The following is a 57,671-nucleotide window of genomic DNA, read 5'->3' as shown; positions in this document are numbered from 1 at the left end:
AAGCAAAAGAGTACCGCCCTTATCGGCCCGAGGGGCTACCTGCCAAGCTTGTTTCCGTTGCCAACTTCAAAGGCGGTGTTGGCAAGACCTCGACCTGCGCGCATCTGGCAATGTCAGCGGCACTGGATGGCTACAAGGTTCTGGTAATAGATCTGGACAGCCAAGGGTCCATGACCTCAATCTTCGGTGGCAAGGTCACCGATGAATGGCAGACCGTGTTTCCCCTGCTGGCGCGTCACTATGCCGGATATCTGCGTCGTGAAAACCAGGGACGTCTGGACCGGGGTGAGACGCCCCACCCTATCGATGACACTCTGATGGAGGCGCTCGATACGCGGGCCAGCAGCCTGATCCAGAAAACACATTGGCCCAATATTGATCTGATCGGGGCGCAATTGAATCTCTACTGGGCCGAGTTCCAGATCCCCGTCTGGCGGATGCAGGCCCGCGGCTGGAAGCTGTGGGATGCTCTGACGGAAACGCTTGAGGCGGATGGTGTTCTGGCCGATTACGATCTGATCTTCCTCGATACCCCCCCTGCCCTTGGTTATCTGACGATCAACGGACTAGCGGCGGCCGATATCTTGCTGGTCCCGATGGGGGCTTCGTTCCTGGAGTTCGATTCCACGGGGCGATTCTTTGACATGCTCCATTCGACTTTTCAGTCGATCGAGGAGGGCGAAAACATGGCCGCCCGTGCTCTGGGGCGCGAAGAAATGGCCTTTGAATGGGATGCGGTGCGCACTGTTATCACGCGCTATGACGGCACCCAGCAGGCAGAGCTGGCCGGCTTGATGCAATCCTATCTGGGTAGCGCCTTATCGCCTCACCGACAGGAATTCACCGCGCTGATCGGTCAGGCGGGAGAGCAGGTGAATGGGATCTACGAGGCGGACTATCGCGACTTCAACCGCGAAACCTATGCACGGGGCCGTGAGACCTTCGATGAAACCTACGCCGCTTTCAAGCGGTTGGTTCTGGGCATCTGGCGGCGCGAGGAGCTGGCTCGGATCGCTGAAGAGCAGCCCGAAGTGGCGGTATGACCCCCCTGCCCTGCCTGATGAATGTTTCGCGCGCGAAACACTTGCCACGCGCACCGTACGGATCGGTGGTCGGACGACATGCAACTGAGTCTATGACCCGCAGATTAAGGAGGATTTGACATGGCAAAACGCAAACGACTGACCCCTGCCCGCGCCGATTTCCAGTCTGCCGGAACCCCGGGCACCGCACCGGAAACGAAATCCATGTTCCCGTCCGTTCAAGCTGCGCCCCCGATCGCGCAAGTGGCCGGCGATACGGCGCTGCAGGCTGCTGTTGATGATCTGAGCGCTGAGATCCGCACTGCCCGGGCCGAGGGCAGGCTGGTACAGCAGGTGCCACTGATGGCCATCGAGGAGGCCCATCTGGTACGCGACCGGATTGCAGTGGATGGGGAAGAGATGTCAGCCCTGGTCGAAAGCATCCGCGCCCGCGGCCAGCAAACCCCTATCGAAGTGGTTCAGTTGTCCGAGGACCGGTTCGGCCTGATTTCCGGCTGGCGCCGCCTGACAGCGCTGAAGGCGCTGTACGCGGAAACCGGAGAAGACCGCTTCGCCACCGTACAGGCGCTGCTAAGACGCCCAGAGAACGCCTCAGACGCGTATCTGGCGATGGTCGAGGAAAACGAAATCCGCGTAGGGTTGTCTTATTACGAACGCGCACGGATCGTCGCACGTGCAGTAGAGCAGGGGGTATATCCGGATGAAGGCAGCGCTCTGCGGGAGCTCTTCGCTACAGCCAGCCGTGCCAAGCGTTCGAAGATCGGTTCGTTCATTGCGATTTATCATGCGCTCGATGAAGAATTGGGATTTGCAGCTTCAATACCTGAGCGATTGGGGTTGGCTCTATCCAAAGCTCTCAAAGAAGAGCCTAAACTGAGACTGCGTATTTCCAAAACACTGCGGAATACTCCTCTGGGGACCCCCGCAGCAGAAGCTAAGGTGATCTCAAGTTTTCTTGCTAAGAAAGAACGAGGCCAGCAGGACCGAGAAGAACCTGACATAGACGCCAAGAAAATCTCTGAACGAATTGGAAGTGTTCAAGTCCAACATGATGTGGATAAACGAAAACTGGTGCTCAGTGGCTCCCGTCTGGACGCTGAGTTTGTCGAGCGCTTGAAAACATGGCTGCAAACTGAGATCGGATAATGTTCGGACCTGCGGTATTTTTTGTTCCTATTTGAAGGCTTAATTGTGCAGTCGTAGGGTCAGGAATCGTTCTTACTTCATAGCCAGAATATGACGGTTGCGGCGAGAGCGATGGTTGAGAGGAAGGCCTTTGGTTCTACTGATCATGCGACCGCGTCCCCCCCTTTACGGCTAAACTGGACGATGTGCAGTGGGCTTTCACATAGGTGGCACCGATCATGACCGTCTTCTCTTCACCATGTTCAGCGGCCAGGCCGACCATCATCTGGGCAAATATGCCTTTGTCACTCCACCGCTTCCAGCGGTTGTACATGGTCGTGTGAGGCCCGTACTCCCTGGGGGCGCATCCTGCCATCGTAACCCATTGCGGTTGATGAAGATAATCCCACTCAACACGCACCTATCATAAACGCTTGGTTTGCCATGGGGCTTGGGAAAGAAGGGCTTCAGACACGCCATCTGCGCGTCACTTAACCAAAAAAGATCGGACATGTTCACCGCTCGTTTTTTGAACCGTGAATCACACCGCTACCCGAAAATCAATGGGTCCTGACCCTAATCGCATAAGTGTAAGCCAAGGAGTAACCCCGTGGTGGTTTTATCTCTGCCTAATGCGGTATTGATTGTTCATGTTGACTGAGAAATTACCACCAGTCCTGAGACAATCAAGCATACACCTATGATGCGCCCAACTGAGAGTGGCTCACCCAAAAAGAACACTCCAGAAGCCAGTACCATTACAAAACTCATTGCAACAAACGGATAAGCAACAGAGAGTTCCAGCTGGCGCAACGCAAATAGCCAAAGAATGGTTCCGACACCGTACAGGGCAAGGCCTCCAATGACATATGGCGACAAGAGCATTGCGAGAGATTTACCAAGTATGGATGCGTCCGCACTCCAGCGGACCCGTTCTACCCCAATTTTGAATGATGTCTGCGCCAGCGCGGATAGAGACACGCTGGCAAAAACAATGACAAAGCTCGTGAGATTCATTGTAATACCCAATTCATGTCAATCAGACGTGCGCCCAAAATTATTCCGCCTGCGAGTAGCGCTGTCACCTGACTGGAACGGTCCCTCAAAGCAAAGACAACTGGGTCGTCGTCAATGCGTCCACGGCTGGCCCACATCCATGCACGATAAACCCAAAGCATCATCAATGGGACAATTAGCCAGAGTAATTCTGGGGTTTGATAACGTTCTACAATTCCTGGGTTGTTGATGTATTGTGCAAGCGTGAGCAGCGCTACGGCTCCATTGGAGATTCCGAAGATTTGCACCATAATCAAATCGGATGTGCTGTAACCCCGTTGGGCAAGTGGTTGCCCGTTCTTTGTTTGGCTCAGTTCTATAAAGCGTTTCATGTACGCGAGGCTGAGAAAGAAAAAGAGTGAGAAACTAAGAAGCCAGGGGCTGACCGGCACCATGATAGCTGCCGCTCCGGCGAGTATCCTAACTGTGTATAAAAGTGCCAAGGCGACAACATCGACTGTCGAATATTTTTTGAGCCAGATCGAATAGCATTTAGTCATGATGATATAGCCGATCAGTACTAGGCCGAAAATGGGGCCGACCGCAAAGAAGGCTATGATCAGCGCGAGGCCAAACAAGGCAACCCCAACCAGCAGACCTGTGGTGGAAGCCAGTGCACCGCTTGCGAAAGGGCGGCGACATTTGCTGGGATGCATGCGGTCTGCTTCGATATCCAGTAAATCGTTGAACAGATAAACGGCTGAGGCACAGGCCGAGAAAGATAGAAAGGCCAGAACCGACAACACTAGATTATGCAGTTCGGTATAGGTGTGCGAGAAGAGCAAGGGCAGAAAAAGGAGGGCATTCTTGCTCCATTGATGCGGGCGCATTGCACGTATCAATGGGCGGGGCGTGGGTTCCTTGTCGTTCAGCAGAATAGAAACCAATTTGGGGTCTTCTGCCATCAATTCTTTTGCCTTGAGCGGAGCATTCACAAACCCCCGCAGCGTAGCGACGCGCCAGATTGGCAGATCCGCTGTTGAATCGCCTATGTATTCAAAACTCTGGCCTTCTATGTAATTTTGAATGGCCTCTAGCTTAGCCTGTCCCTTCATGTTGTGACCGGGTCCAGAGGCAATGATGCCATCAAACAGTCCTAGGTGATCTGAGACCTGACGTGCGATTGAAATATCCGCAGCGGTCGCCAGTATAACAGTCCTACCGGCGTTTCGGGCAGCCTGTAGATACGTAACGACAGTTTGGTTGTACGGCAGCAGTTCAGCTTGTAGTTCCACTGTCTTGGCAAGCTGATGTTTAAGATCAGCACGATCCCCGCGCGCCAGGGTAGGGACGATCATCTTCACGCAATCTTTGTGACGCAAACCGCGTATCAGAAGTTCCAGCGCCACATCGGTGCGCACAAGTGTTTCGTCTAGATCTACAAAAAGGGGAACATCTCTGTTTTGCTGATGGAATTCGGAACTTGGTATCATGTTTCTGTTTTGCAAACTATTCCACCGTTACTTGGCGCATTATGCATTGTGAGGGATGAAGATATGGGCCAACCTTGTGCGAATTGCTTTCATTTCAAAGAACATAGTAGTTTCTTAAAAGGTAACCCGGGTACGACTTGTTTCATGTTAAATAATAAATTTGACCAAAAAACAGCTATAATTGTGCTGAGTCTATGTCTTTACCTGATCGCTTTGGTTCTGCGGGCAAGCGGAGCGGATTATGGTTATTTTCATGGGGATGAGCGCATAAACGATGCGGCGAAGGTTATGACAGGGCAATTGGTTCCCGGCCAACACTTTTATCCGCCGCTGATCAACTATCTCAATGCTGTGGCTTTTGCTGGACTGTTCACGTTTGGTCTGGGGACGGGAATGTGGAGTTCTCCCGGTGAGTTTCGGGCCGCGTATTTTGAGGACCCGACGCCGTTCTATCTGACCGCTCGGTATACGACAGCGATGATCAGTGCATTGATGGCCCCGCTGTTTTTTGCCTTTGCCCGTCAAGCGCAATTGAAGACCCCAATAGCGGTGTGGATTGGTCTGATGGGGGCCTTGTTTCCACTGGGCGTTTTCATGGCCCATATCGCCAAGGGAGACAGCGCTTTAGCTGTTGCGATTGTTTGGGTATTTTTCTGTTTGTGGAAGCGTGTAGAAACGAAGCACCCGAAGCGGTGGGATTTTATGACCGGATTGGGTGTTGTTCTGGCGGTCAGCTTCAAGCATTCGGCTGTTTTCATACTGGGGCCGCTCGCGATTGGCTGGATCATCATTCTGTTGCGGCGGGAAGGTCTGCAGTCATGTTTAGCCTCGGCATTGCAGGCAGGGGTAGGCGTTCTGATCCTCTGGCCCATCTTGAATATTGGAATTTTGCTCGACCTTGAGAATTTCCTTGAATACCAGGAGATTCAATCCGTGATGTCTGTTCAGGAGGGGGAAGGCTTTGCTGTCGGGCTGACCACCCTGGCGGTACGGTCACTCGATTTATATTGGGGCCTGAACCCTGTTATTGCCCTGCTTGTCTTGTTGACGCCATTGGGGTTGCTAGCAAGGAGGGTAATCTACCTTCCAAATCGAGATGTTCTTTGGGTCATCTGGGGATCATTGATGGTTGGCAGTCTCATGACAGCCTATATCGCGGGATCCAGGCAGCCTGAGCACCTCTGGATCGCAAATTTTGCTGGTTTTTTGCTGCTTGCATGTATGGTTCTCGGGAGCGCCGCGGCGGTGGCAGAGAGGGGCTGGCGTATTGCTGCGCTAAGTGTGGGGGGCGTTGCTACCCTGTTGGCGGTTGTGGGGGCAGCTGTTCCCGTCAGCCAGGCTATGGCGGTACCTGTAACGGAAGATCTGGAAGCGTATCTGAGTAGGAATTTCGGTGCGGACCGTATACTGACGTCTCAACCTTTGGGGGTGCAGCAGCATGCGTTGGCGCAAGACATGGAGTTGCAACGCTTAGACAGGCTTGCCAAAAAATATAGTGTCGAACTACCGGAAATGGCGCCTGAGCGCCTGATACGGAATACCAACCCGAACGCGCTTTTTTACGTCAATGCCCCAAGCGCAATGTACGGGTTGGAGGATGTCGACGAAGAGGACGTCAACTATGAGGTCAAAGCCCACAGTTGGCCACTTCAGAAAGAAGAATGGCAGCTTGGATACTGGCGAGACAAAGGTTTTAGAATCTTGGTGGTCCGGGATCTTGACTATCTTTTGACCGAAGTTCCGTCGGATTTGATGCGGGATTATTACCAGTCCGTCACCGAACAATGTTTGGCTGTCAAAACATTTGAAGCCCGCAAGCCGCTTTTTCTAGAGCGTCCCGTTACAGTGTTCGAGTGTTGAAAAAGGAAGCACGGCTTTGACGTATCGTCCAGACATTGATGGCCTGCGTGCGATCTCTGTTGTTGCAATCGTTTTTTTTCATTTTGGTGTTCCTGGTTTTGGCGGTGGGTTCATAGGGCCGGATGTCTTTTTTGTCTTGTCGGGTTTTCTAATCGCCACGCGGATATTTGATCAGGTTGAAAAGGGAGAATTTGTATTCTCAGATTTTTATTACCGCAGAGTTCGTCGCCTGTTCCCAGCCTATTTCCTCATGCTGAGCGTTTCTCTGCTGTTGGCCTACTTTCTACTGTTACCAGAGGATTTTCGTAGCTTTTCCAAGAGCTTCGTTGCAGCAACCGTATATCTTTCGAACGTTGAGTTCTACCGGGAGACCGGGTATTTTGACACAGCAGCTCACTTCAAGCCGCTCCTGCACACTTGGTCTCTCTCTGTTGAAGAGCAGTTCTATCTGTTTTTCCCAATTGTCGTTGGTTTTCTGGCGTGGATGTCACGCCGTCAGTTTTTTTTCGTTTTTTTGGGTCTCAGTATTGTCTCTTTTATGGCCGCGCTCATCGTAGTTGAGGCTAACAGAAGCTTTGCATTTTATATGTTCCCCCTACGCATCTGGGAATTGGGGCTTGGGGTTCTTGTCGCAACCGGTTGTTATGTTTTACCTAAGATCAAGCTCGCAATCATAAGGGAAGTGCTCGCTTGGTTTGCACTTGCCTTGATCTTGCTTCCGGTTCTTCTGTATGAGCCGACGACGAAATTCCCAGGTTTGTCGGCCGTCCCCGTCTGTTTAGGCGCATGGCTCATCATACAATTAGATTTTGAACGCCCTACTTTTGTTCAAAAATTCCTGACCCTTAAGCCGATTGTGTTCATCGGAACACTGTCTTATTCGCTCTATTTGTGGCATTGGCCGTTATTTGTGTTCTACAGTTACACAAACACAAACGGGATCGGTCCGTTAGGGGTCACTATTATGCTCCTTGTCACGTTTGGTATATCTTATCTGAGCTACCGCTATGTCGAGGCGCCATTTCGGACCGGAGCCTATGGAATATACTCCACCAAGAAAACGGTTTTCACGTCGACCATAGCGATGTCTGCGGTACTGATGGCGGCAGGCTTCCTTGTGTTCCAGAAAAATGGGATGCCTAACAGATTTGACGAACAAACGCGCGCAGCAATTGCGGCGACTGATCTGTTTGGTGACATTTCGCAGGATTGTGTTTTGGACAGTGCGCAATCGCGCCTCGAGGATATAGAGTATTGTGAAATCGGATCCCCTTTTGAGGCGGAGCATTACACGCTGATTTGGGGCGACTCTCATTCGCCAACATATCGACATGCCTTCCGAGACACTCTACCAGACGCTGACGCGCTTATCGTGTGGAGCGGCGGTTGCCCCGCACTATTTGATATCAGAGTCGATGAATATGTTGCGACCGCAGCGACAGATCGCGAATGTGAGCAGAGAAATGCTGCGGTCAAACGTCTCGTGACCGAAGACAAGCGGATCGATGCGGTGATTATCCTAGGGCGCTGGTCTTATTACGGGCAGGGTACTGGGATCGGTGCAGATATTCAGAACGAAATCAAAATTTGGCCGCAAGGAGAGGCGTTCGATCCGTCAGCTGATCAATACGAAGTCTACATCGAAAGTTTTGAGCGAACGATCAACACGCTACGTCAGCAAGGCTTGAAAGTCTTTGTGATAGAGCAACCCCCTGAGTTCCCAGAATTCAGTGCTCGTACCTTTGTCATGAACAAATTAACCGGAAGAATATCGGAAAATGAAATAGCAGCGTTTGGCATTGTCGATGTAGAGACGTTGCTTGCGCGTCAGGGGCCGATGATGGGGCTTCTTGACCGGCTTGAACGGCAGGGGGATATTACCGTTTTGCGTACGCATGACAGCCTCTGCGGCGACGATACATGCTCTCTTATGATGGATGGCGCACCCCTTTATTTCGACAACAACCATCTGGCAGCAGCCATGGTGCCGCGAATATCTAGTTTATTCGTTCCCGTTGCCCTGCATCACAAAAGTGCTCAGTAATCCTCTGGTTTGTATTTTGTACATTTGGCGGCTTACCCCACCTTCCATCGCCTAGAAGATAGAGGGTGGGCGAGGAGTTCTGAACTTCTCCAGTATACGTATGATTGGCCGAACTAGCTTTTGGAAAAAAGGAACCATCTCCGACTATTTGGATGTGAAAATTCTTTGCGGTCACTACTGCAACTCTTAAACTGTCATATTGTATGTTTGTGTAACACAAACACCTTATCCTGTCATACTCACCAAGAGCGAGCGGCTGAGCTACTTGAAAAAGTAGTACCACCAATCTGTCTGACGTCAGCACCTTTCGGACAGATTTAGGGGTTTGAGAAACCGAGGCTTCCTAGTTTGTCGTAGCTTACATGGAGTGAAGATGAACGAGAGGCCCGGAGTATAAACGTCACTGACAAGTTGGTCAGTGACGTCAAATGCAAGAATTGCGAGCACCACTAATTTTCGGTGGGATTGCCGCAAAACCTAGTGTTGGAGGTCTCAACGCGCGATCAGACAACGGTTGTTCACCAGCTTTATTTGCCAATTGATAACGACTCGTCTTACGTCGTAGCCGATGCTTGAGTATCTTGAACACAACGGCATGGATCACGTTTTTGAGGCCCGCCAAGTCGCCCGTAGATCCCGGGACGAGATTTGGCGTTTGTATCAGACGACAAAGCTAAGCCTTGTTGAAAAACGACTTTCTGCCGGGAGCCCTCGAATACCAGATCGGAGCCCTTGTCGATCACGGAAACAGCTGACGATACTACGAGCTTTTGTAGTCTAACACCCGCCGATGTCGATCGTCGCAGGGGTGCGAAAAACTCTGAAGATGGACACTTACAAACTATATGATCTTTTGGACGGCACTGCAGAGCAATGTGACAATTTGATTGACGATGTATGATCCGTCGATATTACGATTCATAGAGTGATATATCGGTATAGTGGAATGAAGTGATTGTGCCTATGAATTTAGTATCTTTTGCTATCCCGGGAGTTGTTTTAATTACGCCCGAGCGTTTTGGGGATCAGCGTGGTTTTTTCGAAGAAACGTATAATCTGGACAGTTTTACAGCCCAAGGCATCGACACAGTCTTCGTTCAAGACAACCACTCGCTTTCGGGCGCTGTGGGAACGGTACGGGGTCTGCATTTCCAGGCTCCACCAAGGGCGCAGGCCAAGTTGGTTCGCTGTGGACACGGCCGGCTTTTTGATGTTGCCGTGGACATTCGCAAGGGTTCACCCACATTCGGCCAGTGGGTCGGTGAGGAACTGAGTTTTGAGAACGGGCGGATGATGTTGGTGCCCGCAGGGTTTGCCCATGGGTTCATGACATTGGAGCCTGAGACCGAGATCATTTATAAATGTTCCGACACCTATGCACCGGAAACAGAAGGCGCTATTCGGTGGGATGACCCTGATGTCGGAATCAACTGGCCGCTCGATCTGGCCGAACCGCAATTGTCTGATAAAGATAAAATCGCACCGTTTTTGCGGGACATCGACAGCCCGTTCACAATTGAGGATATCAAATGAAAATTCTGGTGACAGGCGGCGCGGGCTTCATCGGCTCAGCCGTGATCCGGCGCGCGATTGCCGATGGTCATTCGGTCGTCAATGTTGATGTGCTGACCTATGCGGCTTGTCTGGACAATGTCGCCTCGGTGGCGGATGCGCCGGGCTATGTTTTTGAACAGGCCGACATCCGGGATGCAGGCGCGATGGCAGCGATCCTGAATAAACACCAGCCCGACACGATCATGCATCTGGCCGCCGAAAGCCATGTAGACCGTTCGATCGACGGGCCTGCGGCGTTTATCGATACCAACATCACCGGCACCTACGTCCTGCTGGAAGCCGCGCGGGCCTATTGGGTCGGGGCAGGCAAACCCGATACGTTCCGCTTCCATCACATCTCGACCGATGAGGTCTTTGGTTCACTCGGCGAGACAGGCTTCTTCACCGAAGACAGCCCCTATCAGCCAAATTCACCTTATTCGGCCTCAAAAGCGGGGTCGGATCATCTGGTCCGGGCCTGGCATGAAACCTACGGCCTGCCGGTGGTGATGACCAATTGTTCGAACAATTACGGCCCATACCAGTTTCCCGAAAAGCTGATCCCGGTGGTGATCCTGAACGCGTTGGCCGGCAAGCCGATCCCGATCTATGGGGTAGGGGACAACATCCGCGACTGGCTGCATGTCGAAGACCATGCCGAAGCGCTGTTACTGGTGTTGGAGCAAGGTAAGCTGGGCCGCAGCTACAATATTGGCGGTGAAAACGAGATGACCAATCTCGATCTGGTCAAAATGCTCTGCGCGATCCTCGACCGATTGAAGCCGGGCAAAACGCCTTATGCCGATCTGATCAGTTTTGTCACCGACCGCCCCGGCCATGATCGTCGCTATGCCATCGACCCGGCCCGTATCCGGGAAGAACTGAACTGGCGACCCTCGTACACACCTGAAACCGGGTTGGAGCAGACGGTTCAGTGGTATCTGGACAATGGTGCATGGCTGGCCGCCCTGCAGGACCGCAGCGGCGTCGGAGAGCGGCTCGGGGTGGCCGGATGAAAGCGCTGGTCTTCGGGCATAGCGGACAGGTGGCCACGGAACTGCGCAGGCATGCGCCGGCGCATGACATCACGATCGAGGCGCTGGACCGGTCCCAAGCGGACCTGTCCGACCCACAAAGCTGCACCGCCGCGATCCGAAACACGGATGCCGATGTGATCATCAACGCCGCCGCCTATACGGCGGTCGACAAGGCCGAGGATGAACCCGCGCTGGCCCAGGAAATTAATGGCGATACGCCGGGGGCTATGGCACGCGCTGCGGCAGACCGTGATTTACCCTTCCTGCATATCTCGACCGACTATGTTTTTGATGGGGCAGGGGCCTCGCCCCAGACTGTTCAAGACCCGACCGGTCCGCTGGGTGTGTACGGCCAAACCAAGCTGGACGGAGAGCGCCAGATCGCCCAAGCAGGCGGGTGGCATGCGATCCTGCGGACAAGCTGGGTGTTTTCAGCCCACGGTCATAACTTTGTCAAAACCATCCTGAGGTTGGCTGAGGCCCGAGATAGCCTGACCATTGTGGCCGACCAGACCGGCGGGCCGACTCCGGCCGCCGATATCGCCGAGACGCTCCTGACCATGGCCAAGACCGGAGGGCAGGCCGAGGGCGGTTTGTTCCATTACTCCGGCGCGCCTGATGTCAGCTGGGCCGATTTCGCGCGCGAAATTGTCTCGCAGGCGGGTCTGGCCACTCAGATCACCGATATTCCAACAACAGATTATCCGACCCCGGCCCCCAGACCGCTAAATTCGCGGCTGGAGTGTTCGCGGCTCAATGACATTTACGGGCTTGGGCAGCCTGACTGGAAAGCGGGCCTGGCGCAGGTGCTGGCCGAGCTTAAGGTCACCGATCGCCCTGCTTCGAAAGGATAGATCATGCAACGCAAAGGTATCATTCTGGCTGGCGGCTCAGGAACGCGGCTCTACCCGATTACCATGGCGGTCTCAAAGCAGCTGCTGCCGATCTATGACAAGCCGATGATCTTCTACCCGCTGAGCGTGCTCATGCTGTCGCAGATCCGCGAGATTGCGATTATCACGACACCGCAGGATCAGGAGCAGTTCCAACGCCTGTTGGGCGATGGCAGCCAGTACGGTTTGTCGCTGACCTGGATCATCCAGCCATCGCCCGACGGTCTGGCGCAGGCTTATACATTGGCCGAGGATTTTCTGGCAGGTGCGCCTTCCGCAATGATCCTGGGCGACAATATTTTCTTCGGTCACGGTCTTCCGGACCTGTTGCGTGCTTCAGATGCGCAAGAGAGCGGCGGAACAGTCTTCGCCTATCGCGTGGCCGATCCCGAACGCTACGGCGTTGTCGATTTTGAGGGCCAGAAAGTCCGCAGTATCATCGAGAAACCGAAAGTCCCGCCCTCAAACTATGCGGTGACCGGTCTCTATTTCCTTGACGGCGACGCCCCGGCGCGCGCCCGTCAGGTTCAACCGTCCGAGCGCGGGGAGTTGGAGATCACATCCCTGCTCGAGATGTACCTGAACGAAGGGCTGCTGAATGTTCAAACCATGGGCCGCGGCTTTGCCTGGTTGGACACCGGTACGCATGGATCGCTGCTGGATGCGGGGAACTTCGTACGGACACTGACGGATCGCCAAGGTATGCAAACCGGCAGCCTGGACGAGATCGCTTGGGCCAATGGCTGGATCAATGATGAAGCGCTTGAAGAGCGGGCTCAGCTATTCGCCAAATCCACATATGGTCACTATCTAAAATTGCTATTGAGTTGACGGCCCGCGCTTTTCAAGGCGTCAGCGCCTCTTGTGTGCATGACGTCTCGGAAGCAGATGGAGATGCGCGAATCAAGGGGTTGGGTCCTAGAGAACATATCCATCCACGTTTGCCATTTGGTATTTTCTCTAAAGATGAGAAAAACGCAAAAAGAGTAGGGGCTCCGTGCATTCAACCCCAGATTGACAGACCGTGTGGTGAGATAAACAATTTTAGGCACTTTGCGAAATTGTAGCCAGAGTAAGGCTAGAATTTGCCATCCTGGCGCAATTGCTTCGTTGTGATGGAGTTCATATACGTATAATCTCAATATTAAGTAAAAAGGCGCCATAGTTGTCCATCTGAAGTGTTTCGATGTATCAAAGGCGCTGGGTCATTTTGTGCCCCGCAATGTGTGGGTTAGTGGTGAAGCCGTATTTAAGGCTTTGGGTTTAAAGGTAAAAAATGTCTATTCAGGATACGAATATTTCCGCTGAGGTTCGGCCTTGTAGTACAACCATTCGTGCGCGGAGCTCAACGGCTCACTCCACACAGCTATATCGCAAGATTTTTAAACGGTTTCTGGATGTAGCTTTTGTTCTGCTAGCATTACCGATTGTTCTGCCCGTTGTAGCCCTGCTTGCAGTTCTGGTCGCCCGGGATGGTAGTAGCCCGTTTTATGGACAACAGCGTATTGGCCGGGACGGTCGCGTTTTCACAATGTGGAAGCTGCGCACGATGGTGCCCAACGCACAATCGCTTCTGGATGATTATCTTGCCCACAATACCTTGGCGCGGCTTGAATGGGAGCAGACGCAAAAGCTCAAGGATGATCCTCGGATTACACCATTTGGCAAGATTCTCCGCAAGACATCACTGGATGAGTTGCCACAGCTGTGGAATGTGATTGTCGGTGAAATGAGCTTGGTTGGACCTCGTCCGATGATGCCCGAGCAGCAGAAACTCTATCCCGGTAAAGCATATTTCTCGCTACGGCCCGGGTTGACCGGCTCATGGCAAGTGTCCGAACGCAACGCCAGCACATTTGCAAGCCGCGCGGATTTTGACACCTCTTATGCGGAAGATCTGACGTTCAAAACTGATGTTGGCATTCTCTATGCCACAGTGGGCGTTGTTGTACGGGCAACCGGGTACTGATTCATACCCGACCCTCTGTCTTTGAGAGACGGGCTGATCAGATAAGGGCGATGAATCCTTTCTTGTTGCAGGGCAATCACAAGAGGCTGCTCAAATCCTATTTCCCCGCCGTGATGAGTTAAGCGCAAAAACTGCTCAATGGCAGAGATGGTGCTGAATTGTGCGCAAACCGGAAACACATAAGGCGCCGGTGATAGATTTCATGTCGTGGCTTCATGTTATGCGACAAGCCGGTAGACTGATTGAAAACCCAACCCGGTCAACAGGGTATCCATACAAATTTGAATGGCTGACGGGCCAGGTTTTCTTACGGATTCGTTTGGCAATCTCAACTATGCCGCCTACACTCAAACCGGTTTATTTATGGATGGTTCTACTGTGAGTATTTCTGCCAGGGACGGCGACATCGCAATCGTTGGCATGGCCGCGCATTTGCCCGGTGCGTCTTCGATTGCGGCATATTGGTCTAACCTGCGCGAGGGGGTGGAATCTATCCACCAACTCAGCAGGGAACAGCTCATTGCGAATGGTGAGACTCCACATTTGCTTGAGCGGCCTGACTATGTGCCGTATGCTGCGCCGCTGGATCGGTTCGAGGAATTTGACGCCGAGTTTTTCGGTCTTTCCCCAAAAGAAGCCGCCATCATGGACCCGCAGCACCGTCAGTTCCTTGAGGTCGCTTGGGAAGCGCTGGAAAACGCTGGCCATCCGCCCGAGAATTTCCCCGGACCTATCGGCGTGTTCGCAGGCTGCGGCATGGGCAGCTATTTCTATTTCAATGTCTGCTCGAACCGGGATCTGGTCGACGACGTGGGCATGTTCTTGTTGCGCCATACCGGTAATGACAAGGATTTCCTGTCGACCCGGCTGAGCCATATTCTAGACCTCAAGGGGCCGAGTGTGAATGTGCAGACCGCATGTTCGACCTCGCTGGTCGCAACACACTATGCAACGCAGGCTTTGTTGACTGGTGAGTGCGATATGGCGATTGCTGGGGGGGTTACGATCGAACTCCCTCATAACAGAGGTTATGTTTATAAAGAGGGTGAGGTGCTCTCACCCGATGGCCATTGCCACGCCTTCGATCATCGCGCGCAAGGCACTGTTTTTGGCTCGGGCGCTGGCGCTGTCATTTTGCGGCGTCTGTCTGATGCGATTGAGGATGGCGACCATATCTGGGGCGTGATCCGGGGCACCGCCATCAACAATGACGGCGCGGCCAAGGCCGGGTACTTGGCGCCATCTGTGGATGGTCAGGCCGCCGCGATTTCCGAGGCCCATGTGATGGCCGACGTTCAGGCCGACACGGTGGATTACATCGAATGCCACGGCACCGGCACCTATCTGGGTGACCCGATCGAAGTGGCCGCGCTGACACAGGCGTTTTCGGAGACCACGCAGGAAACGGGCTTCTGCCGACTGGGCTCGGTCAAGACCAATATCGGCCACCTGGATACCGCCGCCGGGGTGGCCAGCTTGATCAAGACCTCGCTGGCGCTGCATCACAAACAGATCCCGCCCAGCCTGGGCTACGAGAAACCCAACCCGGCGATCGATTTTGAGAACAGCCCGTTCCGGGTGAATGACACTCTGACCGATTGGGTCTCGTACAAGGGTCCGCGCCGCGCCGGGGTAAATTCTCTGGGCGTTGGCGGCACGAATGCTCATGCCATTCTGGAGGAAGCGCCCGAGCGGGCCGCATCCGAGCCGTCAGATTGGCCGTTTCAGATCCTCACGGTCTCGGCGCGGGGCAAGAAAGCGCTGGATGCCAACAGCGCGGCACTGGCCGCGCATCTGCGCGCCAATCCTAAACAAGATCTGGCCGATATCGCCTGGACCCTGAAAAACGGACGGCGCGGGTTCGAAAAGCGGCGCGTTATCGTCGCTGAAACCCATGAAGAAGCCGCCGCGATCCTTGAGGAAAACGATCCACGTCGGGTGTTCACCCATACGGTGATCTCGGACGCGCCGGAGCATGTCTTCATGTTCCCCGGCGGAGGCGCTCAGTACGCCGGTATGGCGCGCGACCTTTATGAGACCGAGCCTGTCTTTGCCGATTGGATGGATCGGGGTCTGGATATCCTGCAGGCCAAGCTTGACTATGATATCCGCGCGATCTGGCTGCCCGAACCGGGCCAAGAAGAGGCTGCGGATGAGCGGTTGAAGACGCCCTCGGTGCAACTGCCGCTGATCATGATCACCGAATATGCGCTGGCGCAGCTTTGGATGGAATGGGGTGTTCAGCCCGCCGCTCTGGTCGGCCATTCGATGGGCGAAAATACCGCCGCGTGCGTGGCCGGTGTGATGTCGTTTGAGGATTGCATCGGTCTGGTACATCTGCGCGGGCGGCTGTTTGATACGGTGCCCGCTGGTGGTATGCTGAGCGTCCCCCTGCCCGCCGATGATCTGCGGCCACTACTGGGGGATGACCTCGATCTGGGCGCCGTGAACGCCCCCAGCCTGAGCGTTGCAACCGGACCTCAGGCCGCGCTGGACGATCTGGAGGACCGTCTGCGCAATCAGGGCGTAGACTGTCAGCGCATCCCGATCGACATCGCGGCACATTCGCGGATGCTTGAGCCTATTCTGAAGGAATTCGGCGACTATTTGCGCTCAATCGAATTGAACGCCCCGCAGATCCCTTTCCCCTCGAACCGCAGTGGCAACTGGATCACCGAGGCCGAGGCCACGGATCCCGAATACTGGGTCGGCCATCTGCGCAACACCGTTCATTTCGCCGATTGCATCACCACGCTGTCCGAGAACCCAGAGCGTATCTTCATTGAGGTCGGCCCCGGCAAGGCGTTGGCCTCACTGACCGGGCAGCATGACAAGGTGGATACCAATCAAGTGATCAGCAGCCTGCGTCACCCGAATGATGACGTGGCTGACGATGCTTATTTCATGGCCATGCTGGGCCGTATCTGGGCTTTGGGCGGCGCGTTCGACTGGGAACAGATCTGGGGCGAGGCGAGGCGCAACCGGGTGCCTCTGCCCACCTATGCCTTTCAGCGCTCACCTTACTTCATCGAACCCGGCACGACACAGATCGAGACAGCCAGCCAATGGCTGATGCGCACCGAAGATCCCGCCGATTGGGGCTATCGCGTGGCATGGACCCCAAAATACGCGGCCTGCGATGTCGATGTCACCGGCGATCTGTCGGAAGCGGCGCAGGAAAGCTGGCTGATCTTTGCGGATGAGGCCGGGCTGTGTACCAACCTGACCGCGCGTCTGAAGCAAGCCGGTCACAAGGTGGTCACGGTCACGCCCGGCGATGCCTTTGCCCGCATCAGCGAGGATCATTACCAACTGGCCCCCGAACGCGGGCGCGAAAGTTATGATGCGCTGATCCGCGATCTGGTTGCACAGGAACGCATCCCAACCCGGATTGTGCATGGCTGGCTGCTGACACAGGCCGAGACCTTCCGCCCCGGCGGTAGTTTCTTCCACCGCAATCTGGAACAGGGTTTTTACAGTCTGTTCTTCCTAGCGCAGGCAATCGGGGACGAAGATCTACCGATGCCCCTGCACCTTCATGTCCTCAGCTCGGGCGCGCTGCAGGTGAGGGATGAAGCCCTGCCCTATCCCGAGAAAGCCACGGTCACTGGCCCGACCCGCGTGATCCCGCGCGAATTCCCCGGCCTGACCTGTGCGCTGCTGGATATCGACCTGCCGCAAAGCGCGGGCAAACGCCGTGCGCCTGCCCTCCCCGAGCGGCTGACGGATCAAGTGATGGAAGACCTGCTGGCTCCGCCCGCCTCGTTCACAGCGGCGATCCGCGCAGGCAAGCGTTTTGAACAATGTTATCGCCCGCAGGCTCTGGCGGAGCCGTCTCTGGACGATCTGCCCCTACGCGATGGTGGCACCTATCTGATCACCGGCGGTTTTGGCGGCATTGGCCTGACACTGGCCGAAGCGCTGATTACCAAGGTAAACGCCAATATCGTCCTGCTCGCGCGTGGAGACTTACCGCTGCGGGATCAATGGGAAACCGTGCTGAACAACTCGGCCCCACAGGACAAGACGGCCCGCCGTATCCGCGCCATCGAAAAGCTGGAAGCGGCTGGGGGTAAGGTGCTGCCGATGTCGGTAGATGTCAGCAACGTTGAAGAAATGCGCCGCTGCGTCGAAAGCGCCACACAGCAATTCGGCCAGATCAACGGCGTGATCCATGCGGCTGGCCTGATCGACGATGCACCTATCATGACCAAGACCATGATGGAGATCGAGGATGTCTTTACGCCCAAGATCCATGGCACGCAGGTCATCGACCAGATTTTCCCGGACGGATCGCTTGATTGGCTGGTTCTGTTCTCGTCCAGTTCGACTGCAACGGCACCTGTGGGTCAGGTCGATTACGTCGCGGCCAATGACTACCTGAACGCCTATGCTCGCGCGCGTTCGGGCGACAAAACGCAGGTTGTGTCGGTTAACTGGGGTATCTGGGCCGATGTGGGTATGGCCGCGGATGCGATGGAGGCCCGCACCGGCACTGCCGAGCCCGCGCCGGTAACCTCCGCAGATGTACCGATGCTGGATAAGGCAACATTCGATGAGGCCGGCAACCGCCTGCTGAACGCCACCTACAACGCCCATGACCGCTGGTTCCTGAACGATCACCGGACCAAGGCCGGTCATGCTCTGGTGCCCGGCACCGGCTATCTGGAACTGGCCTCCGAGGCCTTGCGGGTGCAGGGGGAAACCGGCCCGTTTGAAATTCGCGACCTATATTTCCTGCGCCCTCTTGCAGTCTCGGACAGTGAAGATCAGCAGGTCCGTCTGCGCCTGCCACGCAGCGATGTGGGCTATGACCTAACGGTTGAGAGTGGATCGGATGATGCGTTCGAACTGAACGCCCAAGCGAGCTTGTCTCTACTGCCGTTGATCACGCCAGCACGGCTGGATGTGGAGGCCATCGCTGCCCGTTGCGGCCCGGCCCATCAGGCCGAAGGCGCAGGCCGCCTGCGATCCCCGCAGGAGGCACATCTGAATTTTGGCCCGCGCTGGCGGGTGCTGACTTCAACTGCACTGGGGCAGGATGAGGGCCTGGCTCATCTGGCGCTGCCTGAGGGACTGCAAACGGATATACAATCGGGCTACCAACTGCATCCGGCTCTGATGGATCTAGCCACGGGCTGGGCGATGGAGCTGATCTCAGGATATCAGGCCTCGCACCTTTGGGTGCCGGTCTCCTACCGCTCGGTCCGCGTTTATGCACCACTGCCCGCGCAGATTGTCAGTTGGGTTCGCAACGCAGGCGAAAACCGCGCCGAGGGCGAGGCTGCCAGTTTCGATGTCACCATCGCCGCCCCGGACGGCACGATCTGCATCGAGGTAGAGGGTTTCTCGATCCGCCGGATGGAAGATGCGGTGGATTTTGCCTTCACCGAAAGCGCCCCTGCGATTACCTCTGAGGTCGACGCCCCCGCGCCCCTGTCCCCGGCCGAGGAGCGGCTGCGCCACAACCTGTCTCAGGGTATTCCGGCGACAGAAGGGGCCGATCTGTTCTTCAAGGCACTGGCCAGCGGGCAATCGCAGATCATCCTGTCCTCGCTGGATCTGGAGGGACTGATCGCGCAGGCCGCCGATAGCGGCGCATCCACCGAAAGCTCGGATCAGAAATTCCAACGTCCTGAGCTGGACTCGGATTACGTTGCCCCGGAAAATGACATCGAACGCCGCCTCGCCGGGTTCTGGCAGGAACTGCTGGGTGTTGACGAGATCGGTGTAGAGGACAGTTTTTTCGATCTGGGTGGGCATTCCCTAATCGCGGTGCGCCTGTTCGCGCAAATCCGCAAGGCCTATAACGTGGACTTCCCGATCTCGGTCCTGTTCGAGGCCCCGACCATCCGCAAATGCGCCGAACTGATCGCTGCCCGCGGCGTGCCGAAAGATGGCGACGAAGGGGACGCACCAGCAGCGGCCCCGGCGATACCGGAACGTCGCTTCACCCATCTGGTGCCAATGCATTCCGGCGAGGGCGGACCAAAGACTCCGTTCTTCCTAGTGGCGGGCATGTTTGGCAACGTGCTGAACCTGCGCCATCTGGCGCATTTGGTGGGCACCGACCGGCCATTCTACGGCCTGCAGGCGCGCGGTCTGTATGGTGATGAGGAACCGCACCGCGATCTGCGCGAGGCCGCCAAGGATTACATCGCCGAAATGCAGCAAGTACAGCCCTCGGGGCCGTACATGCTGGGCGGTTTCTCGGGTGGCGGTATCACGGCTTATGAGATCGCCCGTCAGCTAACTGAGGCTGGGGAAGAGATCGCGGCGTTGGTCATGCTCGACACGCCCCTACCGGTACGGCACCCGCTTAGCAAAGCGGATCGTTTGAAGATCCAGTTGCAAGAGATGCGGAACAAAGGCGCAAGCTACCCCATTAAATGGGCCAAAAACCGGATCGCATGGGAAATCCAGAAACGCCAACCCAAGGAAGAAACAGCTGAGACCGGCCAGCAATTCCATGACACCGAGATCGAGGCTGCGTTTTTGGAAAGCGTCAACAGCTATCCTCTGCATCCGTGGAATGGCCCTCTGACCCTGTTCCGCCCGCCTTTGGTCGGGAAATGGGAACTGGGGCCGGGCAAACTGGTACATCATGAGCGCTATTACCTGACCCACGACAATGACTGGACGCCCTGGGCCCCCAATATCGAAGTGTTCGAGGTGCCGGGCGATCATGACTCGATGGTGTTGGAGCCCAATGTCCGGGTGCTGGCAGCCCAGATGAAGACCTGTCTGGAAAATGCCGAGCGTCAGATCATGCATCTACGCCCGACTCTGCAGGAAGCCGCAGAATGAGCATGTCTGATCCCAAACTCCTGACGATTATCCTGAACTACAAGACGCCGGACATGACCCTGCGATCCGTCAGATCCGCACGGCAGTCAATGGAGGGCATCGCGGGCGAGATCATCGTTGTCGACAATGATTCACGGGACGGGTCTTTCGAGGCAATTTCGGCGCATGTTGCAGATCAGGGCTGGGATCAGGACAATCGCGTTCGGGTCGTCCAATCGGGGTATAACGGCGGTTTTGGTGCAGGTAATAATGTGGGCATCCGAACGGGCCTGTCCGATGGTACGCAACCCGACTACATCTACATCCTGAATTCAGATGCCTTTCCAGCACCGGATGCCATACACCTGTTGATGGGGCATCTGGAAGCCACGCCAGAGGCGGGTTTTGTGGGAAGTTATATCCACGGCGAAGACGGTGATCCGCATTTGACCAGTTTCCGCTTCCCTTCAATCGCAAGTGAATTTGAAAGCGGTATTAACTTTGGCCTCGTTACTCGGCTGTTCAAGAACCGGATCGTGCCCATTCCCATCCCCACTGAGACCCGCCCTGTCGATTGGCTGGCCGGGGCAAGCCTGATGATGCGTCAAAGCGTTCTGGATGAGATCGGCCTCTTTGACGAACAGTTCTTCCTCTATTTCGAAGAAACCGACCTGTGCCGCCGCGCCGCGCTGGCGGGTTATCGCACCGATTACCTGCGCCCCAGCGAGGTCATGCATATCGGGTCCGTCTCCACCGGTATGAAAAGCTGGAGCCGGGTGCCGACCTATTGGTTCGACTCGCGCCTGCATTATTTCATCAAAAACCACGGCCGGTTTTATGCGGCCGGTGCCACCTGCGTACATTTGACCGGTGGTTTCCTGCACTGGTTGCGGTGTTTGATCACCCGTAAGGACAGCGGTGTTCCGCCCCATTTTTTGCGTACCCTGGCCTGGCATGACCTGTCCGCCTGCTTTCGCGCACCCACGCGCAAAACCACGCAGGACAGCGCATCCAAGCCAGTTATTGGAGAGTAAAGATGCCTTTCAGCACATTTCTTATCGGCCATGAATCCCTTGTCATTCAATGCGGGGAAATGCTGCTGGAGGCGGGACACAAAATCCAAGGGGTGGCAACCCGCAACTCGGATGTCGAGGCCTGGGCACAGTCGTATTCCCTGCCCCTGCATGCCCCGGGTCAGGATTTGTCAGACCGGATCGAGGGGGTGTCGTTCGACTGGCTGCTCAGCATCGCCAATCTCGATCTGTTGCCGCAGACGCTTTTGGACAAGGCCAGCAAGGGGGCGGTCAATTTTCATGACGGCCCGCTGCCTCGCTATGCCGGCCTGAACGCGCCGGTATGGGCCATTCTGAACGGTGAGGCACAGCACGGGATCACTTGGCACAAGATCTCGGGCGGTGTCGATGAGGGCGGGATTGTCGCCCAGAATCTGTTCGATATCAGCGACCGTGAGACCGCCCTGACCCTGAATACCAAATGCTATGGCGCTGCCATCGAGAGCTTTGGTGATGTCATCCGCGCGCTTGAGACGGATCAGCCCACGACCCCGCAAGACCTGTCGCAGCGCAGCTATTTCGCCAAGAATGACCGCCCGGCGGCAGCCGCTAGGCTGGATTTCTCCAAGCCCGCAACCGAACTGGCCGCTTTGACCCGCGCGTTGGATCATGGAGAATACTGGAACCCGCTTTGCTGTCCGAAGATCGAGCGTGATGGCCAGATCTGGCTGGTCGGCTCGGTCGAGGTCAGCGATCAGCAAACCGACGCGACACCCGGTACCATTCTGGCAAGCACAGCCGACAGCCTGACCGTTGCAACAGGTGACGGAGTGGTTGAGGTCAGCGGATTGCGCAATGGTTTGGGGGCTTCGGTCTCGACCGATGGACTGTTGAACGGGGGCAGCGCCCTGCCCGTACCTACCCCAGATCAAGTGGTGCAGATCGACCGTTATGTTTCTGCCACTCTGTCCGCTGAACCCGAATGGCGCATCCGCCTTGAGGCGCTGCAACAGATCGAGATCCCCCTGAGCAACACAGCGGCCCCGTCCGGTGCGCCTCGGTCGCAAGTGCTGCACCTTCCAACTGGACTTGACAATATCACCGCCCAAACGGCGTTGGCGGCCCTCATGGCGCGGCTTAGCGACACCATACATCTTGATCTGGCGCTGCGGCTATCGGATGCGGCATCACCCTATCTCAACAGCTGGGTTCCGATCCGCTTTGCGGCTGATCAGGTCTTTGCAGAGGCGCAAGAGGGGCTGAGCCAAACCATCGCACAGGCCCGCGAGATGGGTCCGTTTGCTTGCGATTTACCCGCGCGCATGCCGGGATCAACTCCGCTACAAACGCCTGCGATCGGTTTGTCCGATGACGTCTCGTTTGGTCTGGTTCCGGGCACAAGCCTGACTCTTGCCGCATCCGGGGATCAGGCCGCGCTGTTTGTGGACAGCGGACATATCTCGGACGCGGCTCTGCACCTGTTTGTGGCCCGGCTGGAAAACCTGCTGGTGGCACTCTCTGATCAGGCGCAGCACAGTCAGACGATTCAGGACCTTCCGATCCTGCCCGAGACCGAGCGTGCTCAGATCCTGCAGGACTGGAACGATACCGACACCGCATACGATCAGACCTCCTGCGTGCATCAGCATTTCGAGGCGCAGGTCGCACGCACGCCAGATGCCCCGGCGCTGGTCTTCGAGAACCTTAGCTTCTCCTACGCCGAACTGAACGCCCTGGCCAATCAGGTTGCGCATGTTTTGCGTGAGATGGGTGTGGGCCCCGATACGCTGGTGGGTTTGCATGTCAAACGATCCCCGCTGTTGTTGATCGGAGCGCTGGGGATCCTGAAGGCGGGCGGAGCTTATGTGCCGATGGATCCGGCCTACCCCGCGGATCGAACGGCGCTGTATCTTGAGGATAGCGGCGCAAAGGTGGTGCTGACGGAATCCGCGCTGGCCGCAAGCCTGCCTGATCACGGCGCGCAAGCCTTACTTCTGGACACGGACCCAAGGCTGGGAACGGCTGCGACGGACAATGTCGACAGCGGCGTGCGTTCGGAGAACCTCGCCTACATGATTTACACCTCTGGCTCGACCGGACGCCCCAAGGGGGTCATGGTCGAACATCGCAACGTGTCGAATTTTTTCACCGGCATGGACGATCGCATAAGTCATGATCCGGCCGGGGTCTGGCTAGCGGTTACCAGCCTGTCCTTCGATATTTCGGTGCTAGAGCTGTTCTGGACGCTGGCGCGCGGCTTCAAGATCGTTCTCAGCGATGACGAAAACCGCGCGTTGGTCGCAGGTGATGCGAGTGCCGGGAAATCCATCACCGGCAGGGGGATGGAGTTCAGCCTGTTCTACTGGGGCAACGACGATGGCGTCGGGCGCGACAAATACAAACTGCTGCTTGAAGGCGCAAAGTTCGGAGATCAGAACGGATTCTGCGCCGTCTGGACACCCGAGCGTCATTTCCATGCCTTCGGTGGCCCCTACCCCAACCCGTCCGTGACGGGTGCAGCCGTCGCCGCCGTGACCGAGAATATCGGTGTCCGCGCAGGCAGCTGCGTCGCGCCGCTGCACCATACCGCGCGCATTGCCGAAGAATGGGCGGTGATCGACAACCTGACAAACGGGCGCGCAGGGCTTGCTATCGCCTCTGGCTGGCAGCCTGATGATTTTGTCCTGCGGCCCGAGAACACGCCGCCGGAAAACAAGCCCGCGATGCTCGAAGCGATCAGCACTCTGCGTCAGCTCTGGGCTGGTGAAACGGTAGAATTTCCCACCAAGTCCGGGGATATGCATGGAGTGGTTACACAGCCGCGCCCGGTCTCCAAAAAACTGCCCGTCTGGGTCACCACCGCTGGTAATCCGGACACCTGGCGCGAGGCCGGGGCCATCGGGGCCAACGTCCTGACCCACCTTCTGGGCCAGAGCGTGCAAGAGGTGGCCGACAAGATCGGTATCTACCACGCTGCGTTGCGCGAAGCGGGTCATGATCCCGATGATCACACAGTCACCCTGATGCTGCACACCTATGTCGGGCAGGACCGTGAAGAAGTGCGCGAGGTCGCGCGCGAGCCGATGAAGGACTACCTGCGCTCGGCCGCCGGTCTAATCAAGCAATATGCCTGGGCCTTCCCGGCCTTCAAGAAACCCAAAGGTGTCTCGAACCCGTTCCAACTGGATTTGGGTAGCCTGTCTGATGAGGAACTCGAAGGCATCCTCGATTTCGCCTTCCTGCGCTATTTCGAGGATTCTGGCCTGTTTGGCACCGTCGAAGACTGCCTGAACCGGGTCGAAGAACTGAAACGCATCGGTGTCGATGAGATCGCATGCCTAATCGACTATGGCATATCTGTCGATCAGGTGATGGAGGGTCTGAAGCCTCTGGCCGAAGTTCTGCGCCAGTCCAATCAGGATACAGAGCTGGCCGAGGATGACTATTCCATCGCCGCTCAGATCATCCGTCACAAGGTCAGCCATCTACAATGTACCCCCAGCATGGCCCAGATGATCCTGATGAGCGACGAGGCGCGGTTCGCCTTGTCCAAGATCAAGCACATGATGATCGGCGGTGAGGCCCTGCCCGGTTCGCTGGTCAAACAGATCAACAAGCTGTCGCCTGCGCATATCGAAAACATGTACGGGCCGACGGAAACAACGATCTGGTCAACGACCGAAACCGCCGTTTCTGCCGAAGGCGTGATCAATGTCGGCACGCCAATCGCCAACACGCAGGTCTACGTACTGGACGAACATAGAAACCCCGTTCCCATCGGCGTGGCTGGAGAGCTGTATATCGGCGGCGCTGGCGTCACCCGCGGTTACTGGCAACGTGAGGACCTGACCGCCGAGCGGTTCGTGCCTGACCCGTTCTCAGATATGCCGGGCGCACGGCTCTATCGCACCGGAGATCTGGTGCGCTGGCGGACGGACGGACGGCTCGATTTCCTGGGCCGGGCCGATCATCAGATCAAGCTACGCGGCTACCGTATCGAGCTGGGCGAGATCGAAAGTCTTATCGACGCGCAATCCGGCGTGCGCCAATCCGTTGTCATCGCGCGCGAGGACACGCCCGGACTGGTTCAACTGGCGGCGTATATGACGGTCGACCTCCCGGTGGATGACAAAGCACTGCGTCAGGCCCTGTCTGCTCAACTGCCGGAATACATGGTCCCGACACATTTCGTGACGCTGGACAGTTTCCCGCTAACACCGAACCGGAAAGTCGACCGCAAGGCCCTACCCGCACCCGCTGCGCAGAAACCGCGCGTTTCGCAACCTGCGTCTGAGCCTGTCTCAGGCGGTTCAGCCACGCAAAAGATTGCGGCGATCTGGTCGCAAATTCTGGGAGTTTCCGATATCAGCGGACGGGACAATTTCTTCGATCTCGGCGGGCATTCCCTTTTGGCGGTACAGGCACACCGGGAAATCCGCAAAGAGCTGAACGTACCTGGGCTCAGCATCACGGATATCTTCCGCTTCCCGACTTTGGCAGGCTTGGCCGAGACCATCGAGAAGAAAACCGGAGTGAAACCGGCTGACGCAGAACCGGCCCAACCAGCGCAGGACAAAGCAAACAATCGCAGCGATGCAATGGCCCGCCGCCGCGAAATGCGTGCCCGCAGACGGTCGGCGTGAGCAGGCTGATAGAGATACCGACCCGGATATCAGTATGAGGGTGCAGGGTGCCAAATTGCTAGATAGGCCCGTGTTGCCCAGAGAAGCGCCTGCGCCTACGCACGACACCACGAGGGTTGCACTATGATCAAACGCTTTATTCCGGCTTTCCTTTTGGTTGGTATAGCAGCAGTGGTTGGGTTGGCGCGATTTGGGGCTACTAAGCCCATTGATGTAGCGGCGTTTGATATTTTGTACGACGTACCTGCTCCTCCGCCGACAAAGCCACAGAATGTCTTTCATCTGGGTCACAGCCTTGTCGGCCCTGACATGCCAGTAATGTTGCAGCAATTGGCCGGAGAAGAGCACCACTACAGCAGCCAATTGGGCTGGGGAACGTCGCTGAAAGCCCACTGGGAGCCGGATGAACCGATCAACGGGTTTGAACTGAGAAACATGCCGTCTGAATATAAAGATGCCAAAGAGGCAATATACTCAGGGGAATACAATACTCTGATATTGACCGAGATGGTCGAGATTCAGGCAGCTATCGAATATTTTGACAGCGCAAAATATCTGCATGAATGGGTGCAACTTGGTCGGCAGTCCAATCCGGACATACGTGTTTATTTTTATGAAACCTGGCACCCTCTGGACGATGAAGAAGGCTGGCTTGAGCGGCTCGACAAAGATCTGGAGCGCTATTGGGAAAAAGGAATTCTGCGCTCCGCCCTCGCCTATGAAGACCAGCCCGAGCCAGTCTATATCATCCCAGCGGGTCAGGTCATGGCGCAGTTCGTACGAGAGGTCGAACGCCTCGGAGGTGTCGGGCCGATAAACGATCGCAGTGATTTGTTCTCCGACGAGATTCACCTTACTGATTACGGGACCTATCTTGTGGCCCTGACCCACTATGCCGTTCTGTACCAGACATCACCGGTTGGCCTGCCATATGAACTGACCAAAACTGATGGTACATTTTTTGACAATCCCAGCCCTGAAGCGGCGGAACTCATGCAAGAAACTGTTTGGGATGTCGTGACAAAATATAGACCTACCGGCATTCGTTCGTAGCAATGACGCAATCACACAACAACTAAATAGTTAATCCCGTGCAATCGCAGCGGTCGTTTGACCCGCAGGTAGTGAATTGTGTAAATTCATCGGATAACGTTTTGAAGTTGGTAACAAGTAAAATGATGCTGCACGGCACCTGGATTCGCATATTAAGTGCGGCTATCGCGGGGACGATTTTTCCCCTTCTTATCAGTGTATCTGATGCGTCTGCACAGTCTGTCTGCGGCCTGAGCAACACGTCCTCTTGTGTTGTTCCAAGCGGAACAACAATCCTGCGTGTGGAAACAACGGGTAATGGGTCGAGTGTCCAGAATCTGGGCAGGGTTGATGGAGATATCGATACCCTTGATGATTTATCCGGGGTCGACAATGTGGGCAGTGTCGGGGGTAATATTAGAACATCTGGCGACGGTTCCAATATCTCGAACGCGGGCACGGTTGCGGGTTTCATTGAAACCAGAGGTGAGAATTCTGCAATCACCAATAGCGGCAGTGCTGATGAGGTGTTTGCCCGAGCTGCAAATGCTCGTGTAACAAATTCCGGGACGGTTGTTCAGAATGTCACGCTTAATGAGATGGACGCAACGTTTGCAAACTCGGGCACCATCAACGGGAATGTTTTGACCTTCGGATCGGGAGCTAGGGTCACGAATACGAATTCCATCGGCGGGTTCATACAAACGGTTGGCGAAAACTCGGTTGTGGAAAACACTGGTACCGTTGGCGCGTCCAACACCGGTATGTTTGATGACGCGATTGCCATCGGAGGTCGAAATACACGCTTCAGCAATTTTGGTGTTGTTCGAGGACAAGTCCTGACGGTCGGGATAGAAACAGAGATTGTCAATGCCGGGACGGCAGGTTTTATATCGGTTGGCAGTTCAGCTGCTGACTCACGCGTAAGCAACTCCGGCTCAATCGGATCATTTTCTAGCGCAAGCGACAATACTCAGTTGATCAACTCAGGGTCCATTGGGCGCAGTGGTGCGGATAGTATCACCTTTCTTGGCTCTGGTGCATCTCTGGCTGTGCTGCCGGGGTCCATTATTCAAGGCAACATATCTTTCCAAGGCGGGGGAACGCAGACTTTGGAAATTGGAAACGGGCTATCCCTCGATTACACGTTTTCCGCGACCCCAAATCGTATCATGACAAATGGTGCCCCCTTCATCTTGTCCGGAAATCGCCTCGCAGCTGTGGATTCAACCATTTTCTCCACGCAGGATGAACAGCTTGCTGACCTGACGGGCGGTATTGCGTCGGTCCTAGACAGTCGGTTTTATGGTTTAAGATCACAACGTCAGGAAACGGCGACCAGAAGCCTGTCATCTGTCTCGGGTGCATCGCCGGCCTCTGCTCAGGCGGTGTGGATTGATACGTTTGGTTCGTATCGCAATCAGGATTCCGATGGCTCTGTGACGTCAAATACCCAATGGGTTGGCGGGTTGATGCTGGGCACAGACCCTGTTGATATTGGTGGAGTGCAGACCGGCTTCTTTGTTGGCGGCTCCAAAGGTAGGGTAAAGACGGACACAGATAGCCAAAGCGTGGATAGTCAGAGTTTTTTTGTTGGTACGTATGCCACCACACAGGGAGCGGGGCTGACGTTCGATTTGGCGCTCACCGCTGGCTATTCATCGTTTGACCAGGAGCGACAGGTTCTCAACAATCTCGCTACGGGTGGCGTGGAAACGGCGACTGCGGATTTTGATGGTTGGTTTGTGTCGCCCGCATTGACGGTGACAAAACCGGTTGAGATTGCCGGGCACCGTCTGGAGGGGAGCCTTGCGCTGCGCTACGCGGGCCTCTTTCTGGATGGATATACGGAAAGCGGCGCTACGGCCAATCAAACGGTAGACAGCCGGAACGTGCACATAGGAGTGATGCGCTTGCAGATTGCGGCTCCATTCGAGTCTGTTTCCGCAGACGGCTCTTTCTTAAGCTATCGTCTGCGCGCAGGTTTGGAGGCCCGAACCAATTTTGGCGGGGATACCATTGAGGGCGCTTTGTTGGGCCAAGATATCAGCTTCAATCCAGGCGGTGACGATAGTGTTTTGGGTGGCTATCTAAGTCTGTCCGGAGAGTACTTGATGGCAAATGGCATGAATATCGAAGCAGGCGCTGAGGGGATCATCGAGAGCACGGGCTCATATCAGGTTTCAGCCTATGCGGGTTTGGAGTTCCGTTTCTAGGGCGAATTTCCATGTGTTTTCTGATCAGGAAAGGCGCTCATCACTGTTGGAAAGTTCGAAAAATGCGCGGCGTTGCCAGCAGCTTTCTTTGTTGACACTGAACATGGCTGCCGTGCACTTTATTTTCCAGGGTATATTGCATTGTTGATTGAGGTTTTATGGTGACAGATTATTCTGAAACGCTGGCAGGGGACGACAAGGATTTTTCGGTTTACCCGCTTGATTGCGATACTCTTTATCTTGATGCGAAGCAGGCGGCGGATATAGGAAAGAAATTTGCAACCGAATATCAATCAGGGCAACCGTATCATTATATAGGCATTGATAACTTTCTGCCTGAATCTGTTGTCGAAAAAGTAAGGCAGGAGGCGTTATCGCAAGGTGAGAAAGCCCCGGAGCATCTCAGTCCACAAGAGCATCTGAAGACGTCCTACAATCCAGATATTCTTCCTCTATATTCACGTGCTGTATTTAATGCTCTAAACTCCAAGTCTTTTCTCAAGTTCCTTGAAGAAATGACGGGCATCAAAGGGCTTGTCCCGGATCCTTATTTTTTGGGCGCCGGAATTCACAGAACCAATAACGGCGGTTATTTGGGTATTCACGCAGATTTCAATTATCACAAGCCAATGCATCTTGAGCGTCGGTTGAATGTCCTGATTTACCTCAACCCAGATTGGAAACCGGAATACGGAGGCGCATTCGAGATCTGGACGGATGATATGCAGGAACAGATTGCAACTTACCCTCCAGTTATGAATCGCATGTGCTGCTTCTCGACCAGTTCGACAAGTATGCATGGAAACCCAGAGCCAATTAATCATCCAGAAGGCATCCCCCGCCTATCAATTGCGCTTTATTATTATACGGCTACTTGGTCCGACAGCCATGTAGCACATTCCACACTTTTTCGTGTGCGCCCTGGTTCATCTGACAAAACCGAGCATCGGGAAAACCGGCTGCATAAGATGCGAAAATACACTCCTCCTGTTTTACATCCGTTTGCGGAGAAAGTGATGCGCAAGTTACGTATCACCTAGGGTTAGGATGTATTATTCCCGTACTACTGACGCGTGAACACTAAAAACAGATGTCTTGAGAGCGTCGGGGCGGGAGCCGGTACCCTATCGGAACACTATCAATCGTTTTGTGTTCCTCAAATGCGCGGGCTTAGATTTCAAACATTATTCAATGTGCCGGTTCAGTAGTATATCCGACATTAGCTTTGCGCTGCGGGAGGACGAGAAGTGGCGCTGGATTTTTCTTCGCCCTTTTTGGCCCAGTGAAGCCCTCAATTGAGGGGAAATCATCACGTGATGCATCATTTGCGCGAGGGCATCTGGTTCGTTGGGTGGGACTAGCAATCCATCCTCTCCGTTGTCGATTAACTCTGCCACTCCGCCTGCATCGGTCCCAAGTGTTGGCAGGCCGCAGGACATAGCTTCCATGTAAACGACGCCCAACGGTTCATGTTTGCTGGCAAGAACGAATCCATCGCTGGACTGCATGAGCTCTAATACTTTCGTCTGAGGTACGGATCCTAGTAGAGTTATTTTGCTTTCTATGTTTTTCGCTTTGATTTCGTGCTCTAGGACTTTTCGATACCCGTTGCCCCCTAGCTCGTCTTCGCCCGCAATTATCAGTCGGAACTTCAGATCCGGGTAATCCTGTTCAAGCTGTTTGACGGCCGGCAATAGTGTATCAAAACCTTTCACCTTGTTCAGCCGGGCGCAGCAAAACCAGGTGAAACCATCAAAATTGTCTGACTGGACAATTTGGGCAGGTACAAAATGATTGGTGTCGACACCCATGGGGGCGATGTGGATTTTATCTGCCAAATCCGGCATCCGGTTTAATGCTTCTTGGTACAGCAGGTTGGTTATGACAAATACAAACGCTGCGTGCCGCCACTTATAGTTCTGGTAGGCGCCGTAGTCGGAAAAAGGGCCATGTAAAACAAGACTGTAAGGCAAGTCATACATTCTATGGCACATCACGCCCAACAACGCAGAATCCGCACATGAGTGGATATGCAAATGATCAATTCCAAGTGCTTTGCATTGCCGTCCCAACTTTGTGGCCATAGCCAAAAGCGCCCAAGCCTTTGGCTTATGCAAGACTTGCCAACTGTCTTTATGACCGAGAAATTTTGGGACCCGTCGGAGAAAGTCAAACAGGGCAAATGCGCAGTCTTTGAGGCTGAAAGGATAGAGGTAATGTGGATCAGCATCTTTCAGCCATTCATGGGTGACTGGCTGTGCGGGCAGCCGGGTGCTGATAATTTCAGCGTTTAGATTGTGGTCTTTGCGAATGATCTGGATTTCTCGCCAGAAGAAGGAATGCGTTTGCCCGGGAAATTCCGGAATAAGAAAACCTATTTTGCGAGGGATACAGTTTGCCATAGGTGCTTCCAGAGTTATCCGATGGTTTGAGTTTGATACTAGGGTGGCGCTATGAACAGTTGTAGTTGCGCCGCTCTTTAGCTCTTTTATTCGCCGTGAAGGAACCGTGTGCGGAGTGCGCCAAAGGTTAAATGAGGCAGGATCAGGATACAGCGCCCATAACGAAGCATAAGACGGCGGGGATTGTGCAACATGCGCCAGACCCATTCTACCGCCAGTGTTTGCATCCATTTGGGAGCTCGTTTTTGAGTTCCAGCGATAAAATCCAGCCCCGCCCCAATTGAGACAAACCCGCATTGCGGCGCGATCGTGTTGCCCTTTATAGCGAGTATCTCCTGTTTCGGAGCGCCCAATGCAATGAAGCACAGTTTTGCGCCAGAAGCATTTATAGTTTCCAATATCGAAACGGCATTTGAGCCTTCCGGATCGAATCCAAACGGGGGGGCTATGCGTGCGACAACCTGCAATCCGGTATGTTCCTGTGCCAGTCTCTCAGCAGCTGTATCAAGCGTGTCTTGTGTCGCGCCCAACAGGGCGATAGGGATTTTGTTTTGCGCGGCCAGCGCCGCGAGTGGCTGGATCAGTTCCGATCCTGGGACAAGCTCGATCCTTTTACCGGCCAGTCGGGAGAGCCAGACAATCGGATTTCCATCCGCAACAACGTGGCTATGAGATTGATACGCCGATGAAAAATTAGCCGAGCTTCGTAATTTTACAATGTGGTCCAAGTTGAGTGTGGCCACAGTGAAGCCTCGGTTATTGCTCCAGTGAATCTGGATGCTCTCCAATAGCTTGGCGCGTGTGGGTGTGTTCACAAGCGCTAGCAGCCCTGCAGTTGAAAGGGTCGCCGGGGCCGCCATAACAGTTTCATTCATTGCGGAACTCATTCACTGAACTGGGAAATCCCTTTTTTTTGATGAATGACAGAATATGAGATGTCCATGATGCTTTGATGTTTCTTCAAACTCTGGCATCACAAACGGGATTTGATTTAATCAAAAGCATTACAGGTGAATAGAAATGTGCATGAGGGATCCGTGAAGTCTTCCTTTGCAAATAAATCAGAAGATTGTCTGACTGTCATTATAGCGGCCCATAATGAAGAGAACTACATCGCTGCCTGCTTGGAAGCGTTGACAAGGCAGACAATTTCATCTGGCCATTTAGCGGTTGTTGTGGCGGCGAATGCCTGTTCGGATAGAACAGTTCAGATTGTGGAAACATTCAGAAGCGCCTTCAAGGCAAAAGGTTGGCAGCTGCATGTTCTGGATATCCCTGAAGCTGGCAAGCTGAATGCATTTAACAATGCGGATCAGATCATTGCGGGTGGAGCACGTCTTTATCTGGATGCAGATGTGCTGTGTGATCCCGAGTTGCTGGAACAGATCCGAGCGGCTTTGGATGCGCCCGGACCACGTTATGCGACAGGAACCTTGCAAGTCACTCGTGCGCGAACTTGGGTCACACGACGCTATGCTGATATGTGGGTGCGTTTGCCGTTTGTGCAAGGCGGTACAGTCGGCGCTGGCTGTTTTGCGGTGAATTCTACCGGCCGGGCCCGCTGGGGGGCATTCCCGAACATCATTTCTGACGATACATTTGTACGGCTACACTTTTCGCCAGAAGAACGTCATGAAGTACCTGCAGCCTATCATTGGCCAATGGTCGAAGGGTTCCGGAACTTGGTACGCGTTCGTCGCCGACAGGATGCTGGCGTTGCCGAAGTGCGCCGCTGCTATCCAGTTCTTGAGAAAAATGAAGGGAAATTCAGCCTTTCAACGAGAGATTTGATCCGGTTGTTCTTCGAAGTTCCTGCCGGTTTTTTAGTCTATATGCTGGTGCATGTAACCGTCAGGCTTCGAGCCGGTGGAACGGAGTGGACCCGAGGCCGGTAGAGGATGTATGAAACGACGAGTTTGTTTCGCCAGTAGTTTGCCACAAAGGGATTCTAAGAAAGATTCGATTAATTCCGTTCAAAGGTAATGGTGCTGCTCAATGAGCATAGTTTCTATAATCGGCTGTGGGTTTGTCGCCGATCTCTACATGAAATCTTTTGAAAGCTTTCCAGAAAGCCGGGTTTGTGTCGTCTATGACCAGGACACCGCTAGAGCCGAAGCTTTTGGGGCATATTGGTCTGTTCCGGTCGCCCAGTCTTGGGGCGAATTCGTTCAGATGCAGGCCCCTGGTAGTCTGGTTTTGAATCTGACCAACCCCTCCGCGCATTACGACGTTACCCGCCGGGCACTGGACTCTGGATTTCATGTATATTCGGAAAAGCCGTTGGCGACGCAGATGTCACATGCGCAAGAACTGTACGATCTGGCTCGCGCGCGCGGTCTGATGTTGGCTTCGGCACCATGTAGCGTTCTGGGAGAGGCCGCACAGATTGTTATGCAGTCGGTTCGGGATGGGGTGGTTGGTACCCCCCGGTTGGTTTACGCCGAACTGGATGATGGGTTCATTCCGCAGGCCCCACATCAGGATTGGCAGAGTGTATCGGGAGCCCCCTGGCCCTTTGAGGATGAGATGCAGGTCGGGTGTACACTGGAACATGCCGGGTACTATCTGACATGGCTTATCGCGATATTCGGATCGGTCGAGCGGGTGGTCGCGGCATCCGCGAACATTCTACCCGACCTGTTGCCGGAAGAATCCGCGCCGGATATGTCCGTTGCGGTTCTGTTTTTTAAGAGCGGAATGGTTGCCCGTCTGACATGTTCGATTGTCGCGCCGCATGACCATTCACTTCAGGTCGTGGGGGACAATGGAGTACTTAAGATAAACCGGGCATGGGATAACGGGGCACCTGTCCGCTTTCACCGCCGGGTGCGCATCCGGCGCCGTCTGCTTGAGAACCCGATTGGGAAACGCCAGCATCTGAAAACAACGCCGCCCCCTAAAGTGAGGCGTACAGGCGCGGCTTCGATGAATTTTGCTCTGGGCCCGATGGAGATGCTCAATGCGCTGGAAAAGCAGCGCCCAAACCGACTGACACCGGAATTCGCCTTGCACCTGAATGAAGTCACATTGGCCATTCACAATGCGGGTCAGGAAAACGGTGTACAGATTATGCAAACCCACTGCCAGCCGATGGAGTTGCTACCATGGAAGGGATGAAGATCCTTGTCACTGGTGCTGGCGGGTTTGTCGGGTGCCATACGGTCGCTACTCTGCGAGAGCGGGGACATCATGTTTTGGCTTTGGTCAGGCAGCGCAGCGGCGCGTTTCTGGACTGGTCTTACGATCCGGGCATCCAGATTATAGTGTCTGATCTGATCTCGCCCGCCGAAGAATTGCAAATGGCATGCGCCGATTGTGATGCAGTTGTTCATTGTGCGGCGCTTATGTCTGGCAATGACGAGGATCATGCCGCCTCTACACTGCCAATGACCGAACAAATCGGACGAATGATGCCCAAAGGGGCTCATCTGGTGTTGGTCAGCTCGTTGTCCGTTTATGATGTGTCTGCTGTGCCATCATTCGCAGTGCTGGATGAGACCACGCCGCTGGAGCAGGACGGTATCGGCCGGGATGCCTATTGCCGAGCCAAGCTGGCTCAGGAAAGTATAGCCCGCAAACTTGCGGCAGACCGCGGCCTTGTTCTGTCGATTTTGCGACCGGGGGTGATTTTCGGCCCTGGGCGACTCTGTAACAGTCATCTGGGATTGGGATTTGGCCCTTTTCTTTTGCGCATCGGACGACAGGGGCAGCTTCCTCTCAGTTTTGTCGAGCATACAGCACAGGCCATTGCTCTTGCTGTAGAGCAGCGTGAGGGATGCGGCGTGGTGAATGTCATTGACGACGACCTACCCGACCGAGGCGTTTTCGTGAAAGCCTTACAAAAAACAGGATGGCCACGCGTCATTCTCCCATTACGCTATAGCCTGTTCTCAAGGATTGCCGCTATCGGTGAGCTGTTGCCGCGATCGCCCGGACTGTGCCGGCGCAAAACACTGGCCGCGCGCTTGCAGCCGCAAAGATATTCCAATGCCATGCTACACAACAGGTTGGGCTGGACAGCGCGCTATAGTTTTGAGCAGGCCATGAGCCGATCTATCGAAAAGGATCATGTGTGACATTCTCCGGTCCTATAGCTTATCTTACTGGGGAATACCCGCGCGCGACTGACACGTTCATTCAGCGAGAGGTTGCGTCCTTACGTGGCCAAGGCGTGACGGTTCTGACCTGTTCCATACGCAAAACAGGTCAAGAGCATCTCGTCGGCGAGGAACAGCGGGCCGAAGCTGCGGAAACTTTCTATGTTATACAGGCCGCTCGTAACCTGGGATATCTGACGGGATGTCATCTGCGGGCGTTGACCCGGGACCCCAGACGATACTTTTCCGCCCTGAGGTTTGCAGTTCGTACCAGCGCCCCAGGCGCCAGAGCATTCTTGTATCAATTGTTCTATTTCTTTGAAGCGGTTGTTCTAGCTGATCATTTGCGCCGAAACGGAGTACGCCATCTGCACAATCACATTGCAAAAGCCAGCTGTACCGTAGCGATGTTGACCAGCCGTGTCTCGGGTATCCCGTTCAGTTTTACACTGCACGGCCCGGATATCTTTTTCGAGCCAGAACGCTGGCGCTTGGACGCCAAGATATCCGAGGCGAAGTTTGTTGCATGCATCAGTCATTTTTGCAGATCACAGGCTATGGCATTCTCGCACAAAGATGATTGGGACAAGCTTCACATTGTTCATTGCGGGGTCGATCCGGTCCGATATCAAGGCCGGGATGTCACGCGCCAGGGGAACCAGCTTCTTTTTGTTGGACGACTGGCTGGTGTTAAGGGGGTTCCGCTGCTGTTGGAGACAATGCGGACTCTTGGGCAAGAGTTTCCGAACCTACGCCTTGTTTTGGTTGGGGATGGGCCAGAGCGCGCTGTTCTTGAGCAGCAGGCTAAGGAGATGGGTGTGTCCGATGCGATTATGTTTGCCGGGTACAAATCGCAAAGTGAAGTGGCGACCATCCTTATGGAAAGTGATGCCCTTGTTTTGCCCAGCTTCGCTGAGGGCGTCCCGGTCGTGTTGATGGAGGCCATGGCGGCCAATCTGCCAGTTGTTTCTACTCGTGTTGCAGGCATACCCGAACTTGTCGAAGACAAAGTCAGTGGGGTTTTGGTCCCCCCGGGGGATGTCACGGCCCTCTGTGCCGGCTTGCGTCAGGTCTTGTCTGACGGCGATTTACGCATCCGGATGGGGGCCGAAGGCTACAAGAAAGTCACTGCGGAATTTGACGTAGAGCAAGAAGCTGCCTGGCTTCTGCGCATCATCTCCACTTACTACAATACGAGCAAAAGGCCGGGATTGCGTCCGGAAGCAGAATAATGGCTTTGAATTTTTTGTACCCCAAGATGCGACGGATTATCGACCCAGTAACAGATTGCAGGCCTGAGGGGCCTGGTACAGCAAAAGCGTGGCGCTGAGGATATGCAGGCTGAAACATTGATAGCGGCCGTTGTCATTGGTCGCAATGAAGGCGCAAGGCTGGTGCGTTGCCTTGATGTGTTGGCAGAGCAGAATGTGCCCATAGCATATGTGGATTCTGGATCTACGGATGACAGTGTCGCTGAGGCCCTGGCGCGTGGGGCGATTGTGACAGAGCTGGATTTGTCCCTGCCCTTCACGGCGGCGCGCGCGCGCAATGCGGGGTTTGAAGCGCTTGAGGCCCATGGTGTTGAAACCAGGTATATTCAGTTTATCGATGGGGACTGCGCGCTTGTTCCCGGATGGCTGGACGCCGGAGTACAAGCGCTGAGTACAGACAGCACTTTGGGGATTGTGACTGGGTGGCGCGCTGAAATTCATCGCAATCGAAGCGTTTACAATGCTTTGTGTGACTTCGAATGGCATCGCCCTGCTGGAGATATCCTGACCTGTGGTGGCGATATGATGGTGCGTCGCAGCGCTTGGGAGCAGGTCGGAGGGTTCAATCCGAATGTCATTGCAGCCGAGGACGACGAATTCTGTGTCCGCATTCGCGCGGCGGGGTGGAAGATAAGGCGCTTGCCCTGCCCGATGACTCAACATGATGCTGCCATGACCCGGTTCTCGGAATGGTGGCAGCGCGCCATACGCAGCGGGCACGGCTTTGCACAGGTTGGGGCGTTGCATCCTCAATACTTCAGACGGGAACGCCAGAGGGTGTGGGTCTATGGATTGATACTGCCTCTGCTTGCTTTGGCCGGGCTTGGTATTTCCTGGCTGCTGCTTGTTTTCGTGATCGGGCTGTATGCTTTGTCTTATTGGCGCACGATCAGAGGGTTGATCAGCGCGGGCTTGCCCCGACACGAGGCATGGCATCACGCCGTTTATTTATCGTTGTCTAAGGTGCCAAATATGATTGGTATGGCTGTCTATTACTGGCGTCGGGCCTTTGACCGCGACATGAGCATAATTGAGTACAAATAATTGGAACGAGTAGTGCAATGGTAGGGCATGTTGTCAGAACCGGGATCGTTGGCGCCGGGAATATCGCGGCAAGGCATGTAGATGCAATCCGCGCCACCAAGGGGGTTGCCTTATCCGCGATCTGTGATGTGTCAGCCTCGGCCGCGCAGGCCCTGGCAGGGGCGACGGGAGCTCAGGCTTTTACCAGTCTGGATGAGTTGATCGCATCGGGGGCATGCGATGCTATTCATATTCTGACGCCACCGCCTTTGCACCGGAAACTAGCAGTGCAGGCTTTCCAGGCCGGGCTGCATTGCTACATCGAAAAGCCTGTTGCCCTGTCCTCAGTGGAAACACGGGATATCACCGAAGCCGCCGACAAAGCGGATCGCGTTCTGGGGGTTGGGCATAACTTCATGGGAAGTCCAAAATATCAAAGGCTTCAGCACCTATGCAAGACAGGTCAACTGGGACGGATTGCCGAAGCTGATATCCGTTGGAATTTGCCACTGGCACCGCTGCGGTCTGGACCGTTTGGCCTTTGGTTTCTCCGGTCCCGGGAAAATTTGCTGCTGGAACTCGGTCCACACCTGTTCGGTTTCGCGAATGATCTCTTTGGGGTGCCTGATATAGAGCACGTCTCGTTGGGTAAGCCTATTGAAATACCCGGGGCTGGCGGGGTACGTCCACAGAGTTGGCGGATCATGGCGCGGGCTGGCGATGTTGATCTGAACCTTTCCCTGTCGCTTGTTGAAACAACTGAGGACCGGTCCGTTACGGTTCGTGGCTCCAGCGGCATGGCACAGTTCGACTATGCGAACGATACATTGGTCAGGCGCTCTGAAAACAGTTCGGATGTCATCGTGAATGGTTTGCGGAACCAGGGAGCCTTGTCTTGGCAGCACCTGAGAGAGGGAGTCACAAACGCATCGCGTCAGCTGTTCTCACTTAATCGAAAATCCCCCTATGACATCAGCTTTCAAGGCGCCCTAGGTGCATTCTATGATGCTATACGGTCCGGTACTTCGATCGATCGCAGGTTCTCGGGCGCAAGCGCTGTTTCGGTCATGCAGGCGATAGATGACGTGCTGGCCATGTTGCCTCCTGACAAGCAGGTGGCAGCGCCCAAGCGAGAGCGTGATCCCAAGCCATCGGTGCTGGTTATTGGCGGCACCGGGTTTATCGGTCGTGCTTTGACAAGGGCACTGGTCGAACGAGGGCGGGATGTGCGGGTCCTTAGCAGGGGACGCACGGGACCGTTTGCCGATCTGCCCAAGCAGGTTGAAATCATGTCCGCTTCGTTGACGAACCCCGAAGATCTGGATCGGGCGATGCACGGGATCGACGCTGTCTACCACTTGGGCAAGTCGTTGGATTCGACATGGGAAGATTGCCTGAAAAATGATGTAGGCGTGACAGTTGCCATCGCCGAGGCGGCATTGCGGGCCGGGGTCAAGGCATTTGTCTACACCGGTACGATTGCATCGTATGATATGTCGGACCCGAATACAGTGATCACTGAACAGACCGGATTTTCTGACGATATGACAGATCGGAACCTCTATGCCCGATCAAAAGCGGAATCTGAGCGTCGATTGCTGGATATGCAGCACCAGCAAAACCTGCCATTGACGATCGCGCGCCCTGGGATCGTTGTCGGTGAAGGTGGTCCTTTGCAGCATTGGGGGATTGGCCGGTGGCACGGGGCGGGCGCGGTTCGTATCTGGAACCACGGTCGCAATGTGTTGCCCTTTGTGCTGATCGATGATGTTGCCGATGGTTTGGTGCGTATGATCGAAACGGAAGGTGCGATCGGTCAGAATTATAACCTGACAGGCGAGCCAATGTTTTCCGCCCGAGGGTATTTTGATGCGATCAACGAGCATCTAGGCGCACGCATTAGCGTGGATGCGGGCAACCCATATGTGTATTATATGGCTTCAAGCCTGAAATACTTGCTAAAACGACATGTGTTACGCAAGCACAATACGCCTTACACCTCTCTGAAAGATTGGAAATCTAGGGCACATTTTTCCCGTTTCGACAATCAGAAGGCGAAACGGGAATTGGGCTGGCAGCCTGAAATTTCGTCAGAGAAATTTGTCGCGAAAAGTATGGATAGTGTAAGCCTGTTTGGATTCTGATGGCTTGGGGTTTGCAAAGATTTTTCGGTACGGGCCTGAACGCCAGGCTTCTTCGAAGTTCGGCTTGGTCAGCTCTTGGCCATGTTGTTTATCAGGCCGTTCGTTTCGGCTCGAACCTGATACTAACAAGGCTTTTGTTCCCCGAAGCCTTTGGACTGATGGCCTTGATTATGGTTTTTGTCCTTGGCTTGGAGATGTTTTCAGATGTTGGAACGGCAGTTTCTATTCAGCGCAGCAAGAATGGAGACGATCCTGACTTCCTTAACACCGCATGGACACTACAGGTCATTCGTGGGGGTTTGTTATGGATCGCATGCTGTGCAATCTCCTGGCCTGTATCAATTTTCTACAATGAACCTTTCTTGGCCGTAGCGCTGCCAGTATCCGGCTTGACACTTTTGCTGTCTGGGCTCAATCCCACAAAGATACAGACGGCAACCCGGCATTTGGCCGTCGGTCGCTATACAATTCTTGCGCTTTTGACGCAGATTATCAGTCTGGTGTTTTCGATTGTCTTAGCCTGGTGGTTCCGGTCGACATGGGCGCTTGTCGTCAGCGGTGTATTTTCAGCGTTTGTCTATCTTGTTTTAATGACAGTATTCTTGGAGGGGAACAGGAACAGATTCAGGTGGCACAAGGCCGCGCTTGGCGAGCTGGTCACTTTCGGTCGATGGATCCTCCTCAGCACGCTCTGTGGGTTTATTTTAACCCAGGGCGACAAAGCAGTTTTGGGGAAATATCTCACAGCGGATAACCTGGGAATCTACAACATAGGCTTCTTTCTCGCGACCTTCCCAACCGCTCTTGCTGCCGCTGTTACAAACAAGATGCTCATCCCGATGTATCGGGAAAGACCCCCAGCCGCCTCTGCGCAAAACTATGCTAAAATCAGAAAGGCTAGGTTTGCTCTGACAGGGTTTCTTTTCATACTTCAACTGCCTCTTGTATTTGGCGGGGTGGTTATTGTGGAAATGCTGTATGACTCCCGCTTCTGGCTGGCTGGACCAATTGTTGTGGTGATGGCCTGTCTGAATATTCCAAACATAATCACTATAACTTACAGTCCCGCCGCGCTTGCAGCTGGGGATTCGCAAAGGCATTTTACATTTCAGTTTGTAAGAGCCACGCTCTATATCGCATTTTTTCTGTTTGGCGTGAGCACCTTGGGGCTTGTTGGGGCATTTCTGGGACAGCTGGCGGCCCATGTAGCAACGTATCCGGTTCTTGTTTGGCTGGCCCGCAAACATTCCGCCTGGGATGGGGCGCATGACATGATATGGTTTGGCGCTGGTCTTTGCCTGTCTGGGGCGGCGCTTTGGATAAATCGAGGCGCGTTATCGGAACTGAGTCTGTTATGAGCCTATTTTGATAAAAGAAACGGACTCCAACCTTATGTCACAATATATGCGCGACAAAAAAATTTCCGTAGCTATCGCTACATACAATGGAGAGCGTTACATCGGCGCGCTCATCGAATCCATATTGTCGCAAACACGACCACCCGATGAAATCATTTGTTCAGATGATGCATCATCCGACGATACCGTCCTGATACTAAAGGAGTTTGCACAAACGTCGACCATTCCAATACACATTATAGAGCGAGAGCGTAACGTGGGGATCGTGCAGAATTTTCTGTGCGGTTTTAGGAGTTGCACCGGGGATTACATAGCTTACTGCGATCAGGACGATGTTTGGCTTGAGGATAGGTTACTACAATTTCAAAATGGAATTTTAGATGACACGATGCATCTGATTTGCAGCCCCAGTTACATCTGTGATGCCAACTTGCAGGAAATTGCCCCGATTTACTATGATGTCAAACGAGACAAATGCCTGACATCGCCTGCTGTTTTCAATGCAGTACATGCCTGGGGGCACCAGATGCTTTTTTCCCGAAAGGCTTTGTCTGACCTTCTCTTGATGTATCAGAAATCAGGCTTTGAGTTTTCAGAGTTTGGTAGTTGCTTTGATTTTACAATCCCTTTCTCAGCTAGCCTTTCTGGTGATTTGCTGTTCCAAAAGAAACCACAACTCAAGTTCAGACGCCATTCAGCGTCAACTTCTGAAGCCGGGCACGACTTGGTAGAACTACGTGGTGGAGTGCGCGCCAAAGCAGTTGAAAGAATGAAACAGGCAGAGGTTCACTCTCTAATTCTGCAACAGGCATTAGAGACAATCGACTGGATGGTGGAGAACGGTCACGAGATAAGCCCACATGTCAGGGAAGCTTATCAACAAGAATTAGACTACATGAATTGCCGGCTGAATATATTTAAAAAGAGGAGCATTCCAGCGCGGCTTTTGGGGATGCTCAACAAAGACTATATTGGTTCCCTACGCCGCAATGGTAGTGGGCGATCGAATCTCAGAGAAGCGGCTGTAGACGCTATTGCGGTGATATCCCTGTGAGCGATCGAACCAACCGAAAAATCCGGCCTCTCTTAATTGCAGAAGAGGCCAATCCAGAATGGGTCAGCGTCCCGCTTGTCGGGTGGTCGCTTGCCCGTGCTATTGCTCAAAGAACCAATGCACATATTGTTACACAGATTAGAAATCGCGATGCCTTTCTGAGGGCTGGACTGATTGAAGGTGAAGATTTTACAGCCATTGATAGTGAGCAATGGGCCGCAAAGGCTGACAAGATCGGAACAGCGCTGCGCATGGGGCGAGGCAAAGGCTGGACAACAGTCATGGCACTAGGAGCCTTGGCATATCCGTTCTTTGAAAAACTGGTGTTCGAGAAATTTGGCGCCGATATAGAGCAGGGAAAGTTTGATCTCGTTCATCGGATCACGCCTCTCAGTCCAACTGTAGTCAGCCCGCTTGCTACTAAATGTGAACATGTGGATACGCCATTCATGATAGGCCCGATCAACGGTGGCATCCCTTGGCCAGCCGGTTTTGAGACCGAACGCTGGAGAGAGCGGGAATGGCTATCTTATATTCGCAAAATATATAGGTTTGCCCCAGGTCGACGGCGCTCTTTGAACGCGACGCGCGCCATTATTTGCGGCTCGCGGCACACACAAAGTGAAATCCCCCACAACCAACAACACAAATGCACTTACATCCCTGAAAATGCGATAGACCCTGCCCGCTTTTCGCTTGGCCCAAAGCCAGATATCGGACACCCGATCCGCGCCTGCTTTATCGGACGCTTGGTTCCGTACAAAGGGCCGGACATGTTATTGGAAGCAATTTCCGGTTTTCTATCATCTGGACAGGTCACACTCGACATTATCGGTGATGGTCCGATGCGCGCGGACCTCGAAAAACTCGCGGATCACCTTGGTATTGCAGACCGTGTCACTTTCCATGGGTTTGTTGCACATGAACAGGTGCAGACCATCGCACGTGACTGCGATCTGTTTACCTTTCCAAGTGTCCGCGAATTTGGTGGAGGCGTTGTTCTTGAGGCAATGTCATTGGGTGTGGTTCCAATTGTGGTCGGCTATGGTGGGCCTGGAGAACTTGTTACACAGGAAACCGGCTTCATTGTTCCAATTGGATCCCGGGACAGTATTGTCGCCAACTTGCGTAAAATCGTAGAGAAGGCCATCGCTAATCCTGAAGACCTTGTTCAAATGAAGCAGGTGGCGCGAAGGCGCGTTTTTGACTTGTACACTTGGGATAAAAAGGCCGAACAAGTGCTGCAAGTGTATGAGTGGGTATTGGGGCAGAGAGGAGAGCGGCCCACTCCGTTTGAATAGTCTGCCATAAGAGGCACCTTAATAAGCGGCCCGAGACGTGTTAGAGATTTGTTTCCAATTGATATGCAAAGCGGTCAAAAATGTACTTTTATCTCGGCGTGATACACTGATGTGTTCTGCAGTAAATATTAATTGCGCCTGACACGTCTGAAATAAATATTCATGCGCTCCGTGCGACGAAGAAGTGAATGCATGTACGTCTTCCCGTGTCCTATGATGGGGCATAGGTTAGTACCGTCTTCGACAAAGATGGGGTGAAGTATTTGGGTGTATAAGACCCGATGTGAGTTTCGCATACTGTGTGCGGGAAAGTGTTGTGTGATAAGGTGTATCAGTTGGGTAAAGTTGCAACCGGGAATATCGTTGCGCCCGTCAGCCAGCCTCGGATTGGCACAGTGACGAAGCGCTCCGGGCAAAGTGGGCAAACTACATTGAGTATCGACCCTGGTCATAAACCAGAAAACCATCAAGCTGCCGCGCGCGGTAGCTCGTCGTTGGATATCTACAATGAACATTTTGGACTGACCGAGCGCCCATTTTCGTTGTTACCGGACCCTGAATTTCTGTTCTGGTCTGAAAACCATCAGCGCGCTTATACCATGCTGGAATATGGCATTTTGACTCGCGCTCCGATTACGTTGATCACTGGAGATGTCGGTGCAGGTAAAACGACGCTTTTGCATCATCTTCTGAATTCGGTAGAGCATGATGTAAAAATTGGCTTGATCGCCAATGCACATGGTGATCGTGGCGAACTACTGCGTTGGGTCTTGATGGCTCTGGATCAACCCGCCCCTCCCAACGCGACTTATGTCGATCTATTTGCAGCTTTTCAGAGCTATCTGATCAAGGTCTACGCTGAAGGCCGCCGGGTCATCCTGATCTTTGATGAAGCTCAAAACCTAAACTCGGAATCTCTGGAAGAGCTGCGGATGTTTACGAACATCAACTCAAATAAAGATGAACTTTTGCAACTTGTTCTTGTTGGGCAACCAGAGCTTCGAGACATTATTAACCGTGTCGAATTAAGACAATTCGCCCAACGCGTCGCATCCAGTTTTCATCTTAATGCAATGGATGCGCGTACAGTGCGTAAATATGTCGGACATCGGTTGAAGGTCGCCGGTGCTATGAAAAACCTTTTCAGTCCGGCCGCGACCCAGTTGGTTTATGAGATGACTGGTGGTGTCCCGCGCCTCGTTAACCAGCTATGTGATCTCGCAATGGTTTACGCATTCACACGAGGACAAAAGAGAGTTGATGTGAAGACGATTCAGCGCGTTTTGGATGATGGGGCATTTTTTGCAGCCAGCTTGCACGACCGGAAGGACGACCTTGAGTCATGATGGACGAAATCCGCTTTTATTGGTCGCTCTTTCTTCGACGACTGCCCTATCTTTCAATCATAGTTTTAGCCTGTACGATTGCCGGGGTGTTTGTAGCGGTCACCTTACCCCCGGTTTACAGGGCACAAACACGGCTTGTGGTCGAATCCCCACAAATTCCCGGCGAATTGGCATCGTCAACCGTTCAGGCCAGCGTCGTCGAAATACTCGAAGTTATCCAACAGCGCATTATGACCCAGGACAATCTTCTGGAGCTATCAAAACGCTTTGATTTGCATGCGGACAAACCAGGCCTGTCGTCCGAGGAAATCGTTGAAGATATGCGGGAGCGCATCCGCATTGAGCTGCCATTTTTCAGTGTGGGCAATCGGGCTTCTTTTGTACCGATATCGTTTGACGCCTCAACGGGTGAGAAGTCGGCACTGGTTGTTGACGAGCTAGCGGAGCAAATTCTACGAGAAAACATGGCTATGCGAACTTCGGCGACGGGGCAAACGCTGGCGTTTTTTGTTCAAGAGGTGGCCCGGCTGGATGACGAGTTGGGCGTGCAGGGGGCAAAAATACTTGAGTTCAAAGAGGCACATAAAGATGCCCTGCCCGATAGCTTGGATTATCGCCGCAGCCGGCAATCCTCATTGCAAGAGCGTGTTCTGCAACTTGAGCGTGAACTATCAGGCTTGCGTGACAGGCGCTCTCGCCTGGTTGAGATATATGAACGAACAGGTCGACCGGATATCCTTGGTGAGAGTCTAACTCCAGAGCAGCGTCAACTTAGGCAGCTCCAAGACCAGCTTGCTTCTGCATTGGTAATCTATTCTCCGGAGAATCCTCGGATCAAATCCCTACAAGCTCAGATCGCAGCGCTGGAGGCTGCGAATATCCAGCTTGGTTTAGGGACCGAAACTGCTCCGAACATCACAGCTTTTGAATTGCAGCTATCGGACATAGATGGGCAAATCGAGTTCATTGAAGGAGAGAGAGACACCATTCTGTCAGAGTTGGACGCTCTCAAGATATCCATTGATGCAACACCAACCAATGCTATAGCGCTAGGCACATTGGAACGCGACTACGAGAATTTACGGTTACAATATACCCAAGCCACTGCGAGCCTCGCAGATGCACGTACTGGAGATCAGATTGAAGCACAGTCACGTGGGCAAAGAATATCGGTGGCCGAACAAGCCATTGTGCCAACAAGCCCAGCAGAACCAAAGCGCAAACTCATTGTCGCCGCAGGGTTGGCCGGTGGCTTGGGGTTGGCTGGCGGGATATTTCTGCTCATGGAACTGCTGAACAGCACAATTCGGCGGCCTTCGGATGTGGCATCACAGCTGGGTCTACAGGTGTTCGGCGCAGTCCCCTACATGGAGACACCGAAGCAAGCCGCTCTACGACGTAGCAAAGTAGCACTATTGTTTGTTGTTATGGGGGTTATTGCGTGCGGTAGCCTTTATTTGATCCACCTGCATTATATGCCATTTAATCTGATAGCCGATGGTTTGGTGGAAAAGTTAGGATTTGGAGAGATCCTTGGCCGCTTTGAAGCTGGGTAAAAGAGAGTACTGATATGGAGCGTATTCAGTCAGCCATTCAGAAAGCCCGCAAAGCCAGAGAACAGAGTTCTCCCGAGCAGCAGGATTTCGTTTCCGAAAAAGCTACGGCACTTGCAACCGGAGTACCGCAAGCCACTCCGGCTCGGGAGACCGAAGGGAGCAAGCATTTCTGGAGAGAGTTACCAAAACTACATCTACAGTCCAAAACCCTGCGCAACGCCCAGATTGTTACGGATCAAGCGGGAGGAGCTACTGCGCCTTTTGATGCATTGCGAACACGTATGTTGTACCAAATGCGCGCCAACAAATGGAGCCGCATCGCGATCACTTCACCAGGCAGTGCCTGCGGAAAAACAACCCTTTGCATGAATCTGGCCTTTGCATTAGCGCGCCAGCGCGACCTCAGGACATTGGTGGTGGATCTGGATATGCGCAAGCCCTCCATTGCCCAAGCACTAGGGCTTGCTCAGCAACTGAACTTTCCCGATGCGCTCAGAGGCAATAGCGCGCCGGAAGAACATATGGTGTGCTACGATGAGAAGCTAATTTTTGCTGTAACGCGCCAGCCAGCGGAAAGCCCTGCCGAGCTTTTACAAGAAAAAGGCGCCGCGCATGTCATCGACGATCTAGAAGCGCGCTATATGCCGAATGTCATATTGTTTGATACGCCACCAATGCTTGCATGCGATGATACATTCGCTTTCCTCGATCAGATTGATGGGGTGTTGCTGGTGGCAGCCGCCGAGAACACCACGTTGGAAGAGCTTGAAAAATGCAAGCAGGAGATTGAGACGCGCAGTAACCTGATGGGGGTTGTTCTTAACAAATGTAGGTATCTTAATCGAGAGGATAGCTACGGTTACTAATCCTTGCAGAAGTCGCGCGTTATACGATTGGCAAGGTCAATAAACCTTACTGTGGAGTTCAGAGTGTTTATCTTACAGATCATCAAACGAGTGGTTTTCCTTGGCGCTTTCCTAAGCTTTGTGCCGGCCTTATCGGTGCAGGCACAACAGCAGAAAATCTATGTTTTCGGAAACAGCCTCTTTCATCATCTGAGCGACAGCGATACCACCACGGTTCCGCATTGGCTGGCCTTATTGGCCAGCCAACAAGGCCAGCGCTTTACTCTGGACGGTGAATGGGGATTCCTCCGAAATTTTGCATCCAATCCCGAACCCATTCCAAACTGGTCTTTCAAGGCTGTTAGATCGGGTTGGGACAGTGAGCAGACCCGGTTTTCCAGATCCGGTATCAATAAGATCATCATTGTTCCGGCCAATTTCATCCAATGGCAGTCCCCAGATGCACTTTATGTGGACGACGGAGAAAAGACATCCCCGGTAGAGGCAACCGGAAAGCTCATGGGGCTGGTTGCAAAGGCGCGCCCCACTGCCAAATTCTATATTTATGAAGGATGGGCGGAACTTGCCGGGTTCGGCAACGGCTTCCCTCCCGGACCAAGCGGTATGGAAGAGTACTACTCATACAATGCCGGCGCATACCATGACTGGTACGTTGATTATATCGACGGTTTACCAAAAGAGCATACTGTCGAACTTATCCCGGTGGCGACAGTCCTTTCACAATTGCTGACAAGCACGCCACTGGATCAGCTAACTCCTCAAGATCTCTACCTAGATGACGCCCCGCATGGCACGCCTACACTGTATTTCCTTGCGGCAATGATCACCTACGCGGCTATTTTCGACAGTCCGCTTCCATCAGAGTTTGTCGCTCCTCAATCGGTGCATCCTGTTGTCGCAAAAGCATATTCTGAAATCGCCAATACAATACCAGACTTACTTGCCGAATACGGTTTGTAGCCAGAAACAGATGGGAATACCACCTTAGCCGATAAGTCGAAAGGTGGTGTTTCCTTGGGTCAATTTTGATCAAAAAATGGAAATAGACGCCTTATCAATGCCACAACGTCTGCAAATAGCCTATCTATGCGATAGATCGCCCTTGGACAAAAATGTCTATTCAGGTGGTAACGCTCAGATATTCAAAGCATTGGAAACGCATGTAGGTGAAGTTCACATCTTGAACAACGACTGGGGATTGGCGAAGCCGATTTATCGTTTGATCGAGGCTTTACCCGAAGCCCTAAACATCCGTTTGAAATGGCGTGTACATGTGCTGCTTTCGCGCATTATTGCAATCGGCATAAACAGACAGCTCAGGCAGAAAAAATATGACCTGTTATTTGGGGCGTATTCGTTTCATTCACTAGCAAATGTAGTCAGTTCATCCGATGTATTTAGAGTTTATACATCAGACGCCACGATGACGACGTATAGAGAGTCCGAGATTGGGCAAGCTTTTGGCAGCTATGTTGGACTGTCCCGCTATCTGGACCCCTTATTTTATAGGGCTGAAAGGAAAGTCTTTAATTCAATGGATCTTCTACTTTGGCCTTCACAGTGGATGAAGTCTATCGCTGATGCTCGTTATGGTCTGGCTCCTCCTCAATCTGTCATGGTACCTTGGGGCGCTAATACCACGCCAACCAGCTATGAAAGTGATGTATCTGAGTTTTCGTCAACTGGGCCTGTCAAGTTGCTATTGATTGGCCGGGACTGGAAAGCGAAAGGCGGGCAACTTGCTTTTGAAACAATGATGGCTTTGCGCGCCAGAGGCATTGATGCCAGACTGGAAGTCATTGGCACAACGCCGCCAGAAGAGCACATAAATGAACACGTCAAGTTATATGGGCATCTCAACAAAAATGACCCCGAGCAATTCAAGCAGTTTGAGAAGACTTTGCAGCAAGCGCATTTTTTGCTTCAACCGTCATTTGAAAGCTACGGCTTCGCCTTCTGCGAGGCGTCTGCCTATGCTTTACCATCACTTTGTTTGCGCGTAGGAGGCGTACCTGTACGAGATGGCTTTAACGGACATGCCCTACCTGAAGGATCCGATGCCGAGGGCTTTGCAGACGTTATCCTAAGATATGTTAACGACCCTACTTCATACCGCGAATTGCGCAAATCAACCCGAAAAGAGTATGAAGAGAAGCTAAATTGGGACGCATGGGGAAAACAGGTCGCCTCAATAATCGCCGCTCGTGGTGTAACTGAAAAGAGTTGTGATGGGGTGAGCTAACCCAAAGCATGAAGGTAAACAGTCGAGTGCTCCATCAGAAAAACAGCTGGTAAGGCAAATCAGCTCATACGTAACATGAGAGCATTTCTATCCACACAACGTATGATATTAAGAGAGTGAACCGGGCACAATAAACGCGTAAATGAATGTTTGATGATATTACGCCAAATCTTCTAGCCTACCTCGTATTATTCGGGTGGCCAGTCGTTGTATTTATTCTTTTTAAGAAACTGAATATTCAGACGGCACTTATTAGTTCCATTCTGGCTGGGCATCTACTGCTCCCAAGTAGACTTGGGTTAGATATGCCACTTATTCCCATACTGGACAAAATCACAATCCCGAGTCTGGCTTGCTTTTTAGCATGCTTGCTCTTTGATAAGAGCAGAAAAAAACCAGCGACAAAAATAAGTGGTACAGATAAAGAAAAAGTAAATCGCGTGGATTTACTATATAAAACCCTTTTGCTTTTTCTCTTTGCCACTCCATTTGTGACTGTGGTAACCAATTTTGAACCAATAATTTTTGGGCCAACATACATACCCGGTCAAAGTTTTTACGACGCCATCGGATTATGCGGATTATTGCTATTCACAATCCTCCCTCTACTACTTGGTACCAAATATTTGTCTACACCGGAAAGTCATATCACCATTTTAAAGGCGCTGTGTATTGCGGCTCTTTTATATTCGGTATTGGTTTTATTGGAAGTCCGCCTAAGCCCTCAACTGAACAGGTTGGTTTATGGGTATTTCCCGCACAGCTTTGAACAACACATCCGCAATGGCGGGTACAGGCCAATTGTATTCCTTCTGCATGGGTTATGGGTTGGAATATTCCTATGTAAGGCGACTATAGCGTCAGCCATTCTATGGAAAATTTACGGAAATTCAAAAAATGGCATACTTTATTTCTACGCAACGATTTACCTCCTATTAGTTTTATTTGTATCCAAGAACTTTGGCGCTTTTCTCATTACGGTAGTTACGCTGATTTTTATTTCATTTTCCGGAGTAAAAAGGTCTTTGATAATATCAGTATTGGCTTCAATTCTTTTGGTAAGCTATCCACTACTGCGCCATTACGATGTTGTTCCAACTCAGTTTTTCATAGAAACCGCAGCCAAGATTAATGAGGAACGCTCACGCTCACTTGAATATCGTGTTGATATGGAGGACTCCCTTTTAGAAAGAGCCATGGAGAAACCTGTCGCTGGGTGGGGACTTTGGAGTCGTGGCGCAGTATATGATCCACAAACAGGTCAGAACCTGTCGGTTTCTGATGGCATTTGGATAATAACGATCAGCGCCTTTGGCTGGATGGGATACCTTTCCCTGTTCGGCTTATTCGCGTTTCCGATTTTGACTCTGTACGCACGGCGCAAAAAGACCCCGCTACCGATTGCGACGGTCGGTTTGTCGCTTGTTTTGGCAGCAAATCTCATCGATTCCATTCCAAATGCCGCTTTGAGTCCTGTCATGTATCTAATCTCTGGCGCTCTCATCGGATACTGCCGAAAAAACCTGTACAATAATCCTTCTCCAGAGACAGTGTTGCCAGAGGAGATACAGCCAAAGCCGAGAACGCCAATAACACGGACACGTCGAACTTAGAGACTGCAGGGTTGAGAGTTTCTATTTTCTCCCAGCCTGCTGAGTGCTTCACCAGATCCAAGCTCTACGCACCGTAGGCTTTTGCAAATCATACATTGTTGGAGCAATCTGTTAAAATATTGAGGGTAAAAGCTAATATAGTCAGAGTTTCCCATGTCGTAGTTTCCTCCGCCCTCGTCAGAAGTCGCTGTCGCTAAGAAATCAGGAAAGCTGATGGTTACGAAGGTGTAGAGACGGTTTTGTTTTCCCCTCTACCCCATCATAGTTTACGCCGTGATGTATTTTGTTAGAAGTTGTCTCTCAATCTCCAAAGAGGCCGTATGAAAGAGTTCACCGAGAAAATTTGGGATGTGATTGTCATAGGGACGGGCATCGGTGGCGGAACAATCGGACGAGCTTTGTCGGAGGCGGGCTTGTCAGTACTTTTTCTCGAAAAAGGCCGAAAGGGCTCAGGGGCCGAACAACAATCCTTTTCCTACGCGCTTTCCGATCCGGCTGCTCGGGAGGTGCGCGGGTATTGGCCAAAGCCCTTTCAAGCTATCGTAGACAACACCTCAGTTGAGTTTTTTGGTCCGTTAGGGTCTGGTGTTGGAGGCTCATCAAATTTCTATGCCGCAGCTTTTGAACAGCCTGAAAGACACGATCTAGACGACGTTGATGAAATACCCCACCAGACGGGTGGATGGCCGGTGTGTTTCGACGACTTCAAACCGTATTTTGACAAAACGCGATCGCTTTACAGTGTGTTCGGTCAACAAAATCCTTTGGCATCTGAACCTGTCGACTTGCGTCCTACGCCACAAGATACTGACGTCGAGCGGGAAATCATAACCTCTTTGCAAAAGGCCGGATTGCATCCATACCGAAGCCACACAGCACTCAAGGCAATTCCAAACTGCAAAAATTGCTTCGGCTCAAAATGCCCCTACAATTGCAAACAAGACGGGCGCTCTGCAGGGGTGGAACCCGCCCTGGCAACAGGTCGCGCGGCTCTTCTGGACAATTGCGAGGTAACCAGAATAAGAGGCACCCGCAGCAGCGTTTCGGAACTTGAGACCCGAAGGCACGGAGAGGTGCTGACCTTCAGGGCGCACCGTTACATCCTGTCCGCAGGGGCGCTAAGATCCCCCCATGTGCTTTTACAGTCAGCTTCAGAATACTGGCCAAACGGATGCGCCAACGAAAATGACCTCGTCGGACGCAATCTGATGTTCCACCTCAATGAGGTATTTGCCCTCTGGCTGCCAAGTCACACGCAAGCAACAACCAAGACCATAACAGTGCGGGATTTTTATACCTTTGATGCCGAGCATTATGGGCTTGTACAAGCACTTGGAACCACCGCATCTTATGGTGAGATCGTTCATGCCCTCAATCAGATGTATGACCGTTCTTTCTTACGCTTTGTTCCTGTCTTACGTCAGTTCAATCGAATACCAGCTGCAGTGCTAATAAAAATGCTTGGTAGCGCCCAAATATTTGTGGGTTCACTTGAAGATTATCCATATCCGGAAAATAGAATTATCAAGGCATCTGACCCAGATGTTGTGAGGTTCCAATATAATTTTTCACCAGAGCTTCTGGCGCGGCGGAAAAGATTTAGGAAGAGGATATCGAAGAAAATGAAGGGTTTGCGCACTCTCTTCCTAAACCCACGGCCCGAGTTAAACTATGGGCACCCTACAGGCACTCTCTGTTTCGGCAATGACCCAAGAAAAAGTGTTCTTAACAAGAACTGCCAAGTACATAATATCAAGAACCTCTATGTGGTTGATGCGTCCTTCATGCCAACATCCACCGGTGTGAATCCCAGTCTGTTGATCGCCTCAAACGCCTTGCGTGTTGCCGACAGCATTCTAAAAAGCTTTGGCGAGGAAACACATGGCTGATTTGAAGGGAGGGGTTGCAGTTGTAACCGGAGCCGGTTCCGGCCTGGGTCAAGCATTGGCGTTGCGACTATGTCAAAGTGGTATCCGCGTCGCTGGACTTGGCCGACGGATTGAAACCCTTGAGCAAACACGGCACTTAGCCGGGTCACGCATGTTTTATCCGTATCATGCTGATATCACAGATAATAAAAGAGTATGCGAGGTTGTGTCCGACATCAACGCAACTCTGGGTACAATCACCGTTCTCGTAAACAATGCTGCGGTTAATCCTCAAAGAGATTTTCTGGATGAGACAGCAGATAGCTTTGCAGAAACGGTATCTATAAATTTAGGCGGTACTGTTACAGTAAGCCGCGCTGTTCTCGAGAGCATGGTGCAAACAGGGTTTGGCCGTATCCTCAATGTGTCGAGTTTTGCTGGAGATGCACCACAGCCAACACGTTGCGCCTACAGTGTTTCAAAAGGAGCACAACGTATCTTCAGCGAAGCATTAATTGCTGATCTCAGTGACCGCTACCCCGATATTATCATCAGTACATGGATGCCCGGCATACTTGCAACTGATATGGGTGTTCCCACTGGGATTTCCCCTGACGACGCGGCCATCTGGGGAACACATCTCGCCTTGACCCACGATAGAAGTCTCATGGGAACAATATTCGAGCGAAACCAAGAAATATTGCCGCCGCGGTCCCTTCGACAAAGTCTAAAAGACCTACTACTCTTCAAAAGACCTAGGCCGCGAGTCATAGCGCCTGAAACATCCACCTAATACCCGTGGGTGCTTGAAGAACTCCTCCTGTGAACTCGGGACAGCCTAGTTCATTGGCCTGCTCGCCTACCAAAAGCTTTAGCGTTCTGTGATCATACCGCATCAAGCGGAACTTGATACGGTATGGAAGGCATGCCACGTACAGAGGGGTTTGCTATAAATCCCAGGTTTCTTCTATCGTAACCGTAACTGTCGCTTGTGAAACGGTTCCCTGATCATCCGAAATCCAATAGTCGAAACTGTCTGTTCCCAGAAATTCGGAATCCGGAGTGTAAAGGACCGTGTCATCGTCCTGAATGAGCGCAGTACCGTTGCTGGGGGTGCCCAGTTCGATCAGGTCTATAGGAACATCAAACGGGTTGTCATCATTTGCAAGAACATCAATTAATACCGCCTGATCTGTAATAGTGGTCGCGGTGTCATCATTTGCTGTTAGCTGTTCAGGGTCGGACCCTTCAGCATCATACGCCATGCTATCCTCTGAGGCCACAGCATCCGAGAATGTTCCTTCTGCCCGCACTTCCCACCACGCAGGATTCTGCGCGTTAAACTCGACAAGGGCATCCCAACGAGATGTTTCATCATCGAGGTGGCGGAGCGCGCCCCAGCTGCCCCATTGCGAGGGGCCCGAAACAGCAACGAAAGCATTGAACATCGTTCCGCCCGCATCTCTCCATCCCTCAAGCAGTTCCATGTAGAGCATGCCCATTTCGTCGGAATAGTTAAGATGTTGGAAAAATTCGCTCAGAACTTGATCGTTCACCCACTCGAAAGCGCTGACAACATGCGTCCCACCTTCGTACATTACCATGGTCATCCCATGGGATTCAGCAACTTGCGCGTGATAGGCGAACTCTCCGAACAATTCCTGAAGTGACCCATAGGGGTCGCCCGTTATCGAACCATCACGCAGCTCCTGAACCACCAGTTCCATTGCATAGTTATACTGGTTCTCTAGAAGATAGGCAGCGCGCTCGGCACCGGTCAGACCAAGCGCATCAGCATCTGCCGTTGCGCGACTGATTGACTCGACAACCCACTCCCTAACTGTTGCTGCTTTCTCATTGCCCAATGAGCCACCAAAATAACCAGTTACTGCATAAGCATCAAAATATGTATGAGGTGCTCGATCTTGATCGGCATCGCTTGCAAGCCATTGAGCCGCATTCAGGATTGGTTCTTCCAATCCAGGCCATCCAGTTTGTGTTGCAATGACTTTAACGAGGCGTTCGTCTGCATCTGTCCCATAAACTTGGTCCAAGACTTCTGCCATTTCCACCGATCTCAGAGCATAATACTGTAACCACGCATCGTGCTGTCCCGGCCAAAGCTCCTGCCCCATTGCATTCGCCCATTGAGTCTGCTCGAACATCCAGTTCCAGACTTCATTCGAATATTCGAAATGTGCCTTTAGGTGCGGATCAAGATTGTCACGAACATATGTAGCAAAATTCTCTATATATTCGGGCGTTGCAAGATGCGGGATATTGAACCATGGATCGGTACCAGTCAGGTTGGCCAGTTCCACCATAACTTCAACAGGCACGCCACCGGCTCCGCCCGTCCAACTGAAACTGTCTACCTGCGGTCTATCTGCCCATTCAGACTGCGTGGAATTGTTGGTGTTCATCCAGTCCATGAAGCGCAGAGACCGCATATCTTCGATCAACCCTACAAAATCAGGGTTGAAGATTTCCCCGGCTTCGAAAGCTGAAAGATTGTTTTCGTGAACAACCGAAATATTGCGGATATGATTACCATCCGAACCTGTCCGCAAAATATCTATACCGATAGTTTCAAACTCACCCGGGATATACTCAAACCAGATCTCACCGTTTCCATATTCGATGTTGCGGGCACCGTTAATGACGATTTCGCCTTCGCCATCGTAAGTTAGCCGATAACGCCCAGCCAGTGACGTCGCCTCTGCCGGCTGAGCCGTAAAAATATGTGTTCCGATCCGATCAACGCCGCTTGGGATTTCCGTAGGCCAACCATTCTCATCCAAAACACCGGCATCCAAAAGCTCTTGATATTCGACCCCTCCCCACCGATCTGGCTCATGCCCTATCCATTCTCGAGCCGTTTTAAATACATCAATGAAAGGGTTCTCGGTTGACCAATCGATAATCCCTGTCAATCCGACTCCGATCGACGGGTCGGAAATAGAACCAGTGCTGCCCGCGGGACCACCGGTGTCGCCACCATCAGTATTATCACCGGCGTCGCCTGACCCTGTGTCGCCACCATCAGTATTATCACCGGCATCGCCTGACCCTGTGTCGGCACCATCAGTATTATCACCGGCGTCGGCTGACCCTGTGTCGGCACCATCGGTATTATCACCGGCGTCGCCTGATCCTGTGTCTCCGCCACCCCCGGTCTCACCCGAGTTGGCACTCCCACCAGCATCGTTATGACTAAACGCCTCACCTTCGATGACCTGACGCTGGTCACTGCTGTCCGGACCGGACCATTCCAACTGCAAGGACGCATCTCCATCCCGCTCGAAATAGCGAATTTCAATATCATGCGATCCGGAATCCAACTCCAGCGTAACGCGCTGTTCGACATCGCCGTGCAGACCGTCATTGTCGATCACCGGCTCGCCGTTGAGATAAAGTGCGGAACCATCATCCGAGGTCAGGAAGAATGTATAGAGGCCCGCCGTGGCAACATTCAGATTGCCGGTATAGCGCGCGGCAAAATTATCTGTAGCCCCCCCTCTCCAGAAACTACCTTCAGCGTATCGTGTCGCCAATCTGTCAACGCTTTCTGTTGCGGAAGGTTGCGCATCAAAATCAATATCTGAAAGCCGCGAGACGCCATGGGACAAACTAAAGTATTGAGCCATCAGTCCACTTGTCCAGGCATCACCCGAGCCGGTGTCCCCGGTCCCCGTGTCACCGCCAGTATCACCCGAGCCGGCGTCTCCGGTCCCTGTGTCACCGCCGGTATCACCCGAGCCGGTGTCCCCGGTCCCTGTGTCACCGCCAGTATCACCCGAGCCGGTGTCTCCGGTCCCCGTGTCAC

37 protein-coding genes and 1 pseudogene (1 of these 38 running past the window's edge) are annotated in these 57,671 nt (G+C 53.2%); 32 read left to right on the top strand and 6 right to left on the bottom strand.

What is annotated here, in order from left to right:
- Both ACR0J4_RS21645 and ACR0J4_RS21640 read left to right on the top strand, forming a co-directional pair.
- Positions 1-1,043: the 3' portion of an AAA family ATPase gene (locus ACR0J4_RS21645; RefSeq protein WP_480668816.1), read on the top strand. 397 nt of this gene lie to the left of the window's left edge; 1,043 of the gene's 1,440 nt are visible here — the last part of the coding sequence; the start codon falls outside the window, past its left edge; it ends in the stop codon at positions 1,041-1,043.
- Between the two features lie 120 nt (positions 1,044-1,163).
- The gene (locus tag ACR0J4_RS21640; protein WP_170644116.1) at positions 1,164-2,189 is read left to right on the top strand and encodes a ParB N-terminal domain-containing protein; all 1,026 of its coding nucleotides are present in this window, start codon (positions 1,164-1,166) and stop codon (positions 2,187-2,189) included.
- 126 nt (positions 2,190-2,315) lie between these two features.
- Here ACR0J4_RS21640 and ACR0J4_RS21635 read toward each other — a convergent pair.
- The 3 genes and pseudogenes from ACR0J4_RS21635 to ACR0J4_RS21625 all read right to left on the bottom strand — a co-directional run.
- A pseudogene (locus ACR0J4_RS21635) lies at positions 2,316-2,681 on the bottom strand (transposase); the annotation flags it as partial.
- Positions 2,682-2,816: 135 nt separating this feature from the next.
- Positions 2,817-3,185 carry a DMT family transporter gene (locus tag ACR0J4_RS21630; protein ID WP_170644114.1) on the bottom strand — a complete coding sequence of 123 codons (369 nt, stop codon included), beginning with the start codon at positions 3,183-3,185 and terminating at the stop codon, positions 2,817-2,819.
- On the bottom strand, positions 3,182-4,657 hold the full coding sequence (locus ACR0J4_RS21625) for a UbiA family prenyltransferase (protein ID WP_170644112.1): 1,476 nt from the start codon (positions 4,655-4,657) through the stop codon (positions 3,182-3,184). Before ACR0J4_RS21625 ends, ACR0J4_RS21630 begins: the two co-directional genes overlap by 4 nt.
- On the opposite strand from ACR0J4_RS21625, the gene ACR0J4_RS21620 reads away from it, so the two are divergent.
- From ACR0J4_RS21620 to ACR0J4_RS21560, 13 genes are all read left to right on the top strand, one after another.
- A complete protein-coding gene (locus ACR0J4_RS21620) occupies positions 4,634-6,517 on the top strand; it encodes a phospholipid carrier-dependent glycosyltransferase (RefSeq protein WP_170644109.1) in 1,884 nt (627 codons plus the stop codon). The genes ACR0J4_RS21625 and ACR0J4_RS21620 overlap by 24 nt on opposite strands.
- A 16-nt stretch (positions 6,518-6,533) precedes the next feature.
- Entirely contained in the window at positions 6,534-8,561 is a 2,028-nt protein-coding gene (locus ACR0J4_RS21615) for an acyltransferase family protein (protein WP_170644107.1), read from the top strand.
- 963 nt (positions 8,562-9,524) lie between these two features.
- Positions 9,525-10,094 (top strand): dTDP-4-dehydrorhamnose 3,5-epimerase, encoded by a 570-nt coding sequence (rfbC, locus tag ACR0J4_RS21610; protein WP_170644134.1) that lies wholly within the window; start codon positions 9,525-9,527, stop codon positions 10,092-10,094.
- Positions 10,091-11,131 (top strand): dTDP-glucose 4,6-dehydratase, encoded by a 1,041-nt coding sequence (gene rfbB / locus ACR0J4_RS21605; protein ID WP_170556538.1) that lies wholly within the window; start codon positions 10,091-10,093, stop codon positions 11,129-11,131. The genes rfbC and rfbB overlap by 4 nt, the downstream gene beginning before the upstream one ends.
- Entirely contained in the window at positions 11,128-12,006 is an 879-nt protein-coding gene (rfbD, locus tag ACR0J4_RS21600) for a dTDP-4-dehydrorhamnose reductase (RefSeq protein ID WP_170644105.1), read from the top strand. Before rfbB ends, rfbD begins: the two co-directional genes overlap by 4 nt.
- Positions 12,007-12,876: a glucose-1-phosphate thymidylyltransferase RfbA gene (rfbA, locus tag ACR0J4_RS21595; protein WP_170644132.1), complete on the top strand. Its 870-nt coding sequence runs from the start codon at positions 12,007-12,009 to the stop codon at positions 12,874-12,876. It begins immediately after the preceding gene.
- Positions 12,877-13,321: 445 nt separating this feature from the next.
- Positions 13,322-14,014, top strand: coding sequence for a sugar transferase (locus tag ACR0J4_RS21590; protein WP_170644103.1), 693 nt, complete (start codon positions 13,322-13,324; stop codon positions 14,012-14,014).
- Positions 14,015-14,377: 363 nt separating this feature from the next.
- Positions 14,378-20,821: a type I polyketide synthase gene (locus tag ACR0J4_RS21585; RefSeq protein ID WP_170644101.1), complete on the top strand. Its 6,444-nt coding sequence runs from the start codon at positions 14,378-14,380 to the stop codon at positions 20,819-20,821.
- A gap of 2 nt (positions 20,822-20,823) precedes the next feature.
- Positions 20,824-21,834, top strand: coding sequence for a glycosyltransferase family 2 protein (locus tag ACR0J4_RS21580; protein WP_170644130.1), 1,011 nt, complete (start codon positions 20,824-20,826; stop codon positions 21,832-21,834).
- A 2-nt stretch (positions 21,835-21,836) separates the two neighbouring features.
- A complete protein-coding gene (locus ACR0J4_RS21575; RefSeq protein WP_170644099.1) occupies positions 21,837-26,456 on the top strand; it encodes a MupA/Atu3671 family FMN-dependent luciferase-like monooxygenase in 4,620 nt (1,539 codons plus the stop codon).
- A gap of 123 nt (positions 26,457-26,579) precedes the next feature.
- On the top strand, positions 26,580-27,509 hold the full coding sequence (locus tag ACR0J4_RS21570; protein WP_170644097.1) for a hypothetical protein: 930 nt from the start codon (positions 26,580-26,582) through the stop codon (positions 27,507-27,509).
- 125 nt (positions 27,510-27,634) lie between these two features.
- The gene (locus ACR0J4_RS21565) at positions 27,635-29,704 is read left to right on the top strand and encodes an autotransporter domain-containing protein (RefSeq protein WP_170644095.1); all 2,070 of its coding nucleotides are present in this window, start codon (positions 27,635-27,637) and stop codon (positions 29,702-29,704) included.
- Between the two features lie 161 nt (positions 29,705-29,865).
- On the top strand, positions 29,866-30,744 hold the full coding sequence (locus ACR0J4_RS21560) for a 2OG-Fe(II) oxygenase (RefSeq protein ID WP_480668814.1): 879 nt from the start codon (positions 29,866-29,868) through the stop codon (positions 30,742-30,744).
- Between the two features lie 144 nt (positions 30,745-30,888).
- Here ACR0J4_RS21560 and epsE read toward each other — a convergent pair whose 3' ends face one another.
- Positions 30,889-32,106 carry an exopolysaccharide biosynthesis GT4 family glycosyltransferase EpsE gene (gene epsE / locus ACR0J4_RS21555; protein WP_170644091.1) on the bottom strand — a complete coding sequence of 406 codons (1,218 nt, stop codon included), beginning with the start codon at positions 32,104-32,106 and terminating at the stop codon, positions 30,889-30,891.
- An 86-nt stretch (positions 32,107-32,192) separates the two neighbouring features.
- Positions 32,193-32,981: a WecB/TagA/CpsF family glycosyltransferase gene (locus tag ACR0J4_RS21550; protein WP_480668813.1), complete on the bottom strand. Its 789-nt coding sequence runs from the start codon at positions 32,979-32,981 to the stop codon at positions 32,193-32,195.
- A gap of 162 nt (positions 32,982-33,143) precedes the next feature.
- Here ACR0J4_RS21550 and ACR0J4_RS21545 point away from each other — a divergent pair, with 162 nt between their 5' ends.
- The 17 genes from ACR0J4_RS21545 (at position 33,144) to ACR0J4_RS21465 (ending at position 54,638) form a co-directional block, all read left to right on the top strand.
- The gene (locus ACR0J4_RS21545; RefSeq protein WP_480668812.1) at positions 33,144-34,001 is read left to right on the top strand and encodes a glycosyltransferase family 2 protein; all 858 of its coding nucleotides are present in this window, start codon (positions 33,144-33,146) and stop codon (positions 33,999-34,001) included.
- A 100-nt stretch (positions 34,002-34,101) separates the two neighbouring features.
- A complete protein-coding gene (locus ACR0J4_RS21540; protein WP_170644089.1) occupies positions 34,102-35,223 on the top strand; it encodes a Gfo/Idh/MocA family protein in 1,122 nt (373 codons plus the stop codon).
- Positions 35,211-36,182 (top strand): NAD-dependent epimerase/dehydratase family protein, encoded by a 972-nt coding sequence (locus tag ACR0J4_RS21535; RefSeq protein ID WP_170644087.1) that lies wholly within the window; start codon positions 35,211-35,213, stop codon positions 36,180-36,182. The genes ACR0J4_RS21540 and ACR0J4_RS21535 overlap by 13 nt, the downstream gene beginning before the upstream one ends.
- Complete coding sequence (locus tag ACR0J4_RS21530; protein WP_170644085.1) at positions 36,179-37,435, top strand: glycosyltransferase family 4 protein; 1,257 nt, start codon at positions 36,179-36,181, stop codon at positions 37,433-37,435. The genes ACR0J4_RS21535 and ACR0J4_RS21530 overlap by 4 nt, the downstream gene beginning before the upstream one ends.
- A gap of 102 nt (positions 37,436-37,537) precedes the next feature.
- A complete protein-coding gene (locus tag ACR0J4_RS21525) occupies positions 37,538-38,518 on the top strand; it encodes a glycosyltransferase (RefSeq protein WP_170644082.1) in 981 nt (326 codons plus the stop codon).
- 17 nt (positions 38,519-38,535) lie between these two features.
- The gene (locus tag ACR0J4_RS21520; RefSeq protein ID WP_170644080.1) at positions 38,536-40,641 is read left to right on the top strand and encodes an NAD-dependent epimerase/dehydratase family protein; all 2,106 of its coding nucleotides are present in this window, start codon (positions 38,536-38,538) and stop codon (positions 40,639-40,641) included.
- Entirely contained in the window at positions 40,641-41,999 is a 1,359-nt protein-coding gene (locus tag ACR0J4_RS21515; RefSeq protein ID WP_170644078.1) for an oligosaccharide flippase family protein, read from the top strand. The genes ACR0J4_RS21520 and ACR0J4_RS21515 overlap by 1 nt, the downstream gene beginning before the upstream one ends.
- Positions 42,000-42,033: 34 nt before the next feature.
- Positions 42,034-43,053, top strand: a complete 1,020-nt coding sequence (locus ACR0J4_RS21510; RefSeq protein ID WP_170644077.1) for a glycosyltransferase — start codon at positions 42,034-42,036, stop codon at positions 43,051-43,053.
- Positions 43,050-44,354, top strand: coding sequence for a glycosyltransferase family 4 protein (locus ACR0J4_RS21505; protein WP_170644076.1), 1,305 nt, complete (start codon positions 43,050-43,052; stop codon positions 44,352-44,354). Before ACR0J4_RS21510 ends, ACR0J4_RS21505 begins: the two co-directional genes overlap by 4 nt.
- A 335-nt stretch (positions 44,355-44,689) precedes the next feature.
- Positions 44,690-45,700, top strand: a complete 1,011-nt coding sequence (locus ACR0J4_RS21500; protein ID WP_480555553.1) for an ExeA family protein — start codon at positions 44,690-44,692, stop codon at positions 45,698-45,700.
- A complete protein-coding gene (locus tag ACR0J4_RS21495) occupies positions 45,697-47,256 on the top strand; it encodes a GumC domain-containing protein (RefSeq protein WP_170644075.1) in 1,560 nt (519 codons plus the stop codon). The genes ACR0J4_RS21500 and ACR0J4_RS21495 overlap by 4 nt, the downstream gene beginning before the upstream one ends.
- 14 nt (positions 47,257-47,270) lie before the next feature.
- The gene (locus tag ACR0J4_RS21490; RefSeq protein ID WP_170644074.1) at positions 47,271-48,122 is read left to right on the top strand and encodes a CpsD/CapB family tyrosine-protein kinase; all 852 of its coding nucleotides are present in this window, start codon (positions 47,271-47,273) and stop codon (positions 48,120-48,122) included.
- Between the two features lie 63 nt (positions 48,123-48,185).
- A complete protein-coding gene (locus tag ACR0J4_RS21485) occupies positions 48,186-49,082 on the top strand; it encodes a hypothetical protein (RefSeq protein WP_170644073.1) in 897 nt (298 codons plus the stop codon).
- 76 nt (positions 49,083-49,158) lie between these two features.
- A complete protein-coding gene (locus ACR0J4_RS21480; protein ID WP_170644072.1) occupies positions 49,159-50,364 on the top strand; it encodes a glycosyltransferase family 4 protein in 1,206 nt (401 codons plus the stop codon).
- Positions 50,365-50,510: 146 nt separating this feature from the next.
- Positions 50,511-51,977: a hypothetical protein gene (locus tag ACR0J4_RS21475; protein ID WP_170644071.1), complete on the top strand. Its 1,467-nt coding sequence runs from the start codon at positions 50,511-50,513 to the stop codon at positions 51,975-51,977.
- Positions 51,978-52,297: 320 nt separating this feature from the next.
- Positions 52,298-53,866 (top strand): GMC family oxidoreductase, encoded by a 1,569-nt coding sequence (locus tag ACR0J4_RS21470; RefSeq protein ID WP_170644070.1) that lies wholly within the window; start codon positions 52,298-52,300, stop codon positions 53,864-53,866.
- Positions 53,859-54,638, top strand: a complete 780-nt coding sequence (locus tag ACR0J4_RS21465; protein WP_170644069.1) for an SDR family oxidoreductase — start codon at positions 53,859-53,861, stop codon at positions 54,636-54,638. Before ACR0J4_RS21470 ends, ACR0J4_RS21465 begins: the two co-directional genes overlap by 8 nt.
- Before the next feature lie 154 nt (positions 54,639-54,792).
- Here the strand turns inward: ACR0J4_RS21465 and ACR0J4_RS21460 are convergent, their stop codons facing one another.
- Complete coding sequence (locus ACR0J4_RS21460; protein ID WP_170644068.1) at positions 54,793-57,492, bottom strand: PA14 domain-containing protein; 2,700 nt, start codon at positions 57,490-57,492, stop codon at positions 54,793-54,795.
- Positions 57,493-57,671 lie beyond the last annotated feature (179 nt).

It is taken from the genome of Ruegeria sp. B10 (genome assembly GCF_056539825.1).
The sequence above is the reverse complement of the archived record's forward strand: the minus strand, read 5'-3'. Positions and strand labels throughout refer to the sequence as shown.

Bases quoted from the DNA above. Each gene is read 5' to 3' on its own strand.
- ACR0J4_RS21535 (WP_170644087.1), top strand. From the start codon at position 35,211: ATGGAAGGGATGAAGATCCTTGTCACTGGTGCTGGCGGGTTTGTCGGG.
- ACR0J4_RS21470 (WP_170644070.1), top strand. From the start codon at position 52,298: ATGAAAGAGTTCACCGAGAAAATTTGGGATGTGATTGTCATAGGGACG.
- ACR0J4_RS21510 (WP_170644077.1), top strand. From the start codon at position 42,034: ATGTCACAATATATGCGCGACAAAAAAATTTCCGTAGCTATCGCTACA.
- ACR0J4_RS21575 (WP_170644099.1), top strand. From the start codon at position 21,837: ATGCCTTTCAGCACATTTCTTATCGGCCATGAATCCCTTGTCATTCAA.
- ACR0J4_RS21480 (WP_170644072.1), top strand. From the start codon at position 49,159: ATGGAAATAGACGCCTTATCAATGCCACAACGTCTGCAAATAGCCTAT.
- ACR0J4_RS21625 (WP_170644112.1), bottom strand. From the start codon at position 4,657: ATGATACCAAGTTCCGAATTCCATCAGCAAAACAGAGATGTTCCCCTT.
- rfbC (WP_170644134.1), top strand. From the start codon at position 9,525: ATGAATTTAGTATCTTTTGCTATCCCGGGAGTTGTTTTAATTACGCCC.
- ACR0J4_RS21640 (WP_170644116.1), top strand. From the start codon at position 1,164: ATGGCAAAACGCAAACGACTGACCCCTGCCCGCGCCGATTTCCAGTCT.
- rfbD (WP_170644105.1), top strand. From the start codon at position 11,128: ATGAAAGCGCTGGTCTTCGGGCATAGCGGACAGGTGGCCACGGAACTG.
- ACR0J4_RS21475 (WP_170644071.1), top strand. From the start codon at position 50,511: ATGTTTGATGATATTACGCCAAATCTTCTAGCCTACCTCGTATTATTC.
- epsE (WP_170644091.1), bottom strand. From the start codon at position 32,106: ATGGCAAACTGTATCCCTCGCAAAATAGGTTTTCTTATTCCGGAATTT.
- ACR0J4_RS21465 (WP_170644069.1), top strand. From the start codon at position 53,859: ATGGCTGATTTGAAGGGAGGGGTTGCAGTTGTAACCGGAGCCGGTTCC.
- ACR0J4_RS21495 (WP_170644075.1), top strand. From the start codon at position 45,697: ATGATGGACGAAATCCGCTTTTATTGGTCGCTCTTTCTTCGACGACTG.
- ACR0J4_RS21525 (WP_170644082.1), top strand. From the start codon at position 37,538: ATGCAGGCTGAAACATTGATAGCGGCCGTTGTCATTGGTCGCAATGAA.
- ACR0J4_RS21590 (WP_170644103.1), top strand. From the start codon at position 13,322: ATGTCTATTCAGGATACGAATATTTCCGCTGAGGTTCGGCCTTGTAGT.
- ACR0J4_RS21540 (WP_170644089.1), top strand. From the start codon at position 34,102: ATGAGCATAGTTTCTATAATCGGCTGTGGGTTTGTCGCCGATCTCTAC.
- ACR0J4_RS21630 (WP_170644114.1), bottom strand. From the start codon at position 3,185: ATGAATCTCACGAGCTTTGTCATTGTTTTTGCCAGCGTGTCTCTATCC.
- ACR0J4_RS21570 (WP_170644097.1), top strand. From the start codon at position 26,580: ATGATCAAACGCTTTATTCCGGCTTTCCTTTTGGTTGGTATAGCAGCA.
- ACR0J4_RS21490 (WP_170644074.1), top strand. From the start codon at position 47,271: ATGGAGCGTATTCAGTCAGCCATTCAGAAAGCCCGCAAAGCCAGAGAA.
- ACR0J4_RS21460 (WP_170644068.1), bottom strand. From the start codon at position 57,492: ATGGCTCAATACTTTAGTTTGTCCCATGGCGTCTCGCGGCTTTCAGAT.
- ACR0J4_RS21620 (WP_170644109.1), top strand. From the start codon at position 4,634: ATGGAATTCGGAACTTGGTATCATGTTTCTGTTTTGCAAACTATTCCA.
- rfbB (WP_170556538.1), top strand. From the start codon at position 10,091: ATGAAAATTCTGGTGACAGGCGGCGCGGGCTTCATCGGCTCAGCCGTG.
- ACR0J4_RS21580 (WP_170644130.1), top strand. From the start codon at position 20,824: ATGTCTGATCCCAAACTCCTGACGATTATCCTGAACTACAAGACGCCG.
- ACR0J4_RS21565 (WP_170644095.1), top strand. From the start codon at position 27,635: ATGCTGCACGGCACCTGGATTCGCATATTAAGTGCGGCTATCGCGGGG.
- ACR0J4_RS21515 (WP_170644078.1), top strand. From the start codon at position 40,641: ATGGCTTGGGGTTTGCAAAGATTTTTCGGTACGGGCCTGAACGCCAGG.
- ACR0J4_RS21520 (WP_170644080.1), top strand. From the start codon at position 38,536: ATGGTAGGGCATGTTGTCAGAACCGGGATCGTTGGCGCCGGGAATATC.
- ACR0J4_RS21585 (WP_170644101.1), top strand. From the start codon at position 14,378: ATGGATGGTTCTACTGTGAGTATTTCTGCCAGGGACGGCGACATCGCA.
- ACR0J4_RS21550 (WP_480668813.1), bottom strand. From the start codon at position 32,981: ATGAATGAAACTGTTATGGCGGCCCCGGCGACCCTTTCAACTGCAGGG.